Raw genomic sequence first — 57,671 nt, forward strand, 5'->3', positions numbered from 1 at the left:
TAGCGACAACGTTGGCGCTCAAATGATTGCCGAGAAAAAAATGGATGGCCGCCGTGTTAAAGTGGGTAAAGCCAGTAGCACAGTAAAATACAAAAAAATTAAGTAACTTAGATTCGATATATTTTACCTTTCCCGCTGTAAAGGGGAGGCAAACTAAAAGACGCTACGGCGTCTTTTTTGTCTTTGAATGAAATTTATTTTGTTATAACGTATGCGTACTATTGTGATATCGAGTACGTTAGGACAACACCACACAAGGACTTATCATGTTAAAAACTTTGCTTATTGCTAGCGCGTTAATGTTAACCAGCTTTACCAGCATAGCTAAACCTATTGCCAGTGACGAAAACAATGTCATGCCACTGCTCAATGGCCACCAAATTCCCTCGGTCACTTTGCAAGATGTTGATGGCAATGCCGTTGATTTAGCTAAATTGGTGTCACAAAAACCCACTATTTTCTTTTTTTACCGTGGTGGTTGGTGTCCATTTTGTAATTCACAAATGGGACAACTAAAAGCCATTGAACCAAAACTTATCGACATGGGATTTCAACTTGTGGGGATTTCACCCGACACGCCCGAAAAAATGCGTGCATCACTGAACGATCAAAAGCTTGATTACTTATTGCTATCAGACAGTTCAATGGCCGCATCACAAGCCTTTGGGTTAGCCTATTACACCAGTGCCGATATCACAAAAAAATACACAGCCAGTGTAGTTACCAATGAGTTATTTACCACGCCACAAGGTGACAAACGCCTGGTGTTGCCGGTACCTGCTGTGTACTTAGCAGACACAAAAGGCTTAATTCATTTTCAATATGTAAACCCAAACTACAAAGTGCGCCCAGCCCCTGAGCTTATTTTGGCCGCGGCAGGTCTTTTAGCGAAATAATCTGCACGCAATCATTATCAAGCCAGTATTGGTTTTACTGGCTTGATAACCTCCACTTATATACCCACTCGTATTAAGCCTACTCAAACCACTTATCGCTATTAAACACAATCTCACATCACAAAAAATCATACCTATTGCCATAAAATAGCGATTTATTGGTTTTTGTATTGGATTTTTTATCCTAGGGATCGTTACACTGTTCGGCATATAAAAATATCCCTACATAAAGGCCATAAATCATCATGTCCATTCCTACTATATTCGGCACGGCAAACACACCTGGCACAGTAAAAGCCATGTTATTAGGTTGCGGAGAGCTTGGTAAAGAGGTCGCGATTGAACTGCAACGTTTCGGTATTGAAGTGATTGGGGTTGACCGCTACCCTAACGCCCCGGCAATGCAAATTGCGCATCGATTTCATGTGATCAATATGCTCGATGGCAATGCGCTAAAAGCGGTTATCGAATTAGAAAAACCAGATCTGGTTATCCCTGAAATTGAAGCCATTGCCACTCAAACCTTAGTAGAATTAGAGCAGCAAGGCTTACATGTTGTGCCAACGGCAAACGCAGCTAAATTAACCATGGACCGTGAAGGCATTCGCCGCTTAGCGGCTGAGACTTTAGCCTTACCTACGTCAAAATATTTCTTCTGCGATACCCAAACCGAGTTCGAGCAAGCTGTTGCAGACATTGGTATTCCTTGTGTAGTTAAGCCGGTCATGAGCTCGTCAGGTAAAGGCCAAAGTGTGATTAAGTTGAGCGATACCATTGCCAAAGCATGGGCTTATGCGCAAGAAGGTGGCCGCGCAGGGCAAGGCCGAGTGATTGTTGAGGCCTTTATTCCATTTGATTATGAAATTACGCTACTCACCATTAGCGCAGTGAATGGTATTCATTTTTGTGCCCCTATTGGTCACAGGCAAGAAGACGGTGATTATCGCGAGTCTTGGCAACCACAAGTCATGTCTGATGTTGTGTTACAAAAAGCCCAGGTCGTGAGCCAAAAAGTGGTTGAAGCCCTAGGCGGTTTTGGCTTATTTGGTGTTGAACTGTTTGTGAAAGGCGATGACGTGTATTTTTCTGAAGTGTCTCCAAGACCTCACGACACAGGCCTAGTAACGTTAATTAGCCAGGACATTTCTGAGTTCGCGTTACATGTACGTGCCATATTGGGTTTACCAATAAGCAATATTGTTCAGCATGGCCCAAGTGCTTCTGCGGTCATTTTAGCCGAGGGCACCTCGACCAATATTCGTTACCAAGGCATGGCACAAGCGTTAGCGCCAGTCGACACTCAATTACGCTTATTTGGCAAACCTGATATTGATGGTCGCCGCCGGTTAGGTGTTGCCCTAGCACGCGACAACTCAATAGAAAGCGCCATTGAAAAAGCCAAAACGGTTGCCAGCCACATTAACGTGTTATTTTAATCTTTACAGCTTTGAGCTTGTTATAGCCCTTAAGATAAGCAAACAGCCTTGAGCAAAGCCCAAAAAAAAGCCGCAAATCATTGCGGCTTTTTATTGCGTAAGTCAACCGTTTACACAATTAACCACATCCTCCAGCAGGAACTGCTTAATATTATTAACGGCAATGTTGAGCAGGTTTTGTCTTGCTTGTAATGTTGCCCAGGCGATGTGCGGCGTAATGGTGATATTGGCGGCACTTAATAACGGATTGTTTGGGCTTGGCGGCTCAGTTGATAACACATCAACAGCAGCAAAGCCGTTATTTTGATTTAGCCATTGTGCTAAATCGGCTTCGTTAATTAAATCGCCGCGAGCGGTGTTCACCAATAAACACCCCGCCTTAAGCAAGGCCAAACTGTCACGGTTTATCATGTATTTGGTGGCTGCCGTGAGCGGGCAATGCAGCGAAATAATGTCTGCTTGTTTAAGAAGAGTATCGCGCTCACACCACTGAATAGCAGGGGGGAGATCCGTTTTAGGCTTGGCACTGGTCACCAACACCTTCATTCCAAATGCGGCACCTAAATTAGCCACTTGCTGGCCAATATCACCATAACCCACAACCCCTAGGGTAAGTCCTTTTAGCGACGTTAACGGCGATAAGGTAAAGCAAAAGTCACGATTGCGGCTCCACTGCCCTGCTTTTACCGCTTGGTCGTGCAATGAAACCTGTTGATGGTGATGTAAAATATGGGCAAACACCATTTGCGCCACAGCATCTGGGCCGTAAGCGGGAATATTAGTGACGCAAATACCATGTTGACTGGCACAAGCAATGTCGACAACATTGGTCCCTGTTGCTAATACGCCAATATATTTGAGTTGCGATAATTGGCTGAGTATTTGTGCATTTAACACGGTTTTATTGGTTAATACTATTTGTGCATCCTGGCAGCGCGCCACCACCTCATCTGCTAGGGTATGATCGTAAATAGCACACTCACCAAGTGACTGTAACCCTTGCCAATCTAAATCGCCCGGGTTGAGCGTATAACCGTCTAATACTACTATTTTCATTTATGGCTTAGCCTCTATTAAACATCAATTACTGCACCCTTAGATTTAGCGCATTCCCCGAGCCGTTTTAATGCGCTCATAGGCGGCTTGAATGTCTTGTGCTTTGGTTTTGGCAAGCGCCATCATTTCTTCTGGTAGCCCTTTAGCCACTAACTTATCAGGGTGATGCTCATTCATTAATTTACGATAAGCCCGCTTAATGTCTTGATCAGATGCCGAATCAGCAAGTCCTAACATCACATAAGCATCAGTCAGTGGCATTTTATTGCCCTGTGGCGATTGATGGTGGCTAAACTCAGCTTGCCAGCGCGCTAGCAGCGCATCAAGTTGCGATGCCATACCCAGTTTGTTGGCAATAGTCGATAAGATTTGTTTCTCATTAGCGTGCAGTTCGCCGTCTGATAGCGCGGTCTGAATTTGAATTTCTAAAAACATTTGCGCTAATTCAGCACGACCTTGAGTGACGTGACGAAATTGCTCTAACTGCTTAGCTAAATCAAAGTCAGCCTGGCGCCCTTGCCTAAAGGCTTGTTGAGCATCAAGGCGCGATTGGCCCGATAACTTCATCTGATCCATCAGCATGGTGGCAATACGAATGTCGTTTTCAGTCACCCGGCCCGACGCTTTAGCAACATGGCCCATTACAGCAAAAGTCGCGTTAAAGAACATCGCCTGACGTTCACTACCCTGGCGTATTAATGATGATAACCCCTGACGTTTGTCGTACAAATGCCCCAGCCACAAGCCTAAAAACGCACCAAAAATACGGCCAAACATAAAGCCAATAATAAACCCAAAAACTTTGCCCCAAATGCGCATTTTACCTTCCGCGATGTCTATTTTGTCATTGTTAAACTAAAGCCTGTAATCGACGCTCTAGCTGCTCAAGTCTTGCTAACGTGCCCACGTCACACCAATACGTATTAAAATAGGCACCTTTGACTTGCTGTTTAGATATTGCCTCTTTTAGTAAAGGCCCAAGAGCTTGCTTACCTGCTGGTACAGGGTTAAAAAATTGAGGATGATAAACACCTATTCCTGAAAAAGTCAGCTTTTGGCTATCATTCACACTCAGTGTAGAGGCTGCATCAACCGAAAAATCTCCCTGAGGATGATGCTCAGGATTGTCAACTAACCACAAAAAAGCGGCTGCATGCCCCTGGCTAACTTGCTCAACAGCCCAGTTAAGATTACCTGGTAACGTATCAATAAAAATATCACCATTAATCACTAAGAAAGGATCGGTTCCTAGCAAAGGGAGTGCTTGTTTTATCCCACCTGCGGTTTCTAATGCTTCGGTTTCGCCACTGTAGTGGATTGTAATCCCCCAACGCTGGCCATCACCTAGCACTTGTGGCAATTTATGCCCTAACCAAGCGTGATTAATCACTACCTCTTTAACACCTAATTGTGCAAGTTTTTCAAGGTGATATTCAATGAGTGGTTTGCCTGCTACATTCACTAATGGTTTGGGTAACGTATCTGTCAGTGGACGCAAACGCTCACCTCGCCCTGCGGCTAAAATCATTGCTTTCACAGCGCGCCCTCTTTATCACAAGCAGAATGTTCACCAGCTTGCTTAACCAGTGGCACAATAATTCGCTTTACCCATGCACTAAACGCTTTAATTTGAGGATAATCAGCTCCTATATCGACGATATATTGCAAGGTTAACGGAATATCGGCCAAATAGCCGCGCTTACCATCACGATGATATAAACGCGCAAAAATACCGGCTGCTTTAATGTGTCGCTGCAAGCCCATTAAATCAAACCATTGTTGATAAGTAGTAAAATCAACGTGTTGGTCAATCAATTGCTGTGATTTAAGCTGCTTAAAATGATACTGCATTAATTCATGCACCAACTCAGCTGGCCAACGAACATAACAATCTCGCAGTAATGACACCGCATCGTAGGTAATGGGGCCTAGCACAGCATCTTGAAAATCAATCACGGCCAGAGCTTCGCCATTGAGCAATAAATTACGACTGTGGTAATCACGATGCATGCCAACTTTAGGCTGAGAGAGCGCACTTTGCGTTAATGCCTCAAACGTGGCGTTAATCATTTGCTGCTCATGGTCCGAAAGCGTGTAATCTAAGTGGGTATTTACCAGCCAATCAACAAATATTGCCAGTTCACGTTGCACAAACGCTGCATCATAATCTGTTAACGGACCTAGCTCTGTATGAGTGACTCTTGCGATAGTCGGTAGCAAACTGAGTGCCTGTTTATAATAGTCAGCGACATTATGTTGATTAAGTACAGATAATAGTTGCTGCTCACCGACATCCGTTTGCAACACAAAGCCTTGTTCGTAACAGGTGGCCAGTACTTCTGGCACCAACAGCCCAGCCGTTTGATACGCCTTTGCTATCGCGACAAATGGCGCAACTGGCACCAGTTCGATAGGTGAGTCTGACACAATATAATGCTTGCCCAGATGCTCAATACGAAAATAACGACGGAAACTGGCGTCACCACAAATCAACTTGGCAGTTACCTGCCCTGCAAAATATTGATTTAACCAGTGGCTTAAGGCGATAAATCTTGTGTCAGATAAACTCATCTCAATGGCTCTTCACGAAAAATTGCTTTATTATAGCCAGCATAACATTTGGAAACAGCTAAAGAATTGAATGTTTTGTTTAGCTGAGTATCTTTTTCTCTCCAAACTTTTTTCTGAATACGAAATCATAAATTATTGACAACAATGCAGATCCGTTATTTTCTGGCATTATGCCTACTCCCCAATATCGTTCTAGCTGAAGAAGCAGAAACGACCGAACTGCCAACATCGCAATGCGTTGTTGAGCCTCCGGTTTCCCGTTCATTTGAAGACAGAGCTGCATTAACCGGTATTGATGATAATCAAATTGTGATTATTAGTGATTATTCCAACGCTGCATTTAACGACAAAGCCCAATTTACTGGTGATGTGAGTTTTAGTCAGGGGCAACGCCATATTGCAGCCGACAGTGCCGTGTTAGATCAAAAAAACCAACGATTAAATGCTGACGGAAACCTCATTTTTAAAGATGAGTTATTCACCGTCACGGCACAGTCCCTTGAAGCTCAAATGAGCACCAATAGTGCCACATTAGAAAAAACCCAATACTGGCTCCATGGCCAACAAGTGCACGGAGATGCCAGTAAATTACAAATTACCTCTGAAAACAATTTACTGCTAACCAAAACCAATTTTACTACCTGCCCCCCCGGGGATGAATCGTGGCTGCTAGAAGCAGACATGATAAAAATCGACAGTACTGAAGAATGGGGTGAAATTTGGAATGCAAAATTAAGAATAGCCGACGTGCCTATACTGTACATTCCTTACATGACTGTACCGGTATCAGACAAACGTAAAAGCGGTTTTTTGTTTCCTAGCTTCAGCACTAGTACCACCAACGGTATTGAAGTCAGCACCCCTTATTACTGGAACATAGCGCCAGAATACGACTTAACCTTTAACCCTATTTTTATGTCTTCACGCGGCCTGTATACCAAAACAGAATTTCGTTATCTGGCGGGCGAGCAACAAAGCGGACAGTTTAACGTAGAATATTTAGACAGTGATGATAATTCAGACTCTAATGCCAATCGTTATCTTTACCACTGGAGCCACTCGGGTGCAATTAACAAAAACTGGCGGGTACGATCAGATTTTACTGATGTCTCTGACAATAATTACTTTAACGATTTAGACTCGGACGTTAATCAGTCTACAGACAACCAGCTATCGCGGATTGGCGAAGCCAGTTACTTTGAGCGTAACTGGGATTTCAACATGCGAGTTCAAGACATTAAAGTGCTTGGCGAAGATGAAAAACCCTATCAGGTCATGCCGCAATTAAACTTTAATTATCGTACATCGGATATTATCGACTCTATCGATTTTAAATTTAATTCAGAACTCACCAACTTCAGCCATCAAGATAACGAGTACAACACAGCAACACGAGTGCATATGGTACCGAGTTTACTTTGGCCTATTCAAGGCCCTGCTGGGTCATTCACCAGCGAAGTCAAACTAATGCAAACTCAGTATTGGCAGCAAAACCTTGATGAGGATGCAACACTAGACGATTCAGTTAGCCGAACAATCCCCCAGGCTCGTCTTCACGGCCAGGTAAACTTCGAACGTGCTACGCAACTGTTTGACAGTCAATATCGCCAAACGTTAGAACCGCAAGTGCAATATCTTTATGTGGGATACGATGACCAATCAAACATTGGAATCTACGACACTGCAGAACTACAAGAAGATTACTATGGCTTGTTTCGTGATAGACAATACTCTGGACTTGACCGTATAGCAGATGCCAATCAATTTACCTTAGGTTTTACCACTCGGTTATTTGACGATAATAATCGAGAACAATTTAAGTTCAGTGTTGGCCAGATTATGTATTTAGAATCCTCTAAAGTCACACTAGATGACACCTTTGCTGAAACCTCACCGTCTACCTCTGTACTTGCTGCTGAGTTAGATGCGCAATTATACAACGACTGGTTTATCAGTGGGTCTGTTCAACACGACACAGAAACAGGTGAAAACAAGAAAAATGAAGTCACATTAGATTTTCGTCCAAGCAATGACAAACTATTACAGTTAAGTTATCGTTACGTGCCTGATTTATTGAATACCAACACCAATGATCAGGTCGATATTTCTCAAGCTGGTCTCAGAACATCTTGGCCACTTAGCGACAGCTTATATTTTGTGGGCAACTACTATTACGATCTTAACGAGTCTCGTAATATTGAAACCTACACAGGTGTGCAATACGAAGCATGCTGCTGGGCAGTTCGTCTCAGTTATCATTACCGTATAAAAACCAATTATGACGATGATTTATCTGATTCAGACATCACTAGTGAAGAGTTCGAAAGCGGTGTATACCTTAACTTTGTGATCAAGGGGTTAGGTGGCTCAGGTCCATTAGGCGTCGCAGACATGCTAAACGAAGGGTTATTTAACTATCGTAAGCCACTTTACTTGAGGAATTAGTTATCTTTTATGATAGATTGCTGAACCTAGCGATAAACTCATAGTCCAATAACAACAAACATACTGTTGAGTATGAAATAGTAACCTTATTTTGGCGATAAATTGCCAGTTTATATTGAATCGAATGTGCCAAGGATTTTGTGGATGAAACACAGTAAAAAAATGATTTTTGCGTTACTTGCACTGGCAATGAGCCAAACCAGTATTGCAGCACCAGTGCCATTAGACAGAGTATCAGTCCAAATTAATGATGGTATTATTCTCGAAAGTGAAATCAAAAATATGATTACCACGGTCAGAGCTAACGCAAAAGCGGCTAATCAAACTCTGCCATCAGATCAAGCGCTTCGCACACAGGTGATCGAACGTCTTATTTTAACCCATTTACAGATGCAAATGGCTGAACGCATTGGTTTACAGATCGGTGACTTACAACTTGATCAAACCATTGAAAACATCGCTAAAGAACAGAAAATAACGGTAGCTCAAATGCAACAAGCTATCGAAAGCGAAGGCAGTAGCTTTAGCCAATATCGTGAACAACTACGTCAGGAGATCACTTTAGGTGAAATACAACGTATTCAAGTTCAACGTCGTATTCAAGTTTCACCACAAGAAATCAATGGCCTGGTTAAACTCATCGAAGAGCAAGGTCTAAAAAATGTTGAATTCCAAATTGGCCACATCTTAATTGAGATCCCAAACGAACCAAACAGTGAGCAATTAGAAAACGCCAGCCGTCGCGCCGAAATCGTATTGAAGCGCCTTAATGCAGGTGATGACTTCCGCAGTACTGCGATTGCATCCTCATCGGGCCCTAAAGCCCTTGAAGGCGGTATTTGGGATTTTATGAACATCAATGAAATGCCAACCTTGTTTGCCGAAGTGGTAGGCGGGGCTAAAAAAGGCGACATTATTGGCCCAATCAAATCTGGTTCTGGTTTTCATATTATTAAAGTCATGGACACTCGTGGCCTGCAAGTACAAGAAGTCTCAGAAGTTAAATCTCGCCATATTTTGTTAAAACCGTCACCGATTTTATCGGAAGAGCGTGCTAAAGCCATGCTAGATAACTTTTTAATTCAAATACGCAATGGCGAAGCCGACTTTGCTAAGTTAGCCAAACAGTATTCTGAAGATCCTGGTTCAGGCGCTAAAGGCGGTGATCTAGGCTGGGCAGACCCAACGATTTATGTGCCTGAGTTCTCACAAACGTTGGCAAACCTAGATGAAGGGCAAATCAGTGAGCCATTTCGTACCACTCATGGTTGGCACATTGTACAACTTGAGTCGCGTCGCAAAACCGATGCAACAGATCAATTTAACAGCAATAGAGCACATCAGTTAATTTTCCGTCGTAAATTTAACGAAGAATTACAAAACTGGTTAGATGAAATGCGCTCTGAAGCCTATATTGAAATTATTGACCCTATAGAAACACAAAGAGGTTAAGCAAGCTCAATGACTAAACGTATTGCCATTACTCCAGGTGAACCAGCAAGCATTGGTCCAGACTTAGTCATCAAACTCGCTCAGCAGGCTTGGCCTGCTGAGTTAGTTGTTTGTGCTGATCCAAATTTGTTAATGAGCAGAGCCAAATTACTTGGTTTACCTCTACAGCTCAAACCTTATCAGCCTTCGCAAGCACCAACACCGCAAGAAGCAGGCACCTTAACCATAGTGCCATTTGCATTAGCAGAGCCTGCTGAATGTGGCGTATTAAACGAGGCTAACAGTGCCTATGTTGTTGATACGTTACGCTACGCTGGCGAAAAAAATATGTCTAATGAGTTTGATGCCGTTGTCACTGGTCCTGTTCATAAAGGCATTATTAATCAAGCAGGTATTCCCTTTAGTGGCCATACCGAATTTTTTGCATTACAGGCAAACTGTGCTGATGTCGTGATGATGCTAGCCACCCCTGGTTTACAAGTGGCATTAATGACCACACACATTCCATTGGCCTATGTGTCTAAAGCCATTACTCGCGACAGACTTCATCATATTATCAGTATTTTACATCGTGAACTGGTCAGCAAGTTTGGTCTAGGCTCACCTAAAATCTATGTGTGTGGACTCAACCCCCATGCAGGAGAAGACGGCCATTTAGGCCGTGAAGAAATTGATACCATTATCCCCGCGCTAAACGAGCTACGAGAGCAAGGAATGGATATTGTTGGCCCATTGCCAGCCGATACACTATTTCAGCCTAAGTACCTTGAACAAGCAGACGTGGTGTTAGCCATGTATCATGACCAAGGATTACCTGTGCTTAAATCATTAGGATTTGGCAAGTCGGTCAATATCACCTTAGGTTTACCTTATATTCGCACATCAGTTGACCATGGTACCGCACTCGAACTTGCTGGTACCGGCAAAGCGGATAGCGGCAGTTTTACCTGTGCATTAAACAAAGCCATTGAGTTGGCTTCTAAAAGTAAGTAACCCATTTTAATGAGTAATAAAGTACATTTAGGCCATACGGCCAGAAAACGTTTTGGACAGAACTTCCTTACCGATGAAGGTGTTATAAGCAGTATTGTCGGTGCAATTGCCCCCGATAACGATCATGTGATGATTGAAATTGGGCCGGGGCTTGGTGCATTAACCGAGCCAGTTGCCGATATGGTTGATAACCTCAGTGTTGTAGAGTTAGACCGCGACCTGGTAGAGCGTTTACAGCAACACCCAATCCTCAAAGATAAACTGACAATTAATCAAGGTGATGCACTGCAGTTTGATTTTTCAACGCTGCAGCAACCCGGCAAAAAAATGAAAGTGTTTGGTAACTTACCTTATAACATTTCAACGCCGTTGATGTTCCATTTGTTTGAGTTTGCTGAACAAATTGAAACAATGCACTTTATGCTACAAAAAGAAGTGGTACTTCGTTTATCAGCGAGTCCAGGCACTAAAGCTTACGGCCGCTTAACCGTTATGGCCCAATACTTCTGCCAAGTGGTTCCAGTACTTGAGGTACCACCACACTGCTTTACTCCACCACCCAAAGTGGATTCTGCAGTGGTACGTTTATTGCCATATGAAGTTAAACCTTGGCCATGTAAAGATGTCAATGTGTTACGCCACCTGTGCTCCACGGCATTCAGTATGCGTCGTAAAACATTGAGAAATAACCTTAAAGCCTTGCTGTCAGATGATGATTTTAACGCATTAAATATCGACTCCAGCATGCGGCCAGAACAAATCAGTGTTCCACAATATGTCGCAATGGCTAATTTACTGTGTGACAACAAAAAGTAATAATAAGGGCATGCCAATACGAGCATGCCCTTTTGTTTTAAGACAGGATGTGAAATGAGCCAAGTCGAATCATCGATAAAAGTCAAAGTCGACACCCAATACCTAGAACAGCAATCTCATGCTGCTGATAATAAATACCTGTTTAGTTATACCATCACTATCATCAATTTAGGTGACAGCAATGTCACACTTAAAGACAGACATTGGATAATTACCGATGCAAATGGCAAAGAAAGCGAAGTAAAAGGCCCTGGCGTTGTTGGCGAAACGCCCACCATTAGCCCCAACACTGCCTATCAATATTCAAGTGGTACTGTCATGGAAACCCCAGTTGGGTTTATGCACGGTTTTTATGGAATGGAAGATGCTAAAGGTAAGCGCTTTTTAGCGTCTATCCCTGCGTTTCGATTAGCGGTTCCAGGGATACTGCAATAAGTTATGGCACATTATTTTGTAGGTGATGTTCAAGGGTGCTTTGCAGAACTCAGTCTACTCTTACAAAAAGTAGACTTTAACCCTTCAACAGATGAATTATGGGCTGTAGGCGATCTCATCGCCAGAGGGAGCGAATCCTTAGCGACACTGCGTTTTTTTAAATCTTTAGACAACTCAGCCAAAATCGTACTAGGTAATCATGATCTGCATTTGCTGGCACTTCATGGCAAATTAAAGCGCCCCAACCCACAAGATAATTTAGCTGAATTACTCAATGCATCAGATATTAATTCACTCACTGATTGGATAAGGCAACAGCCTTTAGTGAGAACGCTGCCAGAGCACAATATCATTATGACGCACGCAGGGGTGCCGCCACAGTGGGATGTCAGTACCCTATTGCAAGAAGCAGAACAAGTCAGTACCGCCCTGCAACAACATGACTACTTAACAGCTTTAATAGCAAAAATGTATACCGAAGATTCACAGCAATGGTCTAGCGACTTAGCAGGCATTGATAGACTACGGTACTGCATTAACGCTTTAACCAGAATGCGTTTCCTTTACCCTGATGGACGCCTAGATTTTAAATGTAAAACACCACCACAACAGCAAGCCCATGCAAGTTTAAAACCTTGGTTTGAATTTCCGTCACGGTGCGCGCCTAAAAACACACTGGTTTTTGGCCACTGGGCCGCATTGATGGGGCAAACAAATCACCCCCATTACATGGCACTCGATACAGGCTGCTGCTGGGGAGAACACCTGACATTATGGCATCTTGAAAAGAATGAAAAAATTACCCAAAAAAGGTTGATTTAACGTTAAACTAAAGTAGCAATTTGCCGATAATAATAACAATCGTATTGATTATCTAACGATGCCGCATAAGCTCGAAGTACCCTATAAATAAACGAGATCTTAAACAGCAGCGCAAGTAGCAACCCATAACACGATAAACATACCGTTGAGAAGTGATGAAACAAACCTGAGTAACATCATTTCGCTGATAAACTGATATCAAAATCACATTCAGAACTAACGCCAGGATCAAATAATAATAGTCGGAGTATCGTATGAAAATTAATGTAGCGACCAGGGTTATTGGTGGTTTCACCGTAGTAACCCTGTTACTTGTGGTCCTTGGGATAGTTACTCTACTCAGTAACAACAGTATCAAAGATGGCACCACCACGCTTAAAACGGTCAGCTTACCCGCACTAGAAGCCACCAGTATTTTGAGTGAAAACCTAAGCACCCAGCAAATTGAAGCCATGCTTGCTTACTACAGTACGCACTCATCTAAAATTCCAGCCATCGAAAAAAAGCTATCAGAACTCAATAACAGCTTTAAAAATGACTTAACTCGTTTAAGTAATTTGGTGAGTCAACAAACTCAACTTGCCTCACCTTTAAACGGGTTAACGAAAAGTTATAACGTTTATGAAGCCAGCGAAACCGCCATGCTTAACGAAAGAGAAAGCGCGCTTAGCTTGCAAGAACAGTTATTAAAAATGCGCAGTAATTTAGAAAATGCCGCAGACGACTCATCGTCTATTTTACTTGACGTAATAGATTTAGAAACAAGCGAAGATGACACAGAACGCAGTTTAGCCGCTTCGGCAAGCCTAGTTGATGGTACCCTGATAAATATTATTACCACTATTTACGATTTAGTCGCCGCCACAGAGCAAAGTAAATATGACCTTATCATTAAAGAACTTGATTATATGGTCAGTGAAGCAAAAACTAAAATTGATTACATAAACCGTCAAGGTACCGGCGTTATTAGTCAATCTATATTAGAAGACTTATCAAACGAGAGCAGCAAAGTATTTACATTGCTCGAGGGTGGTAGCTCCATTTTGTCACTAAAACAGCAACAGCTTAATCACGAGTTTGCCGCAGCTAAACTGTTTAATGAAACACAAATCGCTGCAAAAGATGTCAATATGAAGATGACAATGCTCGCAAAATCAATTGACACATTTACCGCAGAAATCAGCTCACAAGCACTCAATATTATCGATTCAGCATTCTATAAAACCCTAGGTGTAGTGCTGTTTGCAATCGTTGTTGCCATTGTGGTGAGCATTGCTGTTATTACCCCATTAACCAAATCTTTAGAAAAAGTGAACCAAGCACTTAATGTATTAGCGTCAGGTGATTTAACTCATAAATTAGATGACTCTGGTCATGATGAATTTGCCGAACTCGCAAAAAACTGCAACCGTTTAGTCGACAGTTTACGAAGCTTAATTGTGGGTATTGTTGACAGGGCAAATCAACTGGCTGCTGCCGCAGAAGAAACCTCAGCGATTACGTCACAAACAACAATCGGTATTCAAGAGCAAAAAAGCCAAGTTGACCAAGTTGCTACTGCAACAACACAATTAAGCTCCAGCGCTCAACAGGTGTCAATGAGTGCAGACCAAGCTTTAAATGAAATCAAACAGGCCGACCAAGAAGCCCAACACATGCGCTCACTTGCAGAAGAAAGCAAGAACACCATTCTGGCATTGGCAGAAGAAGTCGCCAAAGCAGGCATTGTTATTAATAAAGTTCATTCTGACAGCGCCTCTATCGGTTCAATCCTTGACGTGATCAGAGGCATCGCAGACCAAACAAATCTATTAGCCCTTAATGCCGCCATTGAAGCAGCAAGAGCGGGTGAGCAAGGTCGAGGCTTCGCTGTTGTTGCCGATGAAGTACGCAACCTTGCGTCACGCACTCAACACTCTACCCGTGAAATTCAGCAAATGATTGAAGTTCTGCAGGTAGGCACGCAAGAAGCCGTAGCCGTCATGGAGTTTGGGCGTACGCAGGCAAGCAGTTGCGTAGAGAAAAACGAGCAAGCCAACCTCGCTTTAGAAACCATCAGCAAATCTGTTCATAGAGCCTACGACTCTGGTAACCATATTGCTCAAGCAGCTCAAGAGCAAAACATTGTCAGCCAGCAGGTTTCTGAAAAACTAGAACACATTGCATCTATTTCTGAAGAAACAGCCACTGGGGCGGATCAAACAGCACAGTCTAGCCACCAGGTTGCAATGCTTGCTGAAGAGCTACAAGCCTCTGTACGTGAGTTTAAAGTGTAACGCACGTGTGCTACAGACTCTTTTTTTAAAGCTCCTTAGGGGGCTTTTTATTTTATATCAATCAGCTATCTCTGGTCATTTCCCTGATTGGTATTAACATCAATCAGCACGATAATGTGATCATTTTCCTGATTGGGATAATGAGAAAAAGGCAAAAAAATACCGATAAACATTTATCGGTATTTTTATTTACTCAATCAAAAAATCTAACGATTACTCGTCATCATCTCCGCCAGCACCACCAATACGACCTTTAATTGCATCGGTAATAGGACCGCTGCTATGGCCGTTAGCTGAAGCCCAATCTAAGATGGTTTTACCATCTGCTTCAGGGGCTGCAAGGTCAGACGATGGCATACGTTTTGCGATAAACTCACCGACATCATTCGCATTTGAACTGTAGGCAGTACGCAATAAACTGCTGCCATCACAAGAAATGCTAGAATAAACGTTACGTAATTTGACGCGGCTTTCTTTCATCTTTTTACGTAAGCGGTTTTTGTCGTCTGACTTAACATAATCACAAATGTTTGCTACTAATTGTTCTGTATTAGCAACAGCAGGGGCTGACACAGAAGATGCTGCAATCAGGGCTGCAATAGCCACAGGCAATAGACGCATCTGACACTCCTTTATCTTTATAGTTATATAGCTATACATACTGTAGACAGTGAAGTTTACAGTTGCATATTAATTTCAGGGTATAAACGTGATTAATTTAACACTTTTTTACTAAGGTGTTAAAGCTATATTGCAATCCTTTGTCGTTTGTTGCAGTTTCTGAGTTCTCAATCTCCCACGAACCATCGTCCCAATCAGGAAATACCGTATCACCCTCAACATCTAAATCAATCAAGGTAAGATATAACACATCAGCTTTAGGTAATAATTGTTCGTAAAGTTGGCCGCCACCAATCACAACGACTTCTTCACAGTCACCCGCAGAAACTAAAGCCTGTTCGAAGCTAGTTACACAGGTTACACCATCAATAACTAACCGATCATTACGGCTAATCACTATGTTATGACGACCGGGTAAAGGACGACCTATAGACTCGTATGTTTTGCGGCCCATGACGACAGGTTTTGATAATGTCATTGCTTTGAAATGACGTAAATCTTCAGGCAAATGCCAAGGCATTTTGTTGTCTTTGCCAATCACTCTATTATTTGCCATGGCGGCAATCATCGCGATACGCATTTAAAAGTCCTTATGTTAAAACGGCCATACATCTCGTTTAGCTAGCCAGATGATGAGTTCAGATATCACTATGCTCCATCCTCAGCGCTAATTGCGCCAACCCAATATGATAATGTTATCGTGCTTGAAGTATTAACAGCGATATTTAGGTTGAACGCGCGGTGCAAACTGTGTCAAAAATTGATTACATTAAATAATTGGACGAGTGCGATAATACAATAAACTCGGTAAAGCCAAACCAACCGCAAGCGCACCTAGTATAAATACTGTCTTTAAGCCATTAAGGATAACCTGTGCAGTCAATTCCGGACTTACCTGGCTTTGAGCTGTTAACTGAATAAGCGCGATCACAGTATTAAAAGCATAAGTTCCTGGTACCATTGGAATAATAGCCGCAACGGCATACATAAGAGGCGGAGCAAGATGGCGTTTTGCAAACCTTATGGTGATGACCCCCACAAGGGCAGCAGCAACAAAAGTAGCCCATTCAATTGGCATAGAAAACTGCAATAACAAGGTTCTAAAACTATGACCTATAGCGCCAGCAATAGCACAATATAATAGATAACGTTTCGGGACATTAAACACCATCGCAAAACCCACTGCAGGGATAGCAGAAAAAAAGGCGTCGTGAAGTAAGGTGGTTAGTAAGGATAGCATTAAAAAATCCCACCCATTTGCATTGCAATGGTAATACCTATCACCGAGGCTAATGTGAGTAAAGAGGCATGTCCCCAACGAGAAATACCCACATTCATATGGCCTTTTACCATATCAGAAATCGCATTAATTAACGGAAACCCAGGCACCAACATCAGTACACTAGCAGCCATTGTTGCTTGTGGAGTTGCGGTAATCGGCCAAACATAACCAATTTGAGCAACAGCAGTAATAACAAAGGCAGTAATTGAAAAGTTCACCAAAAGATTGAAATGTCTAGATGCTAAAAATAACCTCACCATCATGCCGATAGCAGAGGCAAAAAAAGTGATCAAACAAGCAAAAGTGTCACCATCAAATAAGTGACAAAAACTAGCACAAGAAAGGCCAATCATAGGGACAACAGCAACAGCGGGATAACTCTTAGGTTTTATGTGGGCTAGACGACGTCGTACATCATTTGCACCATAAATCCCTTTTTCAGCTAGGATACAAATGCGTTGCAGTTCGCAAATAACCATCATATTAATGCCATGAGCACGAATACGACGAGTAGTTGTTATACAGCGCCCATGAACCAGACTGGTTAACACTAATGCATTAGAAGAAATAGATAACTCAATACTTGCAAGCCCAAGGGCTTTACCAAGGCGCTGACTGATTTCTTCAACAAGATCAGACTCAGCGCCATAGGCTAACAATAACTGTGCACAGCGCACTACAAGGCGAGTAATATCATTTTGACTATCTGCGTACACAATTTTCTCAAATGAGTATGTTAACGTTGGTATATGATTTCGACATCATAATCATCATCGTCGAAATCATCATCAAAGTCATCATCATAATCTTCATTGATGCCATCATCAGCACCTTTATGATAGTTATCCCACTTAAACTCCACATCGGCGTCGGCAGTGATTTCTTCTTCAACCACAGGGATACTCTTAATGTAATCAAGCATCTTAATGCTCAACTCTTCAGTACCGGTGCGATTGTAAGCAGACATAGTGTACACGTCACCTTGCCAATCTAATTCTTTAACAATAGCATCAACTTTTTCTTGTAACTCTTCTTCAAGCAGCAAATCAGTTTTATTAAAAACTAACCAACGAGGTTTGGCTGCCAATTTTGGAGAATACTTTTCAAGCTCGCCTACAATTGCACGAGCAGAATGAACAGGATCGCTACCATCGACGGGTTCAATATCGATGATGTGTAACAACATACGACAACGCTCAAGATGCTTAAGGAAACGAATACCTAGACCAGCACCTTCAGCAGCACCTTCAATAAGACCAGGAATATCGGCAATTACAAAGCTTTGACCTGGACGAGGGTTAACCACGCCTAAATTAGGTACCAAGGTAGTAAATGGGTAATCAGCCACTTTAGGTGTTGCACGAGATACCGCGCGAATAAATGTCGATTTACCCGCATTTGGCATACCTAGCAAACCCACATCAGCAAGTAACAATAACTCCAACTTTAGCGAGCGTACCTCACCTGGAGTGCCTAATGTTTTTTGGCGTGGTGCGCGATTAGTACTGCTTTTAAAACGAGTATTGCCTAAGCCGTGGAAGCCACCTTTAGCAACAAGCAGTTTTTGACCATGGGTTGTTAAATCGCCAAGTGACTCTTCGGTTTCTTGATCAATAGCACGAGTACCAACAGGCACTTGAAGAATCAAATCTGCGCCACCCTGGCCTGTACAATCACGACCACGACCATTTGATCCTCGTTCAGCCATATGGAAACGAGTAAAACGGTAATCAATCAGAGTATTGAGGTTTTCGTTAGCCTGTAGATAAACACTACCGCCATCACCACCATCTCCACCATCTGGACCACCATCTGGAACATATTTTTCGCGTCTAAAACTCACGCAACCGCTTCCGCCGTCACCTGCTTCTACGCGAATATTCGCTTCATCAACAAACTTCATACTGACTCCTGACGCCACTTATTCTGTAATTATAACCCCAAATCAATGGGATTTGCAGGAAAGCGCTGAAGATAGCATTCATCACGATATCGCCTACTGCATATAAACTAAAATCATCAAACTTCCCATGGAAATTTAATGATATAAAAAACACAAAAGCCCCACCATAGGCAGGGCTTTCGAGATCTAGCGTTGTAAAGAATTAAGCTTCGATGCTAATAAACTTACGGTTATTAGGACCTTTAACTTCAAACTTCACTTTACCGTCTGTTAATGCGAATAGAGTGTGGTCACGACCAACACCTACATTAACACCAGCGTGGAATTTAGTACCACGTTGACGAACGATAATGTTACCAGCTAGAACTGATTCACCGCCAAAGCGCTTAACACCAAGACGTTTACTTTCTGAATCGCGGCCGTTACGAGTACTACCGCCAGCTTTTTTATGTGCCATGAGTTAGACTCCTAAATTATGCGTTAATCGCAGTGATTTTAACTTCAGTGAACCACTGACGGTGGCCCATCTTCTTGTCGTGGTGCTTACGACGACGGAACTTAACGATAGTTACCTTTTCGCCGCGACCGTGGCCAACAACTTCAGCTACGACTTTACCGCCAGCAACTAAAGGAGCACCAACATGTACTGTTTCACCATCAGCGATCAATAAAACTTGATCGAATTCTACGGTTTCACCAGTAGCAACTTCTAATTTTTCTAAACGAACTGTATGACCTTCAGCAACACGGTGTTGCTTTCCGCCACTTTGAAAAACAGCGTACATAGCTATTTTACTCCAAATGACTAACACGCTAACTCGTATAATTGACGAGACTAGGTGCTAAAAAACTTTTAATGACAATGGGCGCGGATTCTACGCGAAGAATTGCCATCAGGCAAGCCCTAATTCACATTCAAATAAAAAAGAGCACATAACTGCACACTATTCATTAATAGCTAATGTGCCCTTGCTAAAAATTAGCTACCATATTAGCGCGACATAACAAGATTCACAAAAATAAATAAACACAGTGATTGAAGCGGTTTAACGCCATCTTTTTAAGCTAAGTGGATAAAAAATAGATTAAAGTAAAACAGTATCAGCATTGCGTAATACAGGTTTGATACAATACTTACTTTGAAAAATAGCGTTGATATCCTGTAAGATATGCGCTCAAATTCGATATGATAATTAAGGGTGTAAACCCTGTCGTCCAACAACCAGAGACTATTATGGATTTAAACGCCATTCGTCAACTGGCTGACACTGATATGCAAGCAGTCAATCAGCTGATATATAAACAACTTGAATCTGATGTAGCCTTGATAAACCAACTAGGTTATTACATTATCAATGGCGGCGGTAAGCGTTTACGTCCGTTATTATCAGTACTCGCCGCCAAAGCGGTTAACTACAAAGGTGAGCATCACCTTAAGCTTGCAGCCATTATCGAGTTTATTCACACAGCATCATTGTTGCATGACGACGTAGTCGACGAGTCAACCTTGCGCCGCGGTCGCGAAACAGCCAACGCACTTTTTGGTAATAGTGCCAGCGTATTGGTTGGTGACTTTTTATACACCCGTTCATTTCAAATGATGACAGAGCTAGACAGCATGAAAGTGCTTCAAGTCCTGGCACATACCACTAACATCCTTGCTGAAGGTGAAGTACTGCAGTTAATGAACTGTAACGACCCCAATACCAGCGAAGAAAATTACATGCGGGTTATTTATTGCAAAACCGCTAAATTATTCGAAGCGGCAACTCAACTAGCTGGGGTATTAGCCAACGTTAGTGCTGAACAAGAACAAGCTCTTGGTGACTATGGCAAATATTTAGGTACAGCCTTTCAGCTAACTGATGATTTACTTGACTACACAGCCAATGCTGATGAATTAGGAAAAAACATTGGTGATGACCTAGCTGAAGGCAAACCAACCTTACCGCTAATTTACGCTATGGAAAATGGCTCTATTGCCGCGAAAAAGCTGATCCGCGAAGCGATTGAGCAAAGTGATGGCACTAAAGCTATTGATGAAATTTTAGCTGCGTTACATGAGTCTGGTGCATTATTGTACACTCAAGAAAAGGCCCAAGTCGAAGCACAAAAAGCCATTGATGCATTGGCTATTTTCCCTGAAAGTGAATACAAGCAAGCATTGATATCTTTAGCCCACTTATCGGTTAACCGTAACAATTAATCCCAATGTCGGCGCATTTATCATTGTAAATGCGCCTCATCACACTACGTTAAACTTGCCAGTCAATCTGTGTGTCACCCTGCACATGGAGTATTTTATTAATCTTTGAAAAGTGCTGACAACCAAAAAATCCTCGATATGCCGACAACGGAGACGGGTGTGGCCCACTTAACACGGTATGATGCTTCGCGTTAATTAATCGGCCTTTCTGAATTGCGTGGTTTCCCCAAAGTACAAAAATAATGGGCCTATTTTGTTGGTTAAGCACATTTAACACTTCATCAGTAAATGTTTCCCACCCCGCTTTAGCGTGTGAATGAGCAGCGCCTTGCTCAACAGTTAACACGGTATTGAGTAATAATACTCCCTGCCGAGCCCAGGTAGACAAGTCACCGTGTAAAGGGATCGTAAAGCCCTCAATATCATTGCTGAGTTCTTTATAAATATTGGCTAATGACGGAGGTGGCTTAACCCCTTTTTTAACCGAAAAAGACAAGCCATGTGCCTGATTGGGGCCATGATAAGGATCCTGACCTAATATAACGACTTTAACCTTGTCTAGTGGCGTTAAATCAAATGCAGTGAACACTTCACTATCCGGTGGGTAAATCACCTTACCTTGAGCTCGCTGCAACGCAATAAACTGCTGTAGTTGTTGATAATATAATTGTGCTGCTTGCTGTTTACATAATGCTTGCCAGCTGGCGACCATAGTTTCTCTCTTCACTGTATAAAACGACTTAGTAAATATGATGCCATGACATGCGACTAAACACGAGCGATAGGCCGTTTTGCCCTCCTTGTATAAAGGGTCAGTCCGACATCAACCTTATCAAGGCAACCCGTTTTTGTTAATAAGCTGACAGCAAATCAATAATAGCGATATATCCATCCAAGCTTTAGATTGGCTACACCTCTCATTAGTTAACTTATTACCTGATATTTTATATAGAAATCGTTACACTCAAAGCAAACTTACTCATTAACAAAGTGGATCTAATGTCTGAAGAAAAAACTGAACTCACCATGTACCAAATTGCCGATCAATTTATCGCATTAGCCAATCAACTAAGCCAACAAGAAAATGATATTGGCAAAGTGGGCACAGCAATGAGATTTGCGGCGGCTCGTTATAACGCATTTGAAGCCGCAATTAAGTCAACCGACTTAGCAGCAGAAAAAGACAATGCCTTGGAATGGTTTTCTAACGAATTTAAAGCCATGCTAAATGAAAACTTAGATGACCATATAGTCAATCCACCAGTCCCCGCTCAGAAACCAGCGGATGATGGCGTACAGGTATTTAACGGGGAATAACACCCCATAATATCAAAGGCAAAAAACCATCTCATTGATGGTTTTTTGGCTTGTCGAATGCATTAAAGCAAAGAATAAATCACTCTTATCGACAATAAAATCAGCACAACACCAGACAAACGGTCAATTAATTGCGACTTTTCACGCAACTTAGGCAATACCGCAGCGTGTGATAACACAAATGCGATGATGGTATACCAAAGACCGTCAACCACTAACGGAGTCAAAACGATTAACCCCTGACCAACAGTGGTTTGAGCAGCAAGCACAAACTGGCTAAATAATGCTAAAAAAAACAATAAAATTTTAGGGTTAAATAATGAAATAGCAATGCCATCACGTGCGGCCTCCCACAAACGGCTCGGTTTTCCGGCAGCTAATTTTTGCTGCATCCCTCCTTTAGATCGCAATGACTGAATCCCTATCCACGCTAGATATAGCGCACCCACAACGGCAATTGCATTAAACATCACAGGCGAAGCTTTTAATACCGCAGCTAAACCAAGTAATGTGATTAACGCATAAACACCAATCCCAATCGAGTGTGCCCAAGCACATACCACGCCATGTAAACGGCCTCCACTCAAGGTATGTTTTACTACCATAGCTAAGCTCGGGCCTGGCGACATCGCCCCCAAACAACAAATTGCCAACAGTCCTAACCAAGCACTAAATGTCATAACACCTCTGTCTTTATTTTTAACAACCAATTAAGCGTGCGTTGCTAATGTTACCTCACTTTGCACTATCATAAATAACAGACTATATGACAATTTTAATGATGATATTACTGGCGGTATTATTTACTGCTGTTGTGGGCCTCATTTGGGCCAAAACAAAAGGTAAGGCTATCCCAACACTTGTGATTATTATGCTGGCATTCATGGGCCTTTGTTTTGCTGGGGTGATTGCATTTATCAATAAAGGCGAGGATTATCTCGCTTATCAAGCGCTACGCTGGCAACCACTGCAACCAGACAAAATTGCCCAATATGTATCTCAAGACAAAATCGTATTTGTTGACATTACGGCCGACTGGTGTGTGCCATGCCAAACCAATAAAGCCAATGTGTTGCACCGCGAGCAGGTGGTAAATCAATTAAATCAACCTAACATTATCTTAATGCAAGGTGATTGGACTCAAGCAGATACCGTAATCGAGCAATACATGGGGCTACAATCAGTAGCGGGTACGCCCTTTAATAAAGTGTATAGCTCCGTTTACCCAAACGGCATTGAACTCCCTAAGGTATTGATGATTAAAGACATAAACTATGCTCTATCACTAGCCCAGCCGCACAATTGATAAAAAATAAAAAAGACTGCCGAAGCAGTCTTTTTCAATTCAACATCACGTCTATTTAGAAGCGATAGTTTACACGGCCATAGTAGAAGCCACCGTTGTAATCAAATGGACCACTTTCGTAGTACACAGCACCTAACTCACCTAAAGTACCATCTTTTAGCTTCTCAGCTTCTTGATCGAAGATGTTGTTAGCGCCAACAGAAACAGTTAAGTTATCCATTAATGCGTAGCTCACTTCAAGGTCAACCGTTACAGCAGAACCTGCCATTTCAGAACCCCAATCAGAAGTGTCATCAGCGTGAGTTGCGTAGTACTCACCAAAATAGTTAGCACGAACAGACGTGCTAATATCATCCCAGCTTTGTCCCCATGTCAATGTGGCACGGTGAGCAGGAATACCGTCCTCTAAACGACGCACTTTGCCTGCATCGGTTGTAGCTTCGTCGTATTTATCAACGTTAGTATCAGTCCAGCCGTATGCTAGGCTAAATTTAGCATCACCAGAAAACAGGTCCATGCTGTAAGAACCAACAATATCAACACCTTGAGTTGTGGTGTCAAAGTCATTGGTATAGTAAGTAACCGCTGAAATTAACTCAGGGAACTCTACGCCAGCCGCTCTTAATGCATCATAGTCGCTTTCTTCAACCGTAATTTGGCTAGATTGCGCAATACGACCTGTTACTTCAATGTTGTAGTAATCAACGGTTAAGAATAGGTTTTCGTATTCATACACAAAACCTGCCGCATAACTGACAGACTCTTCAGGGTTTAACGTTTCGCCACCATAAAATGCGGCTAGCGGGTCTGTTGGTGGTGCAATAAAGCTTTGGATCAAATCACCGTTAACAATCGATGTTTGAGTATTTACTACGTTTTCTTGACCAACCGTTGGTGCGCGGAAACCTGTGCTGTGAGATGCACGGAAAGACAACTCATCGGTAGCCATGTACTGTGCAGTTAGCTTGTAGTTTAGCGTGTCACCAAAGGTTGAGAAGTTTTCGTAACGAAGCGCAAAACCAAGTAAGAACTCATCGGTTAAGTATGCTTCAACATCAGTATAAACCCCGATATTGTTACGCTTGTTTTTACCCGCCGACTCAGGACCAAAGCCTTTAAAACCATGCGAACCAATGTTAAAGCCTTGCTCTGCGTATGGGCCAGCAATCCAAGAAGCTTCATCGCCTTGACCAATTTCAAACGACTCTTCACGCCATTCAAAACCAGTAGCAAAGCTAATGTCTTCTAAACCACCAATAGTCACAAAACGATTCATATCAACGTTAAAGGTTGTTTCAACTTGCTCATAAGAACCTGTATCGAAATCGGTTGGTGTCGCTAAACCCAATGATGGGTTAAGTGAATTTTTTAAACCGAAGCTGGCTTTGTTGCTACCTGTACCAGCACTCACATCATACATCCACTCGCCTGACTCACCTTTAATACCTGCAAAGAAAGACATGTCTTCAATTTTACCAGTAAACTGAGGTGTATAGCCGCCCGGACGGATTTGGTTCATAGAGAAACAGTTAGGGTCGGCCACCATGGCTAAATATTCAGGTGTATCAAGCACGTTATCAACGTTTGCAGGCACATTTCCTACCCACGAACATGACGCAACACCATTCTCAGCCAAACCAACATCACCCACTAATAAGGTTTCGCCGCCATCGTTTGAATAAACGTTGCCACGATTATGTGGGTTACGATAATAGAAACCACCCGTTGCTTCGCGTGATGAAACGTTACCAAATGCGTACAATTTGGTGTTGTCGTTTAGGTCATACCCAGAGTTTACAAATACGGTGAAATCATCGTTGATTTCTGGGTTACCCCAGGTTTGAGCAGGGTCTTGAATGAACTCATTACCCGCCGCAGAAAGTGCTGCCGCATCTGGGCGCTGAACACTGCGACTGGTTGCATCTGCGGTTTTATATTGCGCACTGATGTTAACAAAACCATCATCAGACAAAGGTAAACCTATGTTACCGTCGATGGTTGTTGCCGCGCCATCACCTTCGTAATATTCACCTTGGCTAACCGTAATAGAGCCGCCATCTGAGTCATCTTTTAAAACGAAGTTCATTACACCGGCAATCGCATCCGAACCGTACTGCGCCGCAGCACCGTCACGTAGAACTTCAACCTGCTTTAAAGCAACACCAGGGATAACAGAAATATCTGGGCCTTGAGCACCATCGTTAATACCACCACCCTGGAAAGCAATAACAGATGCGCGGTGACGACGTTTGCCGTTAACCAAAATAAGAGTACTGTCTGATGGTAAACCACGTAAGTTTACAGGACGAACAAGCGTTGCAGCATCACTAATGGGTTGCGCGCGCGAGTTAAAAGACGGTACCGAAGTTACTAACATATCAATCATGTCAGTTGAACCGTTTTTCTTTAGATCATCACTGCTGATAATATCAACTGGTACTGGTGAGTCGCCAATTGAACGAGGTGCTGCACGAGAACCTACAACAGCAATTTTTTCAACATTTTCTTTCACTGCTGCTTCGTCGTCAGCAGCAAAAGCTTGAGTGCTGATTGCTGTTCCGGCAAGTGCAAATGAAATGGCTAAACTCAATGAGCTCACACCAAATTTAGATTTTTTTGATTGCATCATTATTATCTTCCCAACTACTTATTATTGTTGTGTTTGAACTGCGTTATAGGTGATTCATTCCTAAAACTAGTTTTGTTTAAAAGTGAAACAGTCCTTATTTCAATTACATTTTTATAACAACAAAAACACAATTGCTAACACTTTCTGACATTAATAAGCAGAATCTAAAGAATAAATCGCCCTAAAAAACAGTAAGTAACTGATTTAAAGTGATATATGTCACATAATGATTTTTTCTCATTATTTTATTTTTTGCTGACAAAATAACCAGAAAATATCTTTGTATACATAAATTTACACGTTTGTGACATTTCTCATTTTGTCTTTAATCCGTTTAAATCCGCTAAAAAACATGGCATTTACAACACAATCTTTGCCAATTAGGCATGACCCGTGTAGGTTAGCTAAAAGAACTAAACGTACGTTTGATTTAATCACAATAACAACCCAAAACCAGAGGGGATAAGCATGGCCTATGATGCAGATTCAACACTTGATTTACAGCAGTATTCATCCATCGTCGAACTCATCGAGAAAGCTTGTCACAAGTTTGCTGATAACATTGCATATTCATGCCTAGGAAAAGACACCAGGTTCAGTGAAATTGAACAAGACTCTCGTCATTTTGCCGCTTATCTCCAGCATTGCACCCAGTTGCAACCAGGTGACAGAATTGCATTGCAACTACCTAATATTACACAGTTTGTCATTGCCGCTTATGGTATTGTTCGCGCAGGTATGGTGTTAGTGAACACAAACCCTATGTATACCGAACGAGAATTAACTCATCAATTTAACGACTCAGGCGCAAAAGCCTTAGTGGTACTGTCTGATCTACTACCTACACTCACAAATGTCGTTAATAACACCCCCGTTGAACTGGTAATTTCAACTCATGCGATGGATCTTATCCAGCCACAACCGCAGCCAGATACACCGTTTGCCAAAGTGACATTTTTAGATGTGTTAATCGAGGGTGCAAAACATCCCTACCTGGCCGTTAAACCAACTCACGATGACTTGATAGCCCTTCAATATACCGGCGGTACAACGGGGTTATCGAAAGGAGCCATGCTCAATCATGGCAACCTTTTAGCCAATTCAGCCCAAGTTAAATCACGCATTGCAAGCACAATGAATCAAGGCCACGACATATTTGTTGCCCCATTACCGATTTATCATATCTATGCGTTTATGGTTAACTTAGTGCTGTATTTTGAGTCAGGAAGCTGCTCAGTGTTAATTCCTAATCCACGCGACATAGCAGGATTAATTAACACCATGAAACGCTACCCTTTTACTGGTTTCGCTGGTTTAAATACCTTGTTTGTCGGCTTGTGCCATCAACCAGAATTTAAAGCACTAGATTTCAGTAAAATGACCATTACCATTTCAGGCGGCACGGCTTTAACCAGCGCTGCAGCCAACCTGTGGCAACAAACTACAGGATGCATGATTTCAGAAGGATATGGTTTATCAGAAACATCCCCCGTCGTTAGTTTAAACTCACCTGGGCATCAACGACTTGGTACGATAGGAAAACCGGTTTTAGGTACAGAAGTTAAGGTACTTGATATGGACGATAACGAAGTGGCAATTGGCCAAGCTGGCGAACTGGCGGTTCGTGGTCCACAAGTCATGCAAGGCTACTGGAACAAACCTGAAGAAACTGCCAAAGTGATGACAAAAGACGGCTTCTTTAAAACGGGTGATATCGGGATCGCAAGCGAAGATGGTTATCACACCATTGTCGATCGCAAAAAAGACATGATTATTGTGTCAGGTTTTAATGTGTATCCTAACGAAGTGGAAGACGTACTATCAACACATGAGTTAGTGCTCGAATGTGCGGTGGTAGGCGTTGAAGATGAACGAACCGGCGAAGCCGTAAAAGCCGTTATCGTGTTAAAATCTCCTTCAACAGACATAGAGGCAACTAAAAAAGTCATCAATGATTATTGCCGCAGCCAACTCACCGCTTACAAGGTTCCAAGGATTATTGAGTTTACTGAGCAACTCCCCAAAAGTACCGTAGGGAAGATATTACGTAGAGAGCTGCGCAAATAACAAAAAAGTCGTGATAACAAAAAAGATGCCTCGGCATCTTTTTTGTTGCCAAACATCCCCGCTACACAGCATCGATATCCATTAAAAGCTGTAAACTTGCAAACTCCCGATACAACTCATTACTTTCCATTAACTCGCTGTGAGTGCCACTCGCCACCAACAGCCCTTTATCCATAACAAAAATCCGATCGGCATTGATAACGGTTGCAAGTCGATGAGCAATAATCACTGTAGTACGATTCGCCATTAGTGAATCAAGAGCTTGCTTTACTTTAACCTCACTGACGGCATCGAGCGCACTAGTTGCCTCATCTAGCAACAGTATTGGCCTGTCGGCTAAAATAGCTCTAGCGATAGCAATACGTTGTTTTTGGCCACCCGATAATCTCACCCCCCGCTCACCTAAATAGGTAGCGTATCCATCGGTAAATTCACGAATAAACTCATCGGCTTTTGCCGCAATACAAGCCTGTATAACTTCATCGTCGGTAGCGTCCAAACGCCCATAACGCACGTTATCAAACACATCCATTGCAAAAATCACCGACTCTTGTGGCACCAAAGCGTACTGCTGGCGTAAATCAGTTAATGATAAAGTCGAAATATCAACATCATCTAACAGTATTCGGCCTTCTTTAGGTTGATAAAACCGCATCATTAACTCAAACAAGGTACTTTTACCCGCACCACTAGGGCCAACAAGTGCGACTCGCTCACCCGGTTTTATCGTTAACGTCAGCTGCCGAATAACGTCTTGCGCATTGTCGGATGGATAAGCAAACACCACATTGTCAAAATGAAGCGCGCCTTTTACCGGTAAGGCTAGTTGATTAGGTACTGATTGCTGAGGGATATCAACAGGGGTAGTCACTAACTCCATTAAGCGCTCAGCAGCTCCAGATGCACGTTGGATTTCACTAAAAACTTCACTGATGGTCGCCACCGCCCCAGCAACCATAACGGCATAAAACATAAATGCAGATAGCTCCCCACCTGTGATATTGCCATTCATCACATCTTTAGCACCAACCCAAGTCACAAATGTAATTGCGCCGATACTTAACAACATCACAGACGAAATCAATAAAGCTCGATATGTAATTCGGCTTTTAGCCACCGCCATTACAGCTTCGACACGATCGGCAAATAATTGGCGATCTTTTTGCTCATGGGTATAAGCCTGCACGGTATGAATTTCATGCAAAGTTTCATCAATATAAGCCCCTAAATCCCCCACTCTATCCTGGCTTTTACGTGATAGGAGCCTTACTTTACGACCAAAAAAACTCACAGGCCCCAACACCAAAGGTACAGCCAATAGCACTAATGCTGTCAGTTTTACACTGGTAAACCCCATCATAACGATACCGCCCAAAACGGTTACACTCGATCTCAATGCCATTGACAAACTTGACCCAACAACACTTTGGATAAGCGTACTGTCGGCAGTAAACCGAGAGATAACTTCACCTGTTCGCTGCGTGGCAAAAAAGCCTGGCGATAACGATAATAAGTGCTCATAAACCTGCAAACGAATATCCGCACTCACTCGCTCCCCAAGCCAGGTCATTAAATAAAATCGACAAAACACCGCAGTGCCGCTGATTACGGTAATACCAAAAATAATAAGCATAATTTCATTGAGTCTTGCTGCATTGTCGGCAACAAAGCCCTCATCAACCATTAGTTTTACGCCTTGTCCGAGCGACAACCACGCTAACGAGCCAATAAACAAAAAAATAATCGCAGCAATCACTTTCATTTTATAAGGTGATAAAAACTGTATTATCCAAGGTAAAACGCGGTAGGGTAGAGAAGCACTTTTAGATGAGACTGTTGCAGTCGTAGAGTTCATCACAGTATTAACCAACAAATAAATCTAAGATAAATCGATAATAACAACAAACGTGCAGTAAGTAACCTGAGCTCTGGATAACAAACACCTCTTAAACAACCCTTTGTCTTTCTAACTGCGTTACTTGTATACAATAAGATGAGGCTTGCTATTGGCGCGTCAATTCGCCTTGATTAGAAAACAAATGACAAGCTTGAAAGTTGGCCAAGATTAAGGTTTTGATTTTGAATTTAACATCATAAACTCATCTCTTATCCAGACATCCGCTTAAGTAGATCAATGATCTTTGATTTAACAACTTAATGGACTAATAAATAACAAAAATTACCTATGAAAAACTTACGTAATGCTATGTCTAAAGCGTCTGCAGGGTTCAGTATTATCGAACTGGTTGTGGTAATCGTGGTGTTGGCAATACTTGCCATCGCCGCAAGCAGTCGCTTTATTAATTTGCGCAATGACGCGATAGTTTCAACAATGATCGGTATGGAAAGCGCAATGCAATCTGCTGCCACACTAACCTACTCAAAAGCCGCTATCGCTGGAGTGGAAAGGCTTGAAAGCACCACGCTCAATATTGATGGTGTCGATATTGTGCTTGCCTATGGTTACCCAAACGGCACCGCCGCAGGCATAGATTTACTCATGGACCTACCGGATGGTGATTGGCAAAAACGCGCAAGTGTATTCGATGGCGCCTGGATTTACTGGCATGGCGTGATAGCAGAAGATGCAGGCGTTGCACAATGTTATTTACGTTACAGGCAAGCCACATCATCCACTGCACGGCCAGTTATCGATGTACAAACAAGCGGCTGCTAATTGCACATTGCTTAAGCATCTGGGTAACGATTATCAATGGCTTTTAATGAGCGTAAAACAAACCAAGCCCTCCAATATTAGCACTGCACGCCCGCTCTCGGTGTACAAGCATTGATGTAAAAACAAGCGGCAGCTAATTGCACATTGCTTAAGCATCTGGGTAACGATTATCAATGGCTTTTAATGAGCGTAAAAACAAACCAAGCCCACCAATATTAGTCACTGCACGCCCCGCTCTCGATGTACAAGCATTGATGTACAAGCATTGATGTAACAACAAGCGGCAGCTAATTGCACATTGCTTAAGCATCTGGGTAACGATTATCAATGGCTTTTAATGAGCGTAAAAACAAACCAAGCCCACCAATATTAGTCACTGCACGCCCGCTATCGATGTACAAGCATTGATGTACAAGCATTGATGTAAAAACAAGCGGCAGCTAATTGCACATTGCTTAAGCATCTGGGTAACGATTATCAATGGCTTTTAATGAGCGTAAAAACAAACCAAGCCCACCAATGCTGAGCACTAAAATAACAATTAAATCAAAGGCACTCATGTAAGTAAAACGAAAATTAATCGAACTTATCACCCCAAAAATCAGCGCAATAAGTGCACCAAAAGTGAGTAGCCAACCAAATGGGTTTTTAGCATTGTAAAACATCATCCCCACACCAAAAATAAAGGGGATCATCACCATTCCACTGGTTAACCCAAAGCCACCAAATTGATATAAATGACTGCCAAGTCCAAAAGAACTAGTGACCTTAATGGCATTCAGTAACATATAAAATCCGCCACACATCATGGCTAAACCAATAAAAAACTGCCCAATACCACCTGACGTTCCACCAGCACCTTTCATCACTATCCCTTGATATGTTTTATGTATTTACAATTTACTCAACCCTTTGGCCAATAGCAATCTTATACTCAATCAACCTCGCGCTATTAAACGATATCTGAGATAATGTTCAGAGCTTTTGTCATTAAAACTCGACCGATAAACGGCATCTTGCATTCATCAACATTCTTTTATTTAGGTAATAAACCCATGACTACTCAATTTGCTTGCGCAGGCATTGAACTTGAGCTTTTTCGCTACCCTACTCAGCAAGCTTCAAATTTACAAGCATGGGACGCAGCCGATGAACACCTAATTAAACATTTAGTCGATGTCCAACAGAGTGCAATTCCCACGGCAATCCTCAACGACAGTTTTGGCGCCTTGTCTTGCGCCTTGGTATCTATTGAGCCTCAGTGGCCTATTACACTGGAAACCGATGCAAAAACCAGTTTGCTTGGTTGCCAATACAACCTGCAACACAATCAATTAACCCCAGCGTCTTTACACATTATCAATAGCCGTGAAATCCTACCAAAGCACACACAATTGGTATTAATGAAACTGCCTAAAAACTTGCATTATTTTGCTCAACAACTGGCACGTTTGTCAGCTGTTTTGCCCGCGGGAACCCAAGTGCTAATTGGTGCTAAAGCAAAATCCATTAATGCAGCGTTACTCAGTATCATCGAAAAAAACTTAGGTACCGCAAGCGCCAGTTTAACCTGGAAGAAAACACGAGTAATCACTTGTGTCAGTGACGGCAAGCCACGAGAGTTAGCAAACCCCGTGAGTTGGAAAGTAGATGAGTTAGGGCTGACAATCACCAACCTTGCCAATGTGTTTGCAGCCAACAAACTCGATATTGGTGCGAGGATCATGCTCGACAACATGCCTAAAGGCGACTTTAAGCAGGTGATTGATTTAGGCTGTGGTAATGGCATTTTAGGGTTGCATGCAAAACAATGTTACCCCAATGCAAGTATTCACTTTGTCGATGACTCAGATATGGCCATTGCATCGGCGCAGCACAACTGGCAACACAATAAGTTAGACAGTGATGATGATTTACCACAAGGGGTGTTTTATTGGGACGATTGTTTAACTCACCTTCCTGCGCACATTAGCCCAGATCTTGTGCTCTGTAATCCCCCTTTTCATCAAGGCGAAGCGATTACCGATCATATTGCGTGGCAAATGTTTGTTGATGCTTACAAACGTTTAAAAACTGGCGGCATTTTGCATGTTGTAGGTAATAGACACCTGGCCTATCACGTTAAAATTAAGCGTATTTTTAATAACTGCACGACCATCGCCTCTAACGGTAAGTTTGTCATTTTACAAGCCAAGAAATAACCCATTCCAAGCATGGTATATACCCATTCAACCAGACTATTAGGTATATACCAAGCTATCTAAGATGGGCTTAACGACAATTAACCTAAGCCCCAAATAAACACTGCGCCACCTTAACCAATCTAAATTGGACTTACCAAAAAAAATAATTGGTTGACACAATAAATAACCAAAGCCTAAAATCATTTTACCCGCTAAAGGTGTTTACGACTTAACTGCATGGCAACTCCCAGCAATCTTAAACACAGATTGGCTTAGCTTACGAACATAACTGTATGACAACACTCGACATGGATGTCGCTTATTTAGGTTGAGCTCCTCAGTCTCATACCATTAGTCGGCCCCTTAGTTTTCTTTGGGGTCTTTTTTTTTATTTGTTGACATAAAAAAACGCACTGACGATAGCGACAGTGCGTTTATAGTGATAAAAACCTTAGCCTTTAATTTTAACTAAATTTTCAATTGAATACAGATCGCGATTAGCACTGTTTTTACGGCGTACTTCTTCTAAGGCTTGCTGCTCAAGCTTGTCAAATAATACGTTAATTAACCGATTAAAATGTTTATGCATTGCTAAGCGTGCCTCTGCTGCATCATGAGCAGATAAAGCTTCGTAAATGGCTGTATGCTCAGCTAAAGTCTTATTATTGTCGGTGCTACACACAATATTGTAATCTTCGATAATTTCATTGCTCGAAGATCGCAACGCCCACATGTTTTCAAATAAATTAATCAGTGCACCATTGCGGGTAGAGTGCGCAATGATTTGATGGAACAGCTCGTCGGCTTCTTCGACATTTTCCATGTCTTTCATCATGACAAGTGTGCCGTGAAGCCTTTCAAGCTCTTCTGTTGTAATGGTTTTAGCCGCGAGTGCAGCGATTTCACCTTCAACAAGAGCTCGAGCTTGTGTTAACTCAAAAGCATTCACGCTACTTGCGTTAACGCTTTGTTTTTGGTTGTTCACCACGTAAACACCAGAGCCTGTTTTGACTTCCACTTTTTCACGCACTTCTAACGCAATGATCGCTTCACGGATAGTCGGCCTGCTAACTTCAAACTTCTCTGCGAGCTCACGCTCTGGGGGTAAACGACTGCCTACGGGATACTCGCCACAAGCAATGGCAGCCTCTATCGTATCGACGATTCGCCAAAATAAACGACGGTTTTTCATATACCTTCCTTCGAAAAGTAAAACCAATTAAGTGGTTTAATACTGACATATTATCGGTTAAAACCGTGGCAGCAAACAACTAAATAACATGACATGCCACTCACATTATAAAAACAATAGCACACTGTCATACCATTAATAGCATTGGTAATAACAAATAACTATAAAAACAAACAAATTGGTAAGTCAATTTGGTTGACATGATGTTAATAGTTGGTTAGTTTCTATGCAGGCGCAGAGTAATACTCAATATGCCTTAAAAGCGGAGTGTTCCGCTAACAGAAAGAATGCACAGATCTGGGGTGATTAAAGTGAAATTTAACAAAATAAATGATACTACAAACAAAATAGAAGCGAAAAAACAACCTCATGTAATCATGTTGTGTGCCTCATATCATCATCTTTAATCCTTGAGCTATTCATTAATATCCTTTGACACAGACACGCAACCCCAATGAAAGACTGTGATACTCAAGCGCCAAAACGCATTTATTTATATCAAAGGATATCTGGTCTACCAATTTATACAGATGTATTGGTGGAAAATTAATTAGGTTCTACTAGAGAGACAACATGAGCCCATTCAACTCCCACACACCATTTTCATATGGGTTAGTCACAAAAATATTTCTGTTATCGCTGTTGATTCCTTTAACGGCTCAGGTGAATGCACAAGAGCACTTAGTTGCATCACAAGCACAATATCAACAAGTATTAAAACAACTGCAACCAGGCGATAGCATCATTTTACAAGATGGCACCTGGCAAGACTTTGAAATAGTATTTTCAGCTAAAGGCACAGCTAAACAACCAATCACATTAACTGCACAAACCAAAGGCCGTGTTATCCTGTCAGGGCAATCTGATCTAAAATTGGCAGGCGAATATTTACAAGTATCAGGTTTAGTGTTTAAAGATGGCTTTACACCAAGTAATGAAGTCATCGCCTTTAGAAAAAGTAATCATGATCTAGCTAACCACTCTCGAGTCACTGAAGTGGTAATCGATAATTATAACAACCCAGACCGACAAGAAGCCGACAACTGGGTCAGCCTATACGGGCAACATAACCGCCTTGATCACAACCATTTTGTTGGTAAACGTAATGCTGGTGTCACAGTAGCCGTTCGTCTAGAAGGCAAAAAAAGTCAACAAAACCATCATAAAATTGACCACAACTACTTTGGTCCTCGACCGATTTTAGGCTCTAACGGCGGTGAAACAATCCGAATTGGCACCAGCCCATATTCACTCACCGATTCATTTACCGTTATCGAAAATAACTATTTCGATCGCTGCGACGGTGAAGTTGAAATTATCTCGGTAAAATCAGGCAAAAACCGTATTCAAAATAACGTCTTTTATAGTTCACGCGGCACATTAACCCTAAGGCACGGCAACGGAAATATTATCGACAGCAATGTATTTTTAGGAAATGGCGTAGAACATACCGGTGGGATCCGCGTCATTAACCGCGATCAAACTATCACCAACAACTATCTAGAAGGGCTAACCGGTAACCGCTTCGGCAGTGGCTTTACCATCATGAATGGCGTACCTAATTCAGCTATCAATCGCTACCATCAAGTAGTTAACGCTAAGGTCAGCCATAATAGCTTTATCAACCTTGAGCATATCGAACTGGCCGCTGGCAGTGATAACGAGCGCACAGCAATACCACTCAACAGCACATTAAGCCAAAACTTATTCATAGGCTCAACCTCACCATTTACCATAAATGACGACATCAGTGGTCTTGAGTTTATCCAAAATGCAAGTAACTTTGACACTAAAGCACTCAACGACGCGCTGGCTAAGGGGATAAGCTCACAAACAATCACCATGGTACGAGCCGCAAATGGGCTGTTATACCCTAACAATGAAAAACTCGCTAAATACGGGGCGAACACATCACTCAAGCCAATATTAAAGCAAAATACTGGCGCACCTTGGTACCCTAAATCAGAACCCACAATAGCCTTCCAGTCTGGCAACACGATTAATGTAACGGCGACCGACGATGACTTAGTCAATGCGGTTAAACATGCAAAATCAGGCGACATCATATTACTCAGTGATGGAAAATATAACGTCACCCACATACTCAACATCAATAAAACATTAACCTTTAAAGCCGCTAACCCGCACAAAGCCATCATTCGCTTTGAACGCCCAACCCTATTTGAAATTCAAAACAACGGCAACTTGCAACTAGATGGTTTAGTGATAAATGGCTTAAGCAGCCCAGATTCTGCGGGCAATAGCGTCGTAAGAACTCGTAAATGGGGCATGTTAACTAATTATCGTTTTGACATGACAAACAGCATCGTTGAGCAACTTAATGTTAATCAAGCATTTCATTTTTTTGACTCAGGTGACCGTGCATTTGCAGATGCCATTAATGTAAGCCACAGTCAATTTCGTCATATCAGTGGCGACATATTCCGCCTAAATAAAGAAACCGATGACCTAGGGATCTATAACGCAGAGTACCTCACCCTAAACAACAATCAATTCATTGATATTGAAGGTGTTATTGCAACCGTATATCGAGGAGGAACAGACGAGAGCACTTTTGGCCCTCATGTATTGGTTAATAACAATCAGTTTACTCGCGTTAGCCTTGGTAAAAACAATCACACTGGTGCCGTGCTTAACTTACACGGGGTTCAGGTGAGCACGATTGAGCACAATCAATTTAGCCAAAGTGCGCCTATTATTGTTGAGCATACCGTGGGAGAGCCGCAAACACGCATTGCAAACAATCAACTCAATAACACTGCCCATCCTATTGTCACTGAGCTTGTGGCTGTGGGTAAGCAAACCGCAACAATCAACAATAATAAAGCGCAATCACTATGAACAACATCAAGCTAGCAACAGGCCACCCCATACCATCGTATATATTTACAAGCGCATTTTACAGACTAGCAATGTCAATAACTCGCCGTATTGGCAGCATCGCTTTACGGGTTTTAATCGCTTATACCGTGTCATTTTCGGCCACGGCTGCACAGCACCCTAATCTTGTCATCAACCAGCAAGATGTGGCCGACATGAAACAAGCCATTGCGCAACCTGGTGCATTTCAAGAGGCTTTTAACGCCACATTAGCGCGTGTGGACCAAGGGTTAACTCAAGCTATTGAAGTGCCTGTTCCACAGGATGCTGGCGGCGGTTATACCCACGAAAAACATAAAAGCAATTATCAGCAAATGTACGATACTGGCATTATTTATCAGCTGACGGGCGATAAAAAATATGCCCAATACGTTAAACATATGCTGCTGCAATACGCCAAGCTTTACCCAACACTGCCGCTGCATCCAAAACGTAAGAGCAGCAACGAAGGCAAACTGTTTTGGCAAGGGCTTAACGAGGCAGTGTGGTTAGTCCACACAATTCAGGCATATGATTTTATTTATGATGCCCTAACCCCTGCAGAACGTAACAGCATTGAAATGGGCGCAATAATGCCAGTGGCATTATTTTTATCTGAACAGTCGCCAAAAACATTTAATAAAGTCCATAACCACGGCACATGGGCAACAGCAGCTGTGGGTATGACGGGTTATGTATTAGACAAACCATTGTGGGTTGAACGTGCATTATATGACCTAAATCTAGCCAAAAAAGGCGGCTTTATGCGCCAGCTAGATGAGCTATTTTCACCCGACGGCTATTACAATGAAGGGCCATATTATCAACGCTATGCCTTAATGCCTTTTGTTACGTTTGCAAAAGCCATTGAGCAGAATGAGCCACAGCGTAAGATATTTGAATATCGAAATGGCATCTTACTTAAAGCCATCACAAGCTCGGTTGAGTTAAGTTACAACAAACTGCTTTTCCCGCTAAATGACGCCATTAATAGCAAAGGCATAGACACTATTGAATTAGTCCATGGCATTGCCATTGCTTATGGTCTTAATCACGATCCACGCTTACTTGATATCGCCCAGCAACAAAATAATATTTTACTCACTGGTGACGGCCTAAAAATCGCTCAAGGGTTAGATAACCAATTACAACAACCTTACCCGTTTGTGTCGTCGTTATACCGCGATGGCCAACAGGGTGATAACGGTGCTTTAGTGGTGATGCGTCAAGGTGGTAAAACCGATCAAACCTTGGTATTTAAAGCCACAGCACAAGGCTTAGGTCATGGCCATTTTGATAAACTCACGTGGCAATTTTACGACAAAGGCAATGAAATTGTATCGGACTACGGCGCCGCACGCTTTTTAAATATTGAAGCCAAGTTTGGTGGAGGCTACCTCCCAGAAAACAACTCGTGGGCTAAACAAACTATTGCCCATAATACCTTGGTGGTTGATGAGCAAAGCCATTTTAACGGCAAACTTAACATGGCCAATAAGCACCACCCACAACTTAAATTTTATGAGTCGCAGCCAAACTTAACCATTGCCTCAGCATCAATAGACACCGCTTATGAAGATGTCGCATTTAAACGCACACTTGCTCTGGTTAATATTAAACAGCGTGATGCAGTAATTGGTATTGATATCATGCACGTCAAGGCAAACAAGCCACACCAATACGACTTGCCTGTGCATTACCAAGGACAATTGATTGACACTAACTTTCAACGCAAAGCATCGCTCAATCAATTACAAGCTTTAGGGCAGCACCATGGTTACCAGCACCTATGGTTGTTAGCAACCGCTAACTTAACCACCCACAGCATGCTTAATCGATTGGCAAAAATTACCTGGCTTAATAACAATGGCCGTTTTTACACCTTAAGCACGTTAGTAAACGCCAACTCATCACAGCACAACGATGAGCAAATGTTATTTACACAGCTAGGGGCAAACGATCCCAATATGAATTTACGTCAGCAACAAGCGTTTATTCATCGGGTTAATGCCACAAACCACACCTTTATTAACGTGATAGAACCCCACGGTGAATACAACCCGTCAAAAGAATATACCCTTGGGGCCACCAGCAATGTGGCGGAGCTTAATCATTACCAACAAGCAGAATTAGCAGCGTTAACCATTCGTTTTACTGATGGTCAGCAATATCTACTCGCGATGAATCATTCAAATAACGTTGTAACAGAGCAAACCCAAAGCGTGATTACTGTTAATGGAGCCCAGTATCCATTTAAAGGCCGCGCACAGCTTATTGGGCCGCTTGCTAGCGCCCAGGCAATCCAATCAAAAAATTCGAAATAAAATAGGAGCTCCGACGATGAAACAGAATCAACATTTTGGCTTTGGCAATAAAACAGAAATACAAGACATTGGCGGCGGATTAAAGCGTCAAATGCTTGGATATAACCATGAATTGATGGCGGTTAAAATTTGGTTTGATAAAGGTGCTGAAGGCTACGTACACGCCCATCGTCATTCGCAAGTGTCATATGTTGTAGAAGGTGAATTCCATGTCAATGTCGACGGCGTGATTCAAATACTTCATGCTGGCGACAGCTTCTTTGTTCCCCCTCATGTAGATCATGGCGCAGTGTGCCCAACCGGAGGTATTTTAATTGATACCTTTAGCCCACCACGTGAAGACTTTGTTGAGGACTTAGTATGAAAAACAGTCCTTTTAAGCTAAATCATCTTCGGTGGTTGGTGGTCAGTTTAGTCGCCATTGCTACCGTGATTAACTATATCGACCGCTCAGCCCTTGCCATTATGTGGCCTGGCATTGCCGAAGATTTAGGCCTAGATAAAAACGATTACGCTAACATTATTACCGTATTCATGATTTCTTACGCCATTGGTCAATCACTGTTTGGTAAAATTTTTGATGCCATAGGTACACGGTTAGGCTTTTTATTATCAATCGTTGTCTGGTCGGTATCTATCGCCTTACACGCCATTGCAGCTACGGCTATGTCATTTGCCATCTTCAGAGCCATTTTAGGTCTTGGTGAAGCAGGTAACTGGCCGGGTGCCACCAAAGCCAACGCCGAGTGGTTTCCCATTAAAGAACGCGCGTTAGCACAAGGTATTTTTAACTCTGGCGCTTCGCTTGGCTCTATTATTGCGCCGCCATTAATTGCATTTTTGTATGCGTTTTTAGGATGGCAGGCCACCTTTATTGTGATTGGTGCACTCGGGCTTATTTGGATAATTCCATGGATGATTATTTATAAATCAGCCCCCGACTCTCACCCTTGGATCACCGAAACAGAACGCCAATATATTCTTACCGGCCAGCAATGCTCAACCGAAGAGAAACAAGCAAAAGAATACGTGCCAACCACAGGACAGCTACTGCAACACCGCGAAGCTTGGGGTGTTATTGCTGCACGCTTTTTTATTGATCCTATTTGGTGGTTATTTGTTGCCTGGTTACCCTTATATTTAAACGAAAAATTTGGCTTTGATGTTAAGCAAATCGGTGCATTTGCATGGCTGCCGTATGTTGGCGCGGCAATTGGTGCGTTATTTGGTGGCTGGTTTAGTGGTCATTTAATGAGCCGTGGCTGGACGGTGAACAAAGCACGCCGAAGCGCCATTGTACTCGGCTGTTTAGTGATGCTGCCAGCACTGCTGCTGACATCTCAAGCAGCCACACCTTGGCTAGCAATGGGATTAATCGCAGTAATTTTATTTGGCTTTCAAACGGCGATTGGCAATGTGCAAACCTTGCCGAGCGATTATTTCTCGGGTAAAACAGTGGGCACATTAGCTGGCATTAGCGGTACGTCGGCGGTGTTAAGTGTCATCATCACCATTCAATTAGTGCCTATGATGACTCAAGGCGGTGACTACACTCCATTCTTTATTTTGGGCGCGGCACTTGTACCATTGGCGTTAATATCATTATGGTTAGGCGGAAAAATAGAACCCGTAAAACCTAAGTTATAATATCTACTTTATCGGTAAAAAGGCTTGCTAACCAAACGTTAGCAGGCCTTTTTGTTTATATAAATACCATTCATCAATTAGCATACTGACAAGCAACCCAGTAATATGATGGTCAATAGTGAAAAAAAACAATAAGAAGACACAAAAATGGACTACATAGCAATTAATAAACACGCATGGGATCAGCGTACTAAAATTCATCTAAACTCATCATTTTATGACTTACACGCTTTTATAGCTGGCAAGTCATCATTAAATCCTATTGAACTTGAGCAAGTTGGCAATGTACAGGGTAAAAACCTGTTACACCTGCAATGTCATTTTGGTCAAGACAGTTTATCTTGGGCAAGACTTGGCGCAAAAGTCACTGGGGTAGACTTATCAGCCGAATCTATCGCCACCGCTCAGCAACTGGCAAACCAACTACAACTCGATGCACACTTTATTAACAGCGACATCTACCAGTTTGGGCAAGACAACACCGCACAATATGACATCGTTTTTACCTCATATGGCGTACTTGCCTGGTTACCCGACTTAACCCGTTGGGCAGATACTATTGCTGGTGCTTTAAGGCCTGGTGGTGAGTTTCATTTAGTCGAATTCCACCCTTTTAATGACGTGTTATCTGGCTATGGATATTTTGCACAGTTACAACCAGATGTAGAAGATGAAGCCACCTACACTGAAAATCACAACAACCAAATCGAAACTGTCGCCACATGGCCGCATCCCATAAGTGAAGTGATTAGCGCACTCATTAACGCAGGATTAACCATTGAAATATTTAACGAGCACCAATACAGCCCATATAATTGCAGCGAAGGGTTAACATTTGTGGATGGCAAAGGCTATCAATTTGAACACCAAGGCCACCCAATCCCGCTGATTTACTCTATTAAAGCAAAGAAACTAAGTTAGCTAGATTAAGTATCTGAATGAGTAGATTGATGTGTAGTAGGTGGAGAAAATAGTATCTGCAAACGCTGCTTTAGTGATAACGACTTTTGGCTCACATCACGCCACATATCGCGCCATTCGCTAAAGGTCACCACTAACGGATTAAAGCTGTTTACGGGTTTAGTAATACCATATTGCACGGTTTCATTTTCTGGCTCGAAGGTACCAAACATTTTGTCCCAAATGATTAATACTCCCGCGTAGTTTTTATCAATGTATTGTGGGTTACGCCCATGATGAACGCGGTGGTGCGACGGCGTGTTAAAAATCCACTCTAACGGGCCTAAGGTTTTAATCGCCTGGGTGTGAACAAAAAACTGCAGGCCTAAATTGAGCAATACAGCAAACACCACCCAGTTGGGGTCAAAGCCTATCACCACCAAAGGTAGCCAAAATAGCCACATACCTGCAAGTGGATACATTAAGCTTTGCCTAAAAGCGGTAGTGAAATTCATGTTTTCTGAACTGTGATGCACCACGTGGGCTGCCCACATCCACCTAATGCGGTGACTGGCACGATGAAACCAGTAATAACAAAAGTCCTGCGCAATAATTAATATAGCAAAGGTTAATAATGTCATTTCTATATTAAACAAACGCCAACCAAAAAAGTGTAAATACACCTTTGCAATCAGTAAGCCAGCAATAATGTCAGCCACTTGATGCATAGCCGCCAAAGCAAAATTACATAACACTTCAGTTAGGCGATATTGAGCATTTGCCGGTAAACGCTTAGCGCGCACACCAAACCACCACTCCAACAAAATACAGCCAAAAAAGATTGGGGCTAAAACAAGCAACAGCCACTCAGGGTGGGCAATTAATAAATCCATATCCATATTCACAATCCATTTATTGTTATTTTTTATTATTTTTTATCATAAAGTTATATCGAATACGTTACATTGTAAGCTAATTACCATTTGGCAAAATGATCTTCAGTAAGCCCAAGCTGATTGTGTAGCCGATATTGATGACCATTATTATCACTGATTATCCCGCTAAAATAGCCGATATATTGCCTAAAGTTATTTTTTAGCCAAATCAAATTGAGTTTTTCACTGCGCTGATTAAGTGGCCTAAAATACAAATCTACCTGGCCATCATTAGTGGTGATATGCCACATATCTGGCTGTGAATACCGATTAAAATCAAAGTGTGCAGCACCCAATAAATGACGCTCACCATTTATCCACATGACGTTTTCAGTTTGACCAGTCTCATTAACCCCCGCAGCAAGGTTAAGCCCGATAACCCCAGCCTCAGTTTGCGCATTAATCGACGCCCAGCGCCAACTGGTTTCGCGACGCATAAAGCCTGCCGAAAAATCGTAACCGGCAAGCGCATATTGCAATGGTTGCGGTTCATGGTGAATCGTTAACTGCCCAGACACAGCTAAGCCATTATGTTTTTGGGTATAAGTCCAGCCGTTATAGCCGGTTGGAGTGCATACACATAGTGGCAAACTTAGGGGGGCGGGTTGTATCTGCAAATTGGCCTGAATATCCGCCAAATTCATTTCAACATGCCATTGACCATCGACAATCTCAATGGCGATGTTTTTTCGGTTGTTACCTATTGCCGCTCGACCTTTTTTAGGTGAATCGCTTAACCGACACCCAATCCCTAACGGGGTTAGCCACTGGGTCTGGCTGAGTTTGTTAGCTTTAATGTCATAAAGGTAACAAAAACCATTAGCAACATAGCGGATATCAGCAATGGCGAGCGCAACTATGTAACGAGGAGTGATAATGTTAACAAATTGAAATTGCTTAAAATCAACATATTTCGATAACCTAGATGCTGGCTTGTCCATCTCGTTGTAATAAGCAAACTGTTTTACATTGAGTGCATCAACAATACCATCAAACACACCAAAAACAGGTTGGCCATCTTGGGCGATCAGTTTTTGTGGTGCTAATTGCGAATGAACATGCTGCATTAGATTTCCTATCAAGGCATCAATTTAATCTCACTAAACTGAATGAATGACCACCACAAGTCAACTTTTAGGCCAACACAGAAACAAATGCTGTAGCAAGGTATTCCACATAAGAGCATTTGCAGCAACAAAACGCTATTACACTGGAATGCCAAACAATTTCTGGTATCCTTTAACTACCTTTTGTTAAATAATATTGTCTTATGAAATCATTCATTGCGGTTGTACTGTCATCTTTATTACTGTCGGCTTGCGCCAGTTATGAGCCCACTCAAATTGGCTTAAATCCAACGTTGGGCCAGGTTAAGTTGCAGACCGAATCTGACCTTCCAGTGTTAATTGAAACCATCGACACCCGTGAAGCAAGTTATGTTTTACGGATCACCGAAGACGATAAAACACCTCAGTTGATTGGCACAACAGAGCCAATGCGCCAACAACTCGATAACGTGTTTCGTAACGGTATGATAAGGGCGGGTTATGCAGTAGATCCTGCCGCGCGAAACTCTATTCAATTTCAATTAAACTATTTACTAGCAGACGTAACTGACACTACATTCAGCTTTGAATCTAATACACGCCTAGTGATTAATGTACTGGCAAAAAATGCTCAGCAACAATTTACCAAATCATACAGTGCTAATGGCTACCTCAAAGGCTCACTCAGCCCTGACTTTGCTACACTCGAATTAGATATAAACCAGTTGATAGACAAACTGACAACCGAAATTCTTAATGATGATGAGCTGCATCAGTTTATACAACGCTAACCTACACCCCATCGATTTAATTTAGTGCATTGCGGCATTCATATAATGCCGCTATAAGGACACCAGCATGTTTAAGTGGATCATCTCCAGTTTGTTACTTGTTATGAGTTTATCAACTTCTGCAGCCGTTGATATTCAAAAAGACACCCTTTACCCACAAGTCGAATTCGACACATCTATGGGTAAAATTGTGGTTGAATTAGACCGAACTCGCGCGCCGTTAACCATAGATAATTTTTTAACATATGTGGTTAAGGGTGAATATGACAATACGATTTTTCATCGGGTGATTGCGGAGTTTGTTGTTCAAGGTGGTGGATTAACCACTAAACTTGAAGAGCGCCCATCGATGGCGCCAATTGTTAATGAGTCAGGCAATGGCTTATCTAATGCCATGGGCACCATTGCAATGGCACGCGATAACGACCCACACTCAGCAACAAGACAATTTTACTTCAATGTGGGCGATAACAAAAAATTAGACCCATCAAAACGTCGTTGGGGCTACACCGTATTTGGTGAAGTCACCGAAGGGATGGATGTACTTGAAGCTATCTCAAAGGTTGAAACCGCTCATAACAGCACATTAAATTGGCCTGATGTGCCGGTTAACACTGTGCTACTGAAAAAAGCCACGTTATTACCTCGATAAAACACCCATGGCGCGCTTAATCAATAACACAGATTAAGTGCGTTATCGGCTCCATGTCTATTTTCTAAACACACGTTACATTTCTGCAAAATATTTTTATTGTTCCTCTCACGCAAAAAAAAGCCTAAACACTTAATTTAATTGCAGATAGCTTTAAATTTTAACATAAATTAATTTTGTCATATTTCCCTGTCATGACCCAAATTTGTGTCTATACTCTAATTTTAATCAATCTAATCGCTGTTTCATCGTGCATTCATGACCAAGGACATTCTTTATGACAGCAAATGATTTTATCGAAACCAAAGCACCACAACTCGCTTACTATGGTAAAGCTTTTTTAGATAACCAATTAGATTACAAAGAAATTCAACTTTACATGTGGGACGTGTTAGAAGAATGGCAATGTATCTCAGGTTCGCAGCAGGCCGAACAACCGAGCGACACAGAGAAAGTGTTTTGGCATTTGCTTTATTGCTTCGATCACTGGTCTGGCTGGGCCATCAAAGGTAACCAGTATCTTAGACAGCAAATACATGAGTGCTGTGATTACATCAATATCGGCGGCAATGTTCCTCAAAGCTGTATAGGCATAAGGCCTTAAGCATTGTTAACCTAGATTGAATAAACTGCATGAATGGCTTGAACCTAAACCCCTTGCAACATAAGCTAGAGCCATTCTCCTTTATCTAGTTGTCTTATGCTGGTTTTCTTTGCTCAAATCCGTGAAGCCTTGTCGGTTTATTACCACAAACGCGTATTCATTTTACTCTTGCTAGGTTTTTCTGCCGGCTTACCCCTTATGTTGGTATTTTCAACATTAAGTTTTTGGCTGCGAGAAGCGGGCGTTGATCGGGCCGCCATTGGGTATTTTAGCTGGATAGCCCTTACCTATGCCTTTAAATGGGCATGGTCTCCATTAGTTGACCGCATGTCGCTGCCTTTATTTACGCGTTTTTTTGGACGGCGTCGTGGCTGGATGCTGTTTGCACAGCTTTGCCTAGTGGCAGCTATTTTAGGCATGTCAATCAGCGACCCGCTGGTTAATCTAGAACGTCTAGCGTTATGCGCATTATTACTCGCCTTCGCCTCTGCAACACAAGATATTGTTATCGACGCATTTAGGATTGAATCAGCCCCTGAAAAAATGCAAGCGGCACTAGCTGCGGCTTATCAAGTGGGTTATCGCAGTGCAATGATTATTGCCACCGCAGGCGCATTAACCATAGCCGCCTGGGTATCTCCTGGCGACGACTCTTATAATTTAGCCGCCTGGCAAACCGCCTATTTTGTGATGGCATTGCTGATGGGAGTGGGTATTCTCACCACGCTTTTTAGTCAAGAACCACAAGTGGATACCAAACAAGCCGACGAAAAAGAGCGGTTATTACGAGCCGAATTTGCGGCTAAATACCCAAAAAAAATGGCCAACTCAATGGCGTGGCTTTATAGCGCCAGTGTTTTACCCTTTATTGATTTCTTTAAACGATATGGTAAAAGCGCCATTTTAATCTTGTTGCTTATTTCTTGTTATCGTATTTCAGATATCGTCATGGGTATTATGGCCAACGTGTTTTACGTTGACATGGGCTTTAATAAAGAAGAAATCGCATTTATTAGCAAAGTCTATGGCTTAATTATGACCCTGGTTGGCGCTGCCTTTGGTGGCGTATTATTGATGCGTTATGGCACCATGAAAATCCTATTTTTAGGCGCATTGTTGGTGGCTATCACTAACTTATTGTTTGCATGGCAAGCCTACATTGGTTACAACATCCCTTTTTTAACCTTTGCCATTTCGGTCGATAACTTCAGTGCGGGTATTGCTACTGCTGCATTCATTGCCTACTTGTCTAGCTTGACTAGCAGCGGCTACAGCGCGACACAATACGCGTTATTGTCATCAATTATGCTGCTGTTTCCAAAGTTTATTGCCGGATTTTCTGGCGTGTACGTGGATGCATTTGGCTATATCAACTTCTTTGTTGCGGCCAGTTTGATAGGCTTTCCTGTGTTGCTGTTAGTGGTATTAGTCAATCGATCACAAAAACCTTTGGTGGTTACCGATATATCAACGCCAAGCAATGAAATGGATGCGGAAAAACCGCCACTATAAAAATAACAAAGGTACTACACCGCAACAATTTCTGTATCCTAAAATACAAAAAAGCCGATAAGGTTTCCCTATCGGCTTTTTATTTGGGTATTCAACGTTAACGCACAAGTGGCGTTAAGCGTTAGTCTTTAAAGTTATCAAACTGAAAAGGCTGGCCTAAGTCTGACTCTCTGGCCAATCTCATTACCGCTTGTAAATCATCACGTTTTTTACCTGTAACGCGAACTTTGTCGCCTTGAATAGCTGACTGAACTTTTAACTTACTGTCTTTAATTGCTTTAACCAGCTTTTTAGCCACTAAGGCATCGATCCCTTGCTTAAAGCTCACTTTTAAACTGAAGGTTTTACCGCTGTGTATCGCTTTGTCGTCAACCTCCATTGCAGATGGATCAACATTACGCTTACTCAGTTGCATGCGCAATATGTCAACGAGCTGCTTACAAATGAAGTCATCTTCCGCTTTTAAAGTCACTACATTGTCTTTCAGGTCAATATCAATCTCTTTGCCACGCAAATCAAATCGACTAGACACTTCACGACGGGAATTCTCTACCGCGTTGCGTAGCTCTTCTTCATTAATTTCTGACACAATATCCATAGATGGCATGTTGCTTTCCTCTTCGATACATCACGGGCTATTCACCCAAGCGCTATTCGTTTGAACCTATTTTACACTAGGTAGGATTATCGGCATAGTGAAGCAGTCGCTTCGCGCGTCTCTCAACTGAAAACTGCTACAAAGAATTACTTGATGAACAAAAAATCACTAAATGGGTGTTTTTGCTAAAATTGTATCTACAACGCCTATAATCATTGAAAAACTGTCATATCTATTCGCCATTCTTAAGACTGAAAAACAGCGCTTTAGAACAATTATCAACTCCATTAGAGGTTTATTCGTGACAATATCAAGCAGGTTTCTTATTATTAAGCATATTCTGATTTCACAAGGCTGATGTAACGCTCGTGATCACTTACAAAAACATGTTTAAACTTGCGTTAGTTGTCGCCGTGATTGTGACTAGCTATTTAGTTTTTTCAAAACCCAATTATCCACAATCCTTTTCACATATGGATAAAGTGGGTCATCTAGGCAGTTTTTTCGCGCTGTCTTATCTTGCTCATTATGCCTTTAAACCCAAATGGTATTATCTATGCGCCGCGCTGGCCACTTATGCTCTTTTAATTGAACTGGTTCAATCACGTCTACCTTATCGCAGCGCCTCTGTTGGCGATGTTGCGGCAGATCTTGGTGGCATAGCATTATTTTATCTGCTTCATTTTTCGATACTGCAATATCGAAAATTAAGACATAAACCTTAATTACGCATTACAATAAGGCCAGAAACGATGGTACATACAACAGCTCCCGCCTGTTCACCCAATATTGCAATATTAGGCGCCGGCGCTATTGGCCAATTGATGTATCATCAGCTGTGTCATACCAGCCCAAATCAACCGAGTCATGACGTCGTCTTAATTAGCCGCCAATCTCACACCCAGCTGCAGCCACTTAGGTTTACCGATATTAAAGGCCAGATCCATAATACTGATGCAGTGCTATTAGGCACCAAAGATCCTCGCCTTAATGAAGTCAAATTATTACTCGTGTGTGTTAAGGCTTATCAAGTTGAAGAAGCGCTTATACCACTGTTAAGTAAGTTATCACCTCAATGCCATATTATCTTGCTACATAATGGTTTAGGTCCTCACATTGCTGTGTCTACTGCCCTTAGACCATACCCAGAGCAAGGGTTAACTCTTGGTACAACATCTTTGGCCGCATTAGCAATAAATCAGTGGCATATTAAACATACAGGCGTTGGTGTAACGCAACTTGGCCATTACTGTGGGCATCCATTAGCAAATCATTTACACGCGCGCATTCAGGCAATAGCGAGCCAGGAGCAACCAGTTGAATGGCATCAGCCGGTATTAGCGGTGTTATGGCAAAAGCTGGCAGTAAACGCGGTCATTAATCCATTAACCGCATTACATCAATGCGCCAATGGTCAATTAGCTGATGATGAGTATCGAGAGCAAATAACGCTAATTATCAATGAGCTTGTCGCTGTCGCTCAATGCGATGGTATTGAGTTAGATCCAACCTTACTCACTGAACGAGTGTATAAGGTCATTGCGCTAACATCGGCTAACTTTTCGTCTATGTATCAAGATGTCACTCATCATAGAACAACTGAAATAGACTATATTAACGGCTATATTTGCCAACGCGCTCAACATCACAAACTTAATGTTCCAGTAAATCAATGTCTTGCTACTAAAGTTGCCTCACTGAGTTAACCCAATTAATTCCACATCACTAATATGGCTGCCAAGGCGATTAGCACTAGACCAGCAACATCGTTTATTTTTACTTTATCTTTAAGCCACAACGCGGCAATCATTAACGTAAAAAACACTTCAATCTGGCCAAGAGTTTTAACATAAGGCACAGCTTGCAAAGACATTGCACTGAACCATCCTATTGACCCAATGCAACTGGTAATACTGATTGATAAAGTGAGCTTTGGTCGTTGCCATAAGGCTGTTAATGTTGATTTGTCTTTTGCCAGTAAATAAGCAATGAGTACCATAGTTTGAATGCTAATCACCCACAGCAATACCCATGCAGCCCGATGAGTAAAAGGGCCTTCTAGCGTTAAACTGGCCTCGCGCACCCATAAAGATGTTAACGCAAAGGCAGTACCACAAGCCAAACCTAGCAAGACGGTGTTAATCGATAACTGTTTAAACCCTTGCTTACTGCTTAACAACATCACTGCAATGCCGCCAACAAGAACACCTATCCAACCTAATAATGACAGCTGCGTACCGAAAAAAAACACGCCTAAAATGGCGGCGACCAACGCCTCACTTTTTGCCAGCCCTGCCCCAATAGCAAAATTCTGCATTTTGAATAACTTAACCATTAAGCCTGTCGCCAATATTTGCATGGTTGACGCACCAATGACAAATCCCCAAAATGAGGAGCTAAAGTCAGGTAAAGCTGTCGGTTGATATTGATATAAACTGAATAAATACAGCGTCGCAATTGGGCCTGCCCAAATAAATCGCGCCAAGGTTACCCCAGCAACGCTAACCTCTTTACTCAGTTTACTCTGAAACGCATTGCGCCAAGCCTGCATAAATGCCGCGAGGAAGGTAAATAAAATCCACATCGTTAATTCCAAAAAGAAAAAGCCCTGACGTTGTAACAAGTCAGGGCTTATACAAGGGGCAACTAGATTACTGTTTACCGTGGATAAAAGACACTCATTGTGTGTCAAATTGATTAAAAATCAACTTACCCTAATTCAGAATCTAAAAACCTAGTTATTTACTGGTATCAATAAACTCAAATGATTTAACGAGTTCATCCACCGCTTTCATCTGAGTTAAATACTGTTCGAGCAAATGCAACGGCAAAGCACAAGGGCCATCACATTTGGCGTTATCTGGGTCTGGATGCGCTTCAATAAACAAGCCTGCTAAACCTAAGGCCATACCACTACGAGCAAGTTCTGTGGCTTGAGCACGACGACCACCAGCAGAGTCAGCTCGCCCACCTGGGCGCTGTAGTGCGTGAGTGGCATCAAAAATCACCGGATAACCGGTTTGTTTCATTTCATCCATACCAAGCATGTCAACCACAAGGTTGTTGTAACCAAAACTACTACCACGCTCACACAAAATAATCTTGTCGTTTCCGGCTTCATTAAATTTGGTGATGATATGACGCATTTCATGGGGCGCTAAAAACTGTGGCTTTTTCACGTTGATCACTGCGCCCGTTTTCGCCATCGCTACTACTAAATCGGTTTGACGAGCTAAAAACGCTGGCAACTGAATCACATCAACAACTTCTGCAACGGGTGCGCATTGATGCGTTTCATGTACGTCAGTAATTAATGGCACATTGAAGGTTGATTTAATTTCTTCAAAAATGCGTAACCCTTCTTCCATACCAGGGCCACGATAAGAATTAACCGACGAACGGTTTGCCTTATCAAATGAGGCCTTAAATACGTAAGGAATACCCAATTTTTGGGTTACTTCCACATAGTGCTCTGCAATAGACATGGCTAGATCGCGAGACTCAAGTACGTTCATGCCACCAAACAGAACGAATGGCTGGTCATTGGCAACCTTGATATTGTTAGCTAATTGAATAATTTTTTGATCCATTGGAACCTCTTTGCGCATTAACCTGCGACAACTTGTAATAACTGACCACATAGCCATGCCATGTAGGTACCTAATGCATAACCGAATACGGCCAATAACACCCCAACTGGCGCAAGGGCTGGGTGGAACGCTGCTGCAACAACAGGAGCGGAAGCCGCGCCCCCCACGTTAGCTTGACTGCCCACCGCCATATAAAACAACGGCGCTTTAATCAGTTTAGCCACAAATAGCATCAAGCCTGCATGTACAATCATCCACACAATGCCCACAAGGAAATAAATCGGTGTGTCCATTATTTTCGATACATCCATGTGCAAACCAATAGTGGCAACTAAAATGTATAAAAATGCCGACGCAATTTTAGAGGCTCCAGCGGCCTCAAGATGGCGAATAGGGCTAAACGAAAGGCCTAAACCGACTGTAGTTACAATCACCACTAACCAGAAAAATTTAGAGGTTAAGCTGTAATCTTCTGTCCAGGGATAATTAGCTTCAAAAAACGGCCCTAAGAAATCGGCAGCAAAATGGGCAAAACCTGTTACACCAAAACCAACGGCCACAATCATCATAATGTCGCGAAGTGACGGGATCCGCGAGTTTTCAGCGTGGTATTTTTCAACTTTTTGTTTAAGCGATTCAATTGCACTGGTGTCAGCACCGGTTTTGGCATCGATCTCTTTGGCTTTAGAAGCCATAAATAGCAACACCGCCATCCAAATGTTGGCCACAATCACATCGACTGTCACCATTACCGAGAAAATCTCACCACCAACCTCATAAATCTCTTTCATTGCGGCCTGGTTTGCACCGCCGCCAATCCAACTGCCTGCAAGAGTTGTCATACCGCGCCAAACGGCATCAGGGCCATTATTGCCAACCAAGCTTGGATCAATCATAGACACAAGTAACAAGGCAATAGGGCCACCAATTACAATACCTAATGTGCCGGTTAAAAACATGATTACCGCTTTAGGGCCTAGGCCTAAAATAGCTTTTAAATCGACACTTAAAATGAGCAATACCAAACAGGCTGGAAGCAAATAACGTGATGCAACAAAGTATAACTGTGATGCATGGCCATCAATAACGCCAAAGGTGTTAAGCAATGAAGGCAAGAAATAACATAACAGCAATGCAGGAATATATTTATAAAACTTTTGCCAAAATGGATGTGGCGACGAGCTGGTGTAAAACACAAACCCTAAAATAACGGCGAGTAAACCCAGTGCGGTGGCATCATTGCTCACCATAGCTGACGTGGTCATGCAGTATTCTCCCTTGCAAATGCAGTATTTATAATAGTTATAGGTACTTACTTTAACTGGCTTTTAAAAGCCTATTATTATGTTACGCTGCTTTACATACGTAAAACAGCGTGCGCCTAACTTAATGGTAAACCTGAGTATGTTGACTCAATTCTTTTAATTGAATCTTAACCAGTTCGATTACCGGATCATGTGGGCTTAAATCTATAAAATGTTGTAAATCAGACATCGCCACTTTAATACAGCCTAATTGCTGGGCAATAAAAGCGCGCTCACGATTGAGGTGAACATCATCAGGATGCCACTGCAATAATAAGTTACAACACTCCATTGCTGACTCAAACTTTTGATTAACAATACAACCTGCTTTTAACTCATGCAGCATTCGGCTAATCAAACGTTTTAAGGTAGCAGGTTTTAAATGGCTTGGTTTTAATTTAGCGGCATTACCCATTTCGCCACGCACTAACGCGTGCAGTTGGTGACGACTGAGCTCTTTACCGGTCAATGGATCATGGTATTTAACCACGTCATTAACCTGACTTTTGAGCACAGTATTGCCCGGAAGCAAGATAGCCTCAAGCGTTAAATCAAGTTGCTTTGCCAACAAAATCAGCAGTATAGACAAAGTCGTGCTGTTACCCTGGCGTTTAAGCACGCAATAACTTAAATCTGCGGCCTCAATACTAAAGTAGTTGTCACGAGCGCAAAAACCTAAGTCGTTGTAAAACCATTTAAATAAGCCTTGCAAACGCGATTGCTGGTCAACAACATAATGACTAAGCACAGCCCCGGCCATTTCATACCAAGCCCACATAGCAGGTTTAGATGCCGAAAAACCAAGGTGTTCAGAAAGTTCAAATGCAGTTTCTGGAATAGAAACTGCATCGTTGAGAAGATATTTTGCCATTAAACCCAATTAACCCATTAATACGACTTGTTTAAAATGAGCCAGCTTGGCCGCGAGCACTACCCAACCAATTGCACCGATAAACGCAAAAAACTTAAACAGTTTATTTCGGTTTGATTTAAGCGCCATAATCCCTAATGCAATGTAAGCCACCACACAGATGATTTTTTCGGTCATCCACGGGTCGACAAACGGATACTGTTTGATCATAAAGCAAAGCGTAAAGCCTGACAGTAGTAAAAAAGTATCAATGACATGCGGTGCCACTTTAACAAACTTTTTCTCCATGATTGGAGACTGACGTAAATGCAGCACAAAACGCACAACAAAAAAGGTCACACTTAATGCGACTAACAGCATGTGAGAGTGCTTTACTGCTGGATATAAACTGTAAAATGTTTCCATTGCTAAGTCTCTTAAGATAATAAATAAAATGGCGGCTAGTGTACTAGAACAGCTTTACGTATACCAATATCATGGTCTGTAAAAATATTCAGGGGAGTTGGCCGCGATGTGTAATTAGATAATCAATCGATCCATTGGCCTAAGGTACAACGGTCGTTACTACCAAAATCACGCACAGTAGCAACGTTTTGATAACCGAGTTCAATGAGTTTTTCACGCACTTTGATGGCTTGTTCATAACCATGTTCAAGCAACAGGTACCCACCAGCTAGCAAATGTGAACGCGCGGTATCGGCAATGTGAAATAAATCGGCGTAACCTTCGTCTGCTGCGGTTAAGGCGCTTTGTGGCTCAAAACGCACGTCCCCCATATTCAAATGCTCGTCAGCTTCATCGATATAAGGTGGATTAGAAACGATTAAGTCAAAGTCACGATGTTCAACGGCTGAAAACCAATTAGATTGAATAATTTCAACATCAGGTAGGTTCAAATTAGCACGATTTGCTTTAGCTAATTCAACTGCACCTGGCACATTATCAATGGCAGTAATACGCCACTTTGGACGCTCAGACGCCAGAGACAAGGCGATTGCGCCTGTGCCAGTACCTAAATCTAATACCTTAGCATTATGACGTAAGGTTAAATTCAGCGCCGTTTCAACCAAAATTTCAGTGTCGGGTCTTGGGATCAGTGTCGAATCATTAACAATAAAAGGGAGTGACCAGAATTCTCGCTCGCCAATGATATGTGCAACTGGCAAACCTGATTGGCGTTTAGCCACCATCTGGCTAAACGCTTTAAACTGATCTGTTGTGAGCTGCCGTTCAGGCCAAGTATATAAAAAGCTGCGGTTTTTATTCAAACAATGCAATAGCAACACCTCAGCATCTACGTGAGCAGATTCTGAAGTAGCCGCTAATTGTGAATAAGCCCATTGCAGGGCTTCAGCGATAGTTGAATACGAAGACTGAGACAAGTTCACTCCTTATTCGTCTGCAAGGGCTGCAAGCATATCAGCCTGATGTTCTTGCATGATGGGGTCAAGCAACGCATTTAAGTCACCTTCCATCACTTCATTTAAGCGATATAAGGTTAAGTTAATGCGATGATCGCTTACGCGCCCTTGTGGGTAGTTATACGTTCTGATGCGCTCAGAACGATCACCACTGGCAACCAGACTACGACGAGTCGACTCTTCGGCGCTACGGCGTTTTTCATCTTCAACAGCTTGAATTCGAGCTGCCAATACACTCATGGCTTGGGCACGGTTTTTATGCTGCGAACGTTGATCCTGACATTCAACAATAATGCCCGACGGAATATGGGTAATACGAATGGCAGAGTCGGTTTTGTTAACGTGCTGACCGCCCGCGCCTGATGCACGGAAAGTATCCACTTTAAGATCGGCAGGGTTAATCGAAATCGCTTCAGCTTCAGGGACTTCGTGCAGTACCACTACAGTACAAGCAGATGTGTGCACACGGCCTTGAGATTCGGTTTCAGGGACTCGTTGCACCCGGTGTCCGCCTGATTCAAATTTTAGTTTACCGTAGGCACCTTCGCCACTCACCTTGACAATGATTTCTTTAAAACCGCCATGCTCGCCTTCATTGAGGTTCATGACTTCCATTTGCCAACGGTTAGCTTCACAGTAGCGTGAATACATACGGTATAAGTCGCCAGCAAAAATCGCTGCTTCATCACCACCTGCACCAGCACGGATCTCAAGAAACGCGTTAGTGTCGTCGTTTGGATCTGTTGGCAATAACAAAATTTGTAATTCGGCTTCTAGCCTTTCAAGGATCTGCTTTGACTGCTTATACTCTTCTTGCGCCATTTCGCGCATGTCAGCATCGTCTTCTTCAAGCATTTCTTTGGCATATTCGAAGTCTTTTTGCGCTTGTTGAAATGCCTTAAAACTACTGACAACATCTTCAAGCTGTGAGTATTCTTTTGATAATGCACGGAAGCGGTCTTGATCCGCAATCACGCTAGCATCACTTAGTAATGCCAATACTTCTTCATTACGCTCAAGCAAGCCTTCTAGCTTGCGGATAACGGATTCTTTCATTTAGCTCGCTAACCTTAGTTTTTATCTAAACCAAGCGCAGTTCTTAATAAGCCCAACGTATTCAAATCGCCTTGACGACTGGCTGAGGTTAGCGATTGCGTAGGGGCGTGAATTAAGCGATTCGTTAGCCTATTTGCTAATTCGACTATCACTTGCTCACTGTCACCGCCCTGAGACAACTTGTTCAAGGCTCGCTCAACTAACTCATCTTTTATCGCCAAGCTCTGGCTGCGATATTCGCGAATACTGTCGACTGACTCTAAAGACCGGATCCACTCCATAAATAAGTGCGATTGTTCTTCAGTAATTAATTCTGCTTGCTCGGCGGCTTCCTTACGTGAAGCCATGTTCTGTTCAATAATGCTATGCAGATCGTCGACAGTATAAAGGAATGCGTCGTCTAACTCACCGACTTCTGCTTCAATATCTCTCGGAACTGCAATATCAACTAACAACATCGGTTGATGACGACGTTGTTTTAATGCTTTTTCAACCATTCCTTTACCTAAAATAGGTAAAGGACTTGCTGTAGAGGATATCACGATATCGGCTTTTGCGAGAAAGTCTGGTATTTGTTGTAAAGTAATTGCAGTGGCATTGAACTCTTCGCACATGGCTTGAGCACGCTCAATGGTTCGGTTTGCCACCACCATTGACGCGACGCCATTATCTTTTAAATGTTTCGCAACAAGCTCAATTGTTTCACCGGCACCAATTAACAACACTTTGGTTGTGCTTAACGACGAGAAAATATGTTTAGCCATGCTCACCGCAGCAAAAGCCACTGATACGGCTGCTGCACCAATTTCAGTATCTGTGCGAACTTTTTTGGCCACTGAAAACGTATTTTGAAACAGGCGATCTATTGTTGCGGCTGTGGTACCCGCCTCTTTGGCTTTAACAAATGCTTGCTTTACTTGCCCTAAGATCTGCGGCTCACCTAACACTAACGAATCAAG

General features: G+C 42.4%; 56 protein-coding genes (2 of these 56 only partly in view). 27 read left to right on the forward strand and 29 right to left on the reverse strand.

What is annotated here, in order from left to right:
- From K8B83_RS19105 to purT, 3 genes are all read left to right on the forward strand, one after another.
- Window positions 1-106 carry the end of a DEAD/DEAH box helicase gene (locus K8B83_RS19105; protein ID WP_188739464.1) on the forward strand. Its footprint begins 1,196 nt before the window's first position, so the window shows 106 of its 1,302 coding nt (coding positions 1,197-1,302); its start codon lies beyond the left edge, outside the window; the stop codon is at window positions 104-106.
- Window positions 107-266: 160 nt separating this feature from the next.
- Window positions 267-896, forward strand: a complete 630-nt coding sequence (locus K8B83_RS19110; protein ID WP_188739463.1) for a peroxiredoxin-like family protein — start codon at window positions 267-269, stop codon at window positions 894-896.
- A gap of 260 nt (window positions 897-1,156) precedes the next feature.
- Complete coding sequence (gene purT, locus K8B83_RS19115; RefSeq protein ID WP_373284915.1) at window positions 1,157-2,332, forward strand: formate-dependent phosphoribosylglycinamide formyltransferase; 1,176 nt, start codon at window positions 1,157-1,159, stop codon at window positions 2,330-2,332.
- A 102-nt stretch (window positions 2,333-2,434) separates the two neighbouring features.
- Here the strand turns inward: purT and K8B83_RS19120 are convergent, their stop codons facing one another.
- The 4 genes from K8B83_RS19120 to K8B83_RS19135 are packed head-to-tail and all read right to left on the reverse strand — an operon-like array spanning window position 2,435 to window position 5,959.
- Complete coding sequence (locus K8B83_RS19120; RefSeq protein ID WP_188739461.1) at window positions 2,435-3,388, reverse strand: D-2-hydroxyacid dehydrogenase; 954 nt, start codon at window positions 3,386-3,388, stop codon at window positions 2,435-2,437.
- A 45-nt stretch (window positions 3,389-3,433) separates the two neighbouring features.
- A complete protein-coding gene (djlA, locus tag K8B83_RS19125) occupies window positions 3,434-4,207 on the reverse strand; it encodes a co-chaperone DjlA (protein ID WP_188739460.1) in 774 nt (257 codons plus the stop codon).
- Window positions 4,208-4,238: 31 nt separating this feature from the next.
- The gene (gene murU, locus K8B83_RS19130; protein WP_188739459.1) at window positions 4,239-4,925 is read right to left on the reverse strand and encodes an N-acetylmuramate alpha-1-phosphate uridylyltransferase MurU; all 687 of its coding nucleotides are present in this window, start codon (window positions 4,923-4,925) and stop codon (window positions 4,239-4,241) included.
- Complete coding sequence (locus tag K8B83_RS19135; RefSeq protein ID WP_188739458.1) at window positions 4,922-5,959, reverse strand: aminoglycoside phosphotransferase family protein; 1,038 nt, start codon at window positions 5,957-5,959, stop codon at window positions 4,922-4,924. The genes murU and K8B83_RS19135 overlap by 4 nt, the downstream gene beginning before the upstream one ends.
- A gap of 144 nt (window positions 5,960-6,103) precedes the next feature.
- Here K8B83_RS19135 and lptD point away from each other — a divergent pair, with 144 nt between their 5' ends.
- From lptD to K8B83_RS19170, 7 genes are all read left to right on the forward strand, one after another.
- Window positions 6,104-8,404 (forward strand): LPS assembly protein LptD, encoded by a 2,301-nt coding sequence (gene lptD, locus K8B83_RS19140; RefSeq protein WP_188739457.1) that lies wholly within the window; start codon window positions 6,104-6,106, stop codon window positions 8,402-8,404.
- Window positions 8,405-8,548: 144 nt separating this feature from the next.
- Window positions 8,549-9,856, forward strand: a complete 1,308-nt coding sequence (gene surA, locus K8B83_RS19145; RefSeq protein WP_188739456.1) for a peptidylprolyl isomerase SurA — start codon at window positions 8,549-8,551, stop codon at window positions 9,854-9,856.
- A 9-nt stretch (window positions 9,857-9,865) separates the two neighbouring features.
- A complete protein-coding gene (pdxA, locus tag K8B83_RS19150) occupies window positions 9,866-10,849 on the forward strand; it encodes a 4-hydroxythreonine-4-phosphate dehydrogenase PdxA (protein WP_188739455.1) in 984 nt (327 codons plus the stop codon).
- Window positions 10,850-10,858: 9 nt separating this feature from the next.
- Entirely contained in the window at window positions 10,859-11,665 is an 807-nt protein-coding gene (gene rsmA, locus K8B83_RS19155) for a 16S rRNA (adenine(1518)-N(6)/adenine(1519)-N(6))-dimethyltransferase RsmA (protein WP_188739454.1), read from the forward strand.
- 54 nt (window positions 11,666-11,719) lie between these two features.
- Complete coding sequence (gene apaG, locus K8B83_RS19160; RefSeq protein WP_223418736.1) at window positions 11,720-12,100, forward strand: Co2+/Mg2+ efflux protein ApaG; 381 nt, start codon at window positions 11,720-11,722, stop codon at window positions 12,098-12,100.
- A gap of 3 nt (window positions 12,101-12,103) precedes the next feature.
- The gene (locus tag K8B83_RS19165; protein WP_188739452.1) at window positions 12,104-12,922 is read left to right on the forward strand and encodes a symmetrical bis(5'-nucleosyl)-tetraphosphatase; all 819 of its coding nucleotides are present in this window, start codon (window positions 12,104-12,106) and stop codon (window positions 12,920-12,922) included.
- A gap of 254 nt (window positions 12,923-13,176) precedes the next feature.
- Entirely contained in the window at window positions 13,177-15,198 is a 2,022-nt protein-coding gene (locus K8B83_RS19170; protein ID WP_223418738.1) for a methyl-accepting chemotaxis protein, read from the forward strand.
- A 213-nt stretch (window positions 15,199-15,411) separates the two neighbouring features.
- On the opposite strand, the gene K8B83_RS19175 is transcribed toward K8B83_RS19170, so the two are convergent.
- The 7 genes from K8B83_RS19175 to rplU all read right to left on the reverse strand — a co-directional run bounded on the left by K8B83_RS19175 (window position 15,412) and on the right by rplU (window position 19,789).
- A complete protein-coding gene (locus K8B83_RS19175; RefSeq protein ID WP_188739450.1) occupies window positions 15,412-15,819 on the reverse strand; it encodes a DUF3718 domain-containing protein in 408 nt (135 codons plus the stop codon).
- Between the two features lie 97 nt (window positions 15,820-15,916).
- Window positions 15,917-16,399, reverse strand: coding sequence for a type 3 dihydrofolate reductase (folA, locus tag K8B83_RS19180; RefSeq protein ID WP_188739449.1), 483 nt, complete (start codon window positions 16,397-16,399; stop codon window positions 15,917-15,919).
- Between the two features lie 189 nt (window positions 16,400-16,588).
- On the reverse strand, window positions 16,589-17,059 hold the full coding sequence (locus K8B83_RS19185; RefSeq protein WP_188739448.1) for a threonine/serine exporter family protein: 471 nt from the start codon (window positions 17,057-17,059) through the stop codon (window positions 16,589-16,591).
- Window positions 17,059-17,817, reverse strand: coding sequence for a threonine/serine exporter family protein (locus tag K8B83_RS19190; RefSeq protein WP_188739447.1), 759 nt, complete (start codon window positions 17,815-17,817; stop codon window positions 17,059-17,061). The genes K8B83_RS19185 and K8B83_RS19190 overlap by 1 nt, the downstream gene beginning before the upstream one ends.
- A 20-nt stretch (window positions 17,818-17,837) precedes the next feature.
- Window positions 17,838-19,004: an Obg family GTPase CgtA gene (gene cgtA, locus K8B83_RS19195; protein ID WP_188739446.1), complete on the reverse strand. Its 1,167-nt coding sequence runs from the start codon at window positions 19,002-19,004 to the stop codon at window positions 17,838-17,840.
- A 202-nt stretch (window positions 19,005-19,206) separates the two neighbouring features.
- Window positions 19,207-19,461, reverse strand: coding sequence for a 50S ribosomal protein L27 (rpmA, locus tag K8B83_RS19200; RefSeq protein ID WP_011621691.1), 255 nt, complete (start codon window positions 19,459-19,461; stop codon window positions 19,207-19,209).
- A 16-nt stretch (window positions 19,462-19,477) separates the two neighbouring features.
- Complete coding sequence (gene rplU / locus K8B83_RS19205) at window positions 19,478-19,789, reverse strand: 50S ribosomal protein L21 (RefSeq protein WP_188739445.1); 312 nt, start codon at window positions 19,787-19,789, stop codon at window positions 19,478-19,480.
- Window positions 19,790-20,238: 449 nt separating this feature from the next.
- Here rplU and ispB point away from each other — a divergent pair, with 449 nt between their 5' ends.
- On the forward strand, window positions 20,239-21,210 hold the full coding sequence (gene ispB / locus K8B83_RS19210; protein WP_188739444.1) for an octaprenyl diphosphate synthase: 972 nt from the start codon (window positions 20,239-20,241) through the stop codon (window positions 21,208-21,210).
- A gap of 49 nt (window positions 21,211-21,259) precedes the next feature.
- Here ispB and ung read toward each other — a convergent pair whose 3' ends face one another.
- Window positions 21,260-21,922, reverse strand: coding sequence for a uracil-DNA glycosylase (ung, locus tag K8B83_RS19215; RefSeq protein ID WP_188739443.1), 663 nt, complete (start codon window positions 21,920-21,922; stop codon window positions 21,260-21,262).
- Window positions 21,923-22,209: 287 nt separating this feature from the next.
- Here ung and K8B83_RS19220 point away from each other — a divergent pair, with 287 nt between their 5' ends.
- Window positions 22,210-22,527: a DUF3144 domain-containing protein gene (locus K8B83_RS19220; protein WP_188739442.1), complete on the forward strand. Its 318-nt coding sequence runs from the start codon at window positions 22,210-22,212 to the stop codon at window positions 22,525-22,527.
- 62 nt (window positions 22,528-22,589) lie between these two features.
- On the opposite strand, the gene K8B83_RS19225 is transcribed toward K8B83_RS19220, so the two are convergent.
- Window positions 22,590-23,207, reverse strand: a complete 618-nt coding sequence (locus K8B83_RS19225) for a LysE family translocator (RefSeq protein ID WP_188739441.1) — start codon at window positions 23,205-23,207, stop codon at window positions 22,590-22,592.
- A gap of 98 nt (window positions 23,208-23,305) precedes the next feature.
- On the opposite strand from K8B83_RS19225, the gene K8B83_RS19230 reads away from it, so the two are divergent.
- Window positions 23,306-23,833, forward strand: coding sequence for a thioredoxin family protein (locus tag K8B83_RS19230; RefSeq protein ID WP_223418740.1), 528 nt, complete (start codon window positions 23,306-23,308; stop codon window positions 23,831-23,833).
- A 55-nt stretch (window positions 23,834-23,888) separates the two neighbouring features.
- Here K8B83_RS19230 and K8B83_RS19235 read toward each other — a convergent pair whose 3' ends face one another.
- A complete protein-coding gene (locus tag K8B83_RS19235; RefSeq protein WP_188739439.1) occupies window positions 23,889-26,462 on the reverse strand; it encodes a TonB-dependent receptor plug domain-containing protein in 2,574 nt (857 codons plus the stop codon).
- Window positions 26,463-26,930: 468 nt separating this feature from the next.
- Between K8B83_RS19235 and K8B83_RS19240 the strand changes: the two genes are divergently transcribed.
- Window positions 26,931-28,529, forward strand: a complete 1,599-nt coding sequence (locus tag K8B83_RS19240; protein ID WP_188739438.1) for an AMP-binding protein — start codon at window positions 26,931-26,933, stop codon at window positions 28,527-28,529.
- A 61-nt stretch (window positions 28,530-28,590) separates the two neighbouring features.
- On the opposite strand, the gene K8B83_RS19245 is transcribed toward K8B83_RS19240, so the two are convergent.
- Complete coding sequence (locus K8B83_RS19245) at window positions 28,591-30,384, reverse strand: ABC transporter transmembrane domain-containing protein (RefSeq protein WP_188739492.1); 1,794 nt, start codon at window positions 30,382-30,384, stop codon at window positions 28,591-28,593.
- 330 nt (window positions 30,385-30,714) lie between these two features.
- On the opposite strand from K8B83_RS19245, the gene K8B83_RS19250 reads away from it, so the two are divergent.
- Window positions 30,715-31,206 (forward strand): prepilin-type N-terminal cleavage/methylation domain-containing protein, encoded by a 492-nt coding sequence (locus tag K8B83_RS19250; protein WP_188739437.1) that lies wholly within the window; start codon window positions 30,715-30,717, stop codon window positions 31,204-31,206.
- Between the two features lie 148 nt (window positions 31,207-31,354).
- On the opposite strand, the gene K8B83_RS19255 is transcribed toward K8B83_RS19250, so the two are convergent.
- Entirely contained in the window at window positions 31,355-31,516 is a 162-nt protein-coding gene (locus K8B83_RS19255) for a hypothetical protein (protein WP_188739436.1), read from the reverse strand.
- Between the two features lie 145 nt (window positions 31,517-31,661).
- Window positions 31,662-32,072, reverse strand: a complete 411-nt coding sequence (locus tag K8B83_RS19260) for a hypothetical protein (protein WP_188739435.1) — start codon at window positions 32,070-32,072, stop codon at window positions 31,662-31,664.
- Window positions 32,073-32,261: 189 nt separating this feature from the next.
- Here K8B83_RS19260 and K8B83_RS19265 point away from each other — a divergent pair, with 189 nt between their 5' ends.
- The gene (locus K8B83_RS19265) at window positions 32,262-33,407 is read left to right on the forward strand and encodes a methyltransferase (protein ID WP_188739434.1); all 1,146 of its coding nucleotides are present in this window, start codon (window positions 32,262-32,264) and stop codon (window positions 33,405-33,407) included.
- A gap of 433 nt (window positions 33,408-33,840) precedes the next feature.
- On the opposite strand, the gene K8B83_RS19270 is transcribed toward K8B83_RS19265, so the two are convergent.
- Window positions 33,841-34,581: a FadR/GntR family transcriptional regulator gene (locus tag K8B83_RS19270; RefSeq protein WP_188739433.1), complete on the reverse strand. Its 741-nt coding sequence runs from the start codon at window positions 34,579-34,581 to the stop codon at window positions 33,841-33,843.
- 573 nt (window positions 34,582-35,154) lie between these two features.
- Here K8B83_RS19270 and K8B83_RS19275 point away from each other — a divergent pair.
- The 5 genes from K8B83_RS19275 (at window position 35,155) to K8B83_RS19295 (ending at window position 42,353) form a co-directional block, all read left to right on the forward strand.
- Window positions 35,155-37,443, forward strand: a complete 2,289-nt coding sequence (locus K8B83_RS19275) for a polysaccharide lyase 6 family protein (RefSeq protein ID WP_188739432.1) — start codon at window positions 35,155-35,157, stop codon at window positions 37,441-37,443.
- A 71-nt stretch (window positions 37,444-37,514) separates the two neighbouring features.
- Complete coding sequence (locus K8B83_RS19280) at window positions 37,515-39,785, forward strand: heparinase II/III domain-containing protein (protein WP_188739431.1); 2,271 nt, start codon at window positions 37,515-37,517, stop codon at window positions 39,783-39,785.
- Window positions 39,786-39,801: 16 nt separating this feature from the next.
- Window positions 39,802-40,149: a cupin domain-containing protein gene (locus tag K8B83_RS19285; RefSeq protein WP_188739430.1), complete on the forward strand. Its 348-nt coding sequence runs from the start codon at window positions 39,802-39,804 to the stop codon at window positions 40,147-40,149.
- Window positions 40,146-41,432 (forward strand): MFS transporter, encoded by a 1,287-nt coding sequence (locus K8B83_RS19290; protein ID WP_188739429.1) that lies wholly within the window; start codon window positions 40,146-40,148, stop codon window positions 41,430-41,432. The genes K8B83_RS19285 and K8B83_RS19290 overlap by 4 nt, the downstream gene beginning before the upstream one ends.
- A 147-nt stretch (window positions 41,433-41,579) precedes the next feature.
- Window positions 41,580-42,353 carry a class I SAM-dependent methyltransferase gene (locus K8B83_RS19295; protein ID WP_188739428.1) on the forward strand — a complete coding sequence of 258 codons (774 nt, stop codon included), beginning with the start codon at window positions 41,580-41,582 and terminating at the stop codon, window positions 42,351-42,353.
- Window positions 42,354-42,358: 5 nt separating this feature from the next.
- Here the strand turns inward: K8B83_RS19295 and K8B83_RS19300 are convergent, their stop codons facing one another.
- Together K8B83_RS19300 and K8B83_RS19305 are read right to left on the reverse strand one after the other, a co-directional pair.
- Window positions 42,359-43,231 (reverse strand): sterol desaturase family protein, encoded by an 873-nt coding sequence (locus K8B83_RS19300; protein WP_188739427.1) that lies wholly within the window; start codon window positions 43,229-43,231, stop codon window positions 42,359-42,361.
- Window positions 43,232-43,308: 77 nt separating this feature from the next.
- A complete protein-coding gene (locus K8B83_RS19305; protein ID WP_188739426.1) occupies window positions 43,309-44,334 on the reverse strand; it encodes a DUF2804 domain-containing protein in 1,026 nt (341 codons plus the stop codon).
- 203 nt (window positions 44,335-44,537) lie between these two features.
- On the opposite strand from K8B83_RS19305, the gene K8B83_RS19310 reads away from it, so the two are divergent.
- The 4 genes from K8B83_RS19310 (at window position 44,538) to K8B83_RS19325 (ending at window position 47,872) form a co-directional block, all read left to right on the forward strand.
- Window positions 44,538-45,104 carry a YajG family lipoprotein gene (locus K8B83_RS19310; RefSeq protein ID WP_188739425.1) on the forward strand — a complete coding sequence of 189 codons (567 nt, stop codon included), beginning with the start codon at window positions 44,538-44,540 and terminating at the stop codon, window positions 45,102-45,104.
- A 67-nt stretch (window positions 45,105-45,171) separates the two neighbouring features.
- A complete protein-coding gene (locus K8B83_RS19315; RefSeq protein ID WP_188739424.1) occupies window positions 45,172-45,756 on the forward strand; it encodes a peptidylprolyl isomerase in 585 nt (194 codons plus the stop codon).
- A 277-nt stretch (window positions 45,757-46,033) separates the two neighbouring features.
- Window positions 46,034-46,360 carry a hypothetical protein gene (locus K8B83_RS19320; protein ID WP_188739423.1) on the forward strand — a complete coding sequence of 109 codons (327 nt, stop codon included), beginning with the start codon at window positions 46,034-46,036 and terminating at the stop codon, window positions 46,358-46,360.
- Between the two features lie 96 nt (window positions 46,361-46,456).
- Complete coding sequence (locus tag K8B83_RS19325; RefSeq protein ID WP_223418742.1) at window positions 46,457-47,872, forward strand: AmpG family muropeptide MFS transporter; 1,416 nt, start codon at window positions 46,457-46,459, stop codon at window positions 47,870-47,872.
- 121 nt (window positions 47,873-47,993) lie between these two features.
- Here the strand turns inward: K8B83_RS19325 and K8B83_RS19330 are convergent, their stop codons facing one another.
- Window positions 47,994-48,479: a YajQ family cyclic di-GMP-binding protein gene (locus K8B83_RS19330; protein WP_188739422.1), complete on the reverse strand. Its 486-nt coding sequence runs from the start codon at window positions 48,477-48,479 to the stop codon at window positions 47,994-47,996.
- Between the two features lie 359 nt (window positions 48,480-48,838).
- On the opposite strand from K8B83_RS19330, the gene K8B83_RS19335 reads away from it, so the two are divergent.
- A complete protein-coding gene (locus tag K8B83_RS19335; protein ID WP_188739421.1) occupies window positions 48,839-49,195 on the forward strand; it encodes a VanZ family protein in 357 nt (118 codons plus the stop codon).
- Between the two features lie 27 nt (window positions 49,196-49,222).
- Entirely contained in the window at window positions 49,223-50,176 is a 954-nt protein-coding gene (locus tag K8B83_RS19340) for a ketopantoate reductase family protein (protein ID WP_188739420.1), read from the forward strand.
- A gap of 5 nt (window positions 50,177-50,181) precedes the next feature.
- On the opposite strand, the gene K8B83_RS19345 is transcribed toward K8B83_RS19340, so the two are convergent.
- The 8 genes from K8B83_RS19345 to hemA form a co-directional block, all read right to left on the reverse strand.
- Entirely contained in the window at window positions 50,182-51,054 is an 873-nt protein-coding gene (locus K8B83_RS19345; protein WP_188739419.1) for a DMT family transporter, read from the reverse strand.
- Window positions 51,055-51,208: 154 nt separating this feature from the next.
- Window positions 51,209-52,060, reverse strand: a complete 852-nt coding sequence (gene kdsA, locus K8B83_RS19350) for a 3-deoxy-8-phosphooctulonate synthase (protein WP_188739418.1) — start codon at window positions 52,058-52,060, stop codon at window positions 51,209-51,211.
- 17 nt (window positions 52,061-52,077) lie between these two features.
- The gene (locus K8B83_RS19355) at window positions 52,078-53,325 is read right to left on the reverse strand and encodes a DUF819 family protein (RefSeq protein WP_188739417.1); all 1,248 of its coding nucleotides are present in this window, start codon (window positions 53,323-53,325) and stop codon (window positions 52,078-52,080) included.
- Window positions 53,326-53,446: 121 nt separating this feature from the next.
- Window positions 53,447-54,235: a transglutaminase family protein gene (locus tag K8B83_RS19360; protein ID WP_188739416.1), complete on the reverse strand. Its 789-nt coding sequence runs from the start codon at window positions 54,233-54,235 to the stop codon at window positions 53,447-53,449.
- Between the two features lie 9 nt (window positions 54,236-54,244).
- Window positions 54,245-54,640, reverse strand: a complete 396-nt coding sequence (locus tag K8B83_RS19365; protein ID WP_188739415.1) for a SirB2 family protein — start codon at window positions 54,638-54,640, stop codon at window positions 54,245-54,247.
- A 122-nt stretch (window positions 54,641-54,762) separates the two neighbouring features.
- Window positions 54,763-55,617, reverse strand: coding sequence for a peptide chain release factor N(5)-glutamine methyltransferase (gene prmC / locus K8B83_RS19370; RefSeq protein WP_188739414.1), 855 nt, complete (start codon window positions 55,615-55,617; stop codon window positions 54,763-54,765).
- Between the two features lie 9 nt (window positions 55,618-55,626).
- Window positions 55,627-56,712: a peptide chain release factor 1 gene (gene prfA / locus K8B83_RS19375; protein ID WP_188739413.1), complete on the reverse strand. Its 1,086-nt coding sequence runs from the start codon at window positions 56,710-56,712 to the stop codon at window positions 55,627-55,629.
- 14 nt (window positions 56,713-56,726) lie between these two features.
- Window positions 56,727-57,671, reverse strand: partial view of a glutamyl-tRNA reductase gene (gene hemA, locus K8B83_RS19380; RefSeq protein ID WP_188739412.1) — the 3' portion only. It continues 306 nt past the right edge of the window; the window shows 945 of its 1,251 coding nt (coding positions 307-1,251); the start codon falls outside the window, past its right edge; its stop codon occupies window positions 56,727-56,729.

The organism is Shewanella inventionis (genome assembly GCF_019931735.1).
Classification (GTDB): Bacteria; Pseudomonadota; Gammaproteobacteria; order Enterobacterales; family Shewanellaceae; genus Shewanella; species Shewanella inventionis.

Excerpts from the sequence above, each read along its gene's own strand:
- K8B83_RS19110 (WP_188739463.1), top strand. The coding sequence starts at position 267 with ATGTTAAAAACTTTGCTTATTGCTAGCGCGTTAATGTTAACCAGCTTT.
- K8B83_RS19120 (WP_188739461.1), bottom strand. The coding sequence starts at position 3,388 with ATGAAAATAGTAGTATTAGACGGTTATACGCTCAACCCGGGCGATTTA.
- djlA (WP_188739460.1), bottom strand. The coding sequence starts at position 4,207 with ATGCGCATTTGGGGCAAAGTTTTTGGGTTTATTATTGGCTTTATGTTT.
- K8B83_RS19135 (WP_188739458.1), bottom strand. The coding sequence starts at position 5,959 with ATGAGTTTATCTGACACAAGATTTATCGCCTTAAGCCACTGGTTAAAT.
- lptD (WP_188739457.1), top strand. The coding sequence starts at position 6,104 with ATGCAGATCCGTTATTTTCTGGCATTATGCCTACTCCCCAATATCGTT.
- surA (WP_188739456.1), top strand. The coding sequence starts at position 8,549 with ATGAAACACAGTAAAAAAATGATTTTTGCGTTACTTGCACTGGCAATG.
- pdxA (WP_188739455.1), top strand. The coding sequence starts at position 9,866 with ATGACTAAACGTATTGCCATTACTCCAGGTGAACCAGCAAGCATTGGT.
- rsmA (WP_188739454.1), top strand. The coding sequence starts at position 10,859 with ATGAGTAATAAAGTACATTTAGGCCATACGGCCAGAAAACGTTTTGGA.
- apaG (WP_223418736.1), top strand. The coding sequence starts at position 11,720 with ATGAGCCAAGTCGAATCATCGATAAAAGTCAAAGTCGACACCCAATAC.
- K8B83_RS19165 (WP_188739452.1), top strand. The coding sequence starts at position 12,104 with ATGGCACATTATTTTGTAGGTGATGTTCAAGGGTGCTTTGCAGAACTC.
- K8B83_RS19170 (WP_223418738.1), top strand. The coding sequence starts at position 13,177 with ATGAAAATTAATGTAGCGACCAGGGTTATTGGTGGTTTCACCGTAGTA.
- K8B83_RS19175 (WP_188739450.1), bottom strand. The coding sequence starts at position 15,819 with ATGCGTCTATTGCCTGTGGCTATTGCAGCCCTGATTGCAGCATCTTCT.
- folA (WP_188739449.1), bottom strand. The coding sequence starts at position 16,399 with ATGCGTATCGCGATGATTGCCGCCATGGCAAATAATAGAGTGATTGGC.
- K8B83_RS19185 (WP_188739448.1), bottom strand. The coding sequence starts at position 17,059 with ATGCTATCCTTACTAACCACCTTACTTCACGACGCCTTTTTTTCTGCT.
- cgtA (WP_188739446.1), bottom strand. The coding sequence starts at position 19,004 with ATGAAGTTTGTTGATGAAGCGAATATTCGCGTAGAAGCAGGTGACGGC.
- rpmA (WP_011621691.1), bottom strand. The coding sequence starts at position 19,461 with ATGGCACATAAAAAAGCTGGCGGTAGTACTCGTAACGGCCGCGATTCA.
- rplU (WP_188739445.1), bottom strand. The coding sequence starts at position 19,789 with ATGTACGCTGTTTTTCAAAGTGGCGGAAAGCAACACCGTGTTGCTGAA.
- ispB (WP_188739444.1), top strand. The coding sequence starts at position 20,239 with ATGGATTTAAACGCCATTCGTCAACTGGCTGACACTGATATGCAAGCA.
- ung (WP_188739443.1), bottom strand. The coding sequence starts at position 21,922 with ATGGTCGCCAGCTGGCAAGCATTATGTAAACAGCAAGCAGCACAATTA.
- K8B83_RS19220 (WP_188739442.1), top strand. The coding sequence starts at position 22,210 with ATGTCTGAAGAAAAAACTGAACTCACCATGTACCAAATTGCCGATCAA.
- K8B83_RS19225 (WP_188739441.1), bottom strand. The coding sequence starts at position 23,207 with ATGACATTTAGTGCTTGGTTAGGACTGTTGGCAATTTGTTGTTTGGGG.
- K8B83_RS19230 (WP_223418740.1), top strand. The coding sequence starts at position 23,306 with ATGATGATATTACTGGCGGTATTATTTACTGCTGTTGTGGGCCTCATT.
- K8B83_RS19235 (WP_188739439.1), bottom strand. The coding sequence starts at position 26,462 with ATGATGCAATCAAAAAAATCTAAATTTGGTGTGAGCTCATTGAGTTTA.
- K8B83_RS19240 (WP_188739438.1), top strand. The coding sequence starts at position 26,931 with ATGGCCTATGATGCAGATTCAACACTTGATTTACAGCAGTATTCATCC.
- K8B83_RS19245 (WP_188739492.1), bottom strand. The coding sequence starts at position 30,384 with ATGAACTCTACGACTGCAACAGTCTCATCTAAAAGTGCTTCTCTACCC.
- K8B83_RS19250 (WP_188739437.1), top strand. The coding sequence starts at position 30,715 with ATGAAAAACTTACGTAATGCTATGTCTAAAGCGTCTGCAGGGTTCAGT.
- K8B83_RS19255 (WP_188739436.1), bottom strand. The coding sequence starts at position 31,516 with ATGCTTAAGCAATGTGCAATTAGCTGCCGCTTGTTGTTACATCAATGC.
- K8B83_RS19260 (WP_188739435.1), bottom strand. The coding sequence starts at position 32,072 with ATGAAAGGTGCTGGTGGAACGTCAGGTGGTATTGGGCAGTTTTTTATT.
- K8B83_RS19265 (WP_188739434.1), top strand. The coding sequence starts at position 32,262 with ATGACTACTCAATTTGCTTGCGCAGGCATTGAACTTGAGCTTTTTCGC.
- K8B83_RS19270 (WP_188739433.1), bottom strand. The coding sequence starts at position 34,581 with ATGAAAAACCGTCGTTTATTTTGGCGAATCGTCGATACGATAGAGGCT.
- K8B83_RS19275 (WP_188739432.1), top strand. The coding sequence starts at position 35,155 with ATGAGCCCATTCAACTCCCACACACCATTTTCATATGGGTTAGTCACA.
- K8B83_RS19280 (WP_188739431.1), top strand. The coding sequence starts at position 37,515 with ATGTCAATAACTCGCCGTATTGGCAGCATCGCTTTACGGGTTTTAATC.
- K8B83_RS19285 (WP_188739430.1), top strand. The coding sequence starts at position 39,802 with ATGAAACAGAATCAACATTTTGGCTTTGGCAATAAAACAGAAATACAA.
- K8B83_RS19290 (WP_188739429.1), top strand. The coding sequence starts at position 40,146 with ATGAAAAACAGTCCTTTTAAGCTAAATCATCTTCGGTGGTTGGTGGTC.
- K8B83_RS19295 (WP_188739428.1), top strand. The coding sequence starts at position 41,580 with ATGGACTACATAGCAATTAATAAACACGCATGGGATCAGCGTACTAAA.
- K8B83_RS19300 (WP_188739427.1), bottom strand. The coding sequence starts at position 43,231 with ATGGATATGGATTTATTAATTGCCCACCCTGAGTGGCTGTTGCTTGTT.
- K8B83_RS19305 (WP_188739426.1), bottom strand. The coding sequence starts at position 44,334 with ATGCAGCATGTTCATTCGCAATTAGCACCACAAAAACTGATCGCCCAA.
- K8B83_RS19310 (WP_188739425.1), top strand. The coding sequence starts at position 44,538 with ATGAAATCATTCATTGCGGTTGTACTGTCATCTTTATTACTGTCGGCT.
- K8B83_RS19315 (WP_188739424.1), top strand. The coding sequence starts at position 45,172 with ATGTTTAAGTGGATCATCTCCAGTTTGTTACTTGTTATGAGTTTATCA.
- K8B83_RS19320 (WP_188739423.1), top strand. The coding sequence starts at position 46,034 with ATGACAGCAAATGATTTTATCGAAACCAAAGCACCACAACTCGCTTAC.
- K8B83_RS19325 (WP_223418742.1), top strand. The coding sequence starts at position 46,457 with ATGCTGGTTTTCTTTGCTCAAATCCGTGAAGCCTTGTCGGTTTATTAC.
- K8B83_RS19330 (WP_188739422.1), bottom strand. The coding sequence starts at position 48,479 with ATGCCATCTATGGATATTGTGTCAGAAATTAATGAAGAAGAGCTACGC.
- K8B83_RS19340 (WP_188739420.1), top strand. The coding sequence starts at position 49,223 with ATGGTACATACAACAGCTCCCGCCTGTTCACCCAATATTGCAATATTA.
- K8B83_RS19345 (WP_188739419.1), bottom strand. The coding sequence starts at position 51,054 with ATGTGGATTTTATTTACCTTCCTCGCGGCATTTATGCAGGCTTGGCGC.
- kdsA (WP_188739418.1), bottom strand. The coding sequence starts at position 52,060 with ATGGATCAAAAAATTATTCAATTAGCTAACAATATCAAGGTTGCCAAT.
- K8B83_RS19355 (WP_188739417.1), bottom strand. The coding sequence starts at position 53,325 with ATGACCACGTCAGCTATGGTGAGCAATGATGCCACCGCACTGGGTTTA.
- K8B83_RS19360 (WP_188739416.1), bottom strand. The coding sequence starts at position 54,235 with ATGGCAAAATATCTTCTCAACGATGCAGTTTCTATTCCAGAAACTGCA.
- K8B83_RS19365 (WP_188739415.1), bottom strand. The coding sequence starts at position 54,640 with ATGGAAACATTTTACAGTTTATATCCAGCAGTAAAGCACTCTCACATG.
- prfA (WP_188739413.1), bottom strand. The coding sequence starts at position 56,712 with ATGAAAGAATCCGTTATCCGCAAGCTAGAAGGCTTGCTTGAGCGTAAT.